51 protein-coding genes (1 of these 51 cut by a window edge) are annotated in these 56,234 nt (G+C 72.7%); 33 read left to right on the forward strand and 18 right to left on the reverse strand.

The features are described 5' to 3' along the window. Positions 1–784: 784 nt before the first annotated feature. Positions 785–1,489: a TetR/AcrR family transcriptional regulator gene (locus tag ACFYST_RS02475; protein WP_387635456.1), complete on the reverse strand. Its 705-nt coding sequence runs from the start codon at positions 1,487–1,489 to the stop codon at positions 785–787. Positions 1,490–1,717: 228 nt separating this feature from the next. On the opposite strand from ACFYST_RS02475, the gene ACFYST_RS02480 reads away from it, so the two are divergent. The 6 genes from ACFYST_RS02480 (at position 1,718) to ACFYST_RS02505 (ending at position 12,497) form a co-directional block, all read left to right on the forward strand. Then, positions 1,718–3,175, forward strand: a complete 1,458-nt coding sequence (locus ACFYST_RS02480) for an APC family permease (protein ID WP_387860062.1) — start codon at positions 1,718–1,720, stop codon at positions 3,173–3,175. Positions 3,176–3,214: 39 nt separating this feature from the next. Further along, complete coding sequence (locus tag ACFYST_RS02485) at positions 3,215–4,855, forward strand: amidohydrolase (protein ID WP_387859345.1); 1,641 nt, start codon at positions 3,215–3,217, stop codon at positions 4,853–4,855. 126 nt (positions 4,856–4,981) lie between these two features. Continuing rightward, positions 4,982–6,361: an NAD(P)/FAD-dependent oxidoreductase gene (locus ACFYST_RS02490; protein WP_387859346.1), complete on the forward strand. Its 1,380-nt coding sequence runs from the start codon at positions 4,982–4,984 to the stop codon at positions 6,359–6,361. Between the two features lie 364 nt (positions 6,362–6,725). Continuing rightward, positions 6,726–7,682, forward strand: coding sequence for a hypothetical protein (locus tag ACFYST_RS02495; protein ID WP_387635435.1), 957 nt, complete (start codon positions 6,726–6,728; stop codon positions 7,680–7,682). 46 nt (positions 7,683–7,728) lie between these two features. Continuing rightward, positions 7,729–9,585: an HSP90 family protein gene (locus tag ACFYST_RS02500; protein ID WP_387859348.1), complete on the forward strand. Its 1,857-nt coding sequence runs from the start codon at positions 7,729–7,731 to the stop codon at positions 9,583–9,585. Further along, complete coding sequence (locus ACFYST_RS02505; RefSeq protein WP_387859350.1) at positions 9,585–12,497, forward strand: hypothetical protein; 2,913 nt, start codon at positions 9,585–9,587, stop codon at positions 12,495–12,497. The genes ACFYST_RS02500 and ACFYST_RS02505 overlap by 1 nt, the downstream gene beginning before the upstream one ends. Before the next feature lie 68 nt (positions 12,498–12,565). Here ACFYST_RS02505 and ACFYST_RS02510 read toward each other — a convergent pair whose 3' ends face one another. From ACFYST_RS02510 to ACFYST_RS02520, 3 genes are all read right to left on the reverse strand, one after another. Then, complete coding sequence (locus ACFYST_RS02510) at positions 12,566–14,128, reverse strand: adenosine deaminase (RefSeq protein ID WP_387859351.1); 1,563 nt, start codon at positions 14,126–14,128, stop codon at positions 12,566–12,568. Positions 14,129–14,209: 81 nt separating this feature from the next. Next, entirely contained in the window at positions 14,210–15,865 is a 1,656-nt protein-coding gene (gene pgm, locus ACFYST_RS02515) for a phosphoglucomutase (alpha-D-glucose-1,6-bisphosphate-dependent) (RefSeq protein WP_387859352.1), read from the reverse strand. 163 nt (positions 15,866–16,028) lie between these two features. Beyond that, positions 16,029–16,838 (reverse strand): LysR substrate-binding domain-containing protein, encoded by an 810-nt coding sequence (locus tag ACFYST_RS02520; RefSeq protein ID WP_387859354.1) that lies wholly within the window; start codon positions 16,836–16,838, stop codon positions 16,029–16,031. Positions 16,839–16,896: 58 nt separating this feature from the next. Here ACFYST_RS02520 and ACFYST_RS02525 point away from each other — a divergent pair, with 58 nt between their 5' ends. Then, positions 16,897–17,286, forward strand: a complete 390-nt coding sequence (locus ACFYST_RS02525; protein WP_387635420.1) for a DUF5997 family protein — start codon at positions 16,897–16,899, stop codon at positions 17,284–17,286. 49 nt (positions 17,287–17,335) lie between these two features. Here ACFYST_RS02525 and ACFYST_RS02530 read toward each other — a convergent pair whose 3' ends face one another. Further along, positions 17,336–18,238 (reverse strand): hypothetical protein, encoded by a 903-nt coding sequence (locus ACFYST_RS02530; RefSeq protein WP_387859356.1) that lies wholly within the window; start codon positions 18,236–18,238, stop codon positions 17,336–17,338. A 222-nt stretch (positions 18,239–18,460) separates the two neighbouring features. Here ACFYST_RS02530 and galT point away from each other — a divergent pair, with 222 nt between their 5' ends. Then, positions 18,461–19,543 (forward strand): galactose-1-phosphate uridylyltransferase, encoded by a 1,083-nt coding sequence (gene galT, locus ACFYST_RS02535; RefSeq protein WP_387859357.1) that lies wholly within the window; start codon positions 18,461–18,463, stop codon positions 19,541–19,543. Between the two features lie 66 nt (positions 19,544–19,609). On the opposite strand, the gene galK is transcribed toward galT, so the two are convergent. After that, positions 19,610–20,755 carry a galactokinase gene (galK, locus tag ACFYST_RS02540; RefSeq protein WP_387635412.1) on the reverse strand — a complete coding sequence of 382 codons (1,146 nt, stop codon included), beginning with the start codon at positions 20,753–20,755 and terminating at the stop codon, positions 19,610–19,612. A 131-nt stretch (positions 20,756–20,886) separates the two neighbouring features. On the opposite strand from galK, the gene ACFYST_RS02545 reads away from it, so the two are divergent. The 8 genes from ACFYST_RS02545 (at position 20,887) to ACFYST_RS02580 (ending at position 25,951) form a co-directional block, all read left to right on the forward strand. Further along, positions 20,887–21,669 carry a DeoR/GlpR family DNA-binding transcription regulator gene (locus ACFYST_RS02545; protein WP_387635410.1) on the forward strand — a complete coding sequence of 261 codons (783 nt, stop codon included), beginning with the start codon at positions 20,887–20,889 and terminating at the stop codon, positions 21,667–21,669. A gap of 123 nt (positions 21,670–21,792) precedes the next feature. Beyond that, positions 21,793–22,020, forward strand: a complete 228-nt coding sequence (locus ACFYST_RS02550; protein WP_387635407.1) for a hypothetical protein — start codon at positions 21,793–21,795, stop codon at positions 22,018–22,020. A gap of 43 nt (positions 22,021–22,063) precedes the next feature. Continuing rightward, positions 22,064–22,516 carry a DUF6879 family protein gene (locus tag ACFYST_RS02555; RefSeq protein ID WP_387860065.1) on the forward strand — a complete coding sequence of 151 codons (453 nt, stop codon included), beginning with the start codon at positions 22,064–22,066 and terminating at the stop codon, positions 22,514–22,516. Beyond that, the gene (locus ACFYST_RS02560) at positions 22,513–23,364 is read left to right on the forward strand and encodes a helix-turn-helix domain-containing protein (protein ID WP_387860068.1); all 852 of its coding nucleotides are present in this window, start codon (positions 22,513–22,515) and stop codon (positions 23,362–23,364) included. The genes ACFYST_RS02555 and ACFYST_RS02560 overlap by 4 nt, the downstream gene beginning before the upstream one ends. Before the next feature lie 217 nt (positions 23,365–23,581). Continuing rightward, positions 23,582–24,001: a hypothetical protein gene (locus ACFYST_RS02565; protein WP_387859358.1), complete on the forward strand. Its 420-nt coding sequence runs from the start codon at positions 23,582–23,584 to the stop codon at positions 23,999–24,001. Further along, entirely contained in the window at positions 23,998–24,654 is a 657-nt protein-coding gene (locus tag ACFYST_RS02570; RefSeq protein WP_387859360.1) for a hypothetical protein, read from the forward strand. The genes ACFYST_RS02565 and ACFYST_RS02570 overlap by 4 nt, the downstream gene beginning before the upstream one ends. After that, complete coding sequence (locus ACFYST_RS02575) at positions 24,618–25,466, forward strand: hypothetical protein (RefSeq protein ID WP_387859362.1); 849 nt, start codon at positions 24,618–24,620, stop codon at positions 25,464–25,466. The genes ACFYST_RS02570 and ACFYST_RS02575 overlap by 37 nt, the downstream gene beginning before the upstream one ends. After that, positions 25,463–25,951, forward strand: coding sequence for a GNAT family N-acetyltransferase (locus ACFYST_RS02580; protein ID WP_387859363.1), 489 nt, complete (start codon positions 25,463–25,465; stop codon positions 25,949–25,951). Before ACFYST_RS02575 ends, ACFYST_RS02580 begins: the two co-directional genes overlap by 4 nt. Positions 25,952–25,967: 16 nt before the next feature. Here ACFYST_RS02580 and ACFYST_RS02585 read toward each other — a convergent pair whose 3' ends face one another. Then, positions 25,968–26,351, reverse strand: coding sequence for a hypothetical protein (locus ACFYST_RS02585; RefSeq protein WP_387859365.1), 384 nt, complete (start codon positions 26,349–26,351; stop codon positions 25,968–25,970). A gap of 141 nt (positions 26,352–26,492) precedes the next feature. On the opposite strand from ACFYST_RS02585, the gene ACFYST_RS02590 reads away from it, so the two are divergent. From ACFYST_RS02590 to ACFYST_RS02600, 3 genes are all read left to right on the forward strand, one after another. Beyond that, positions 26,493–27,020, forward strand: a complete 528-nt coding sequence (locus tag ACFYST_RS02590; protein WP_387859366.1) for a hypothetical protein — start codon at positions 26,493–26,495, stop codon at positions 27,018–27,020. A 79-nt stretch (positions 27,021–27,099) separates the two neighbouring features. Next, positions 27,100–28,368, forward strand: a complete 1,269-nt coding sequence (locus tag ACFYST_RS02595) for a sensor histidine kinase (protein ID WP_387859368.1) — start codon at positions 27,100–27,102, stop codon at positions 28,366–28,368. Next, positions 28,353–29,024: a response regulator gene (locus ACFYST_RS02600; RefSeq protein ID WP_387635395.1), complete on the forward strand. Its 672-nt coding sequence runs from the start codon at positions 28,353–28,355 to the stop codon at positions 29,022–29,024. Before ACFYST_RS02595 ends, ACFYST_RS02600 begins: the two co-directional genes overlap by 16 nt. Positions 29,025–29,176: 152 nt before the next feature. On the opposite strand, the gene ACFYST_RS02605 is transcribed toward ACFYST_RS02600, so the two are convergent. The 3 genes from ACFYST_RS02605 to ACFYST_RS02615 form a co-directional block, all read right to left on the reverse strand. Further along, the gene (locus ACFYST_RS02605) at positions 29,177–29,554 is read right to left on the reverse strand and encodes a hypothetical protein (RefSeq protein WP_387635392.1); all 378 of its coding nucleotides are present in this window, start codon (positions 29,552–29,554) and stop codon (positions 29,177–29,179) included. A gap of 162 nt (positions 29,555–29,716) precedes the next feature. Beyond that, positions 29,717–30,892, reverse strand: coding sequence for a glycosyltransferase family 4 protein (locus ACFYST_RS02610; RefSeq protein WP_387859370.1), 1,176 nt, complete (start codon positions 30,890–30,892; stop codon positions 29,717–29,719). A gap of 47 nt (positions 30,893–30,939) precedes the next feature. Next, positions 30,940–32,526, reverse strand: a complete 1,587-nt coding sequence (locus tag ACFYST_RS02615) for a glycosyltransferase 87 family protein (protein ID WP_387859371.1) — start codon at positions 32,524–32,526, stop codon at positions 30,940–30,942. 172 nt (positions 32,527–32,698) lie between these two features. Here ACFYST_RS02615 and ACFYST_RS02620 point away from each other — a divergent pair, with 172 nt between their 5' ends. From ACFYST_RS02620 to cutA, 3 genes are all read left to right on the forward strand, one after another. Further along, positions 32,699–33,568 carry a helix-turn-helix domain-containing protein gene (locus ACFYST_RS02620; RefSeq protein ID WP_387859373.1) on the forward strand — a complete coding sequence of 290 codons (870 nt, stop codon included), beginning with the start codon at positions 32,699–32,701 and terminating at the stop codon, positions 33,566–33,568. 211 nt (positions 33,569–33,779) lie between these two features. Next, entirely contained in the window at positions 33,780–34,634 is an 855-nt protein-coding gene (locus ACFYST_RS02625; RefSeq protein ID WP_387635383.1) for a carbohydrate-binding protein, read from the forward strand. Between the two features lie 254 nt (positions 34,635–34,888). Further along, on the forward strand, positions 34,889–35,218 hold the full coding sequence (gene cutA / locus ACFYST_RS02630) for a divalent-cation tolerance protein CutA (RefSeq protein WP_387859374.1): 330 nt from the start codon (positions 34,889–34,891) through the stop codon (positions 35,216–35,218). Positions 35,219–35,249: 31 nt separating this feature from the next. Here cutA and ACFYST_RS02635 read toward each other — a convergent pair whose 3' ends face one another. After that, positions 35,250–35,894, reverse strand: coding sequence for a maleylpyruvate isomerase N-terminal domain-containing protein (locus tag ACFYST_RS02635; protein WP_387859376.1), 645 nt, complete (start codon positions 35,892–35,894; stop codon positions 35,250–35,252). A gap of 181 nt (positions 35,895–36,075) precedes the next feature. Here ACFYST_RS02635 and lepB point away from each other — a divergent pair, with 181 nt between their 5' ends. Next, positions 36,076–36,774, forward strand: coding sequence for a signal peptidase I (lepB, locus tag ACFYST_RS02640; RefSeq protein ID WP_387859377.1), 699 nt, complete (start codon positions 36,076–36,078; stop codon positions 36,772–36,774). Between the two features lie 10 nt (positions 36,775–36,784). Then, positions 36,785–37,192 (forward strand): DUF3224 domain-containing protein, encoded by a 408-nt coding sequence (locus ACFYST_RS02645; protein ID WP_387635372.1) that lies wholly within the window; start codon positions 36,785–36,787, stop codon positions 37,190–37,192. A gap of 49 nt (positions 37,193–37,241) precedes the next feature. Here the strand turns inward: ACFYST_RS02645 and ACFYST_RS02650 are convergent, their stop codons facing one another. After that, positions 37,242–38,459, reverse strand: a complete 1,218-nt coding sequence (locus tag ACFYST_RS02650) for an aminotransferase class V-fold PLP-dependent enzyme (protein WP_387859378.1) — start codon at positions 38,457–38,459, stop codon at positions 37,242–37,244. A 445-nt stretch (positions 38,460–38,904) separates the two neighbouring features. Beyond that, on the reverse strand, positions 38,905–39,399 hold the full coding sequence (locus ACFYST_RS02655) for a GNAT family N-acetyltransferase (protein ID WP_387859379.1): 495 nt from the start codon (positions 39,397–39,399) through the stop codon (positions 38,905–38,907). Positions 39,400–39,475: 76 nt separating this feature from the next. On the opposite strand from ACFYST_RS02655, the gene ACFYST_RS02660 reads away from it, so the two are divergent. Further along, complete coding sequence (locus ACFYST_RS02660; protein ID WP_387859381.1) at positions 39,476–40,219, forward strand: dienelactone hydrolase family protein; 744 nt, start codon at positions 39,476–39,478, stop codon at positions 40,217–40,219. On the opposite strand, the gene ACFYST_RS02665 is transcribed toward ACFYST_RS02660, so the two are convergent. Both ACFYST_RS02665 and ACFYST_RS02670 read right to left on the reverse strand, forming a co-directional pair. Continuing rightward, positions 40,214–40,381 (reverse strand): hypothetical protein, encoded by a 168-nt coding sequence (locus ACFYST_RS02665; RefSeq protein WP_387635361.1) that lies wholly within the window; start codon positions 40,379–40,381, stop codon positions 40,214–40,216. The genes ACFYST_RS02660 and ACFYST_RS02665 overlap by 6 nt on opposite strands. Positions 40,382–40,390: 9 nt before the next feature. Next, positions 40,391–41,503: a hypothetical protein gene (locus ACFYST_RS02670; protein WP_387859383.1), complete on the reverse strand. Its 1,113-nt coding sequence runs from the start codon at positions 41,501–41,503 to the stop codon at positions 40,391–40,393. A 123-nt stretch (positions 41,504–41,626) separates the two neighbouring features. Here ACFYST_RS02670 and ACFYST_RS02675 point away from each other — a divergent pair, with 123 nt between their 5' ends. Then, the gene (locus ACFYST_RS02675) at positions 41,627–42,904 is read left to right on the forward strand and encodes an MFS transporter (protein ID WP_387859385.1); all 1,278 of its coding nucleotides are present in this window, start codon (positions 41,627–41,629) and stop codon (positions 42,902–42,904) included. Positions 42,905–42,924: 20 nt separating this feature from the next. Here ACFYST_RS02675 and ACFYST_RS02680 read toward each other — a convergent pair whose 3' ends face one another. Then, positions 42,925–43,950 carry an NlpC/P60 family protein gene (locus ACFYST_RS02680; protein WP_387859387.1) on the reverse strand — a complete coding sequence of 342 codons (1,026 nt, stop codon included), beginning with the start codon at positions 43,948–43,950 and terminating at the stop codon, positions 42,925–42,927. Between the two features lie 136 nt (positions 43,951–44,086). Between ACFYST_RS02680 and ACFYST_RS02685 the strand changes: the two genes are divergently transcribed. After that, on the forward strand, positions 44,087–44,482 hold the full coding sequence (locus ACFYST_RS02685) for a BlaI/MecI/CopY family transcriptional regulator (protein WP_387859389.1): 396 nt from the start codon (positions 44,087–44,089) through the stop codon (positions 44,480–44,482). Further along, a complete protein-coding gene (locus ACFYST_RS02690) occupies positions 44,479–45,381 on the forward strand; it encodes a M56 family metallopeptidase (RefSeq protein WP_387635347.1) in 903 nt (300 codons plus the stop codon). Before ACFYST_RS02685 ends, ACFYST_RS02690 begins: the two co-directional genes overlap by 4 nt. 66 nt (positions 45,382–45,447) lie before the next feature. Here the strand turns inward: ACFYST_RS02690 and ACFYST_RS02695 are convergent, their stop codons facing one another. Next, complete coding sequence (locus ACFYST_RS02695) at positions 45,448–46,227, reverse strand: VOC family protein (protein WP_387635344.1); 780 nt, start codon at positions 46,225–46,227, stop codon at positions 45,448–45,450. 195 nt (positions 46,228–46,422) lie between these two features. Here ACFYST_RS02695 and ACFYST_RS02700 point away from each other — a divergent pair, with 195 nt between their 5' ends. Together ACFYST_RS02700 and ACFYST_RS02705 are read left to right on the forward strand one after the other, a co-directional pair. Beyond that, the gene (locus tag ACFYST_RS02700; RefSeq protein ID WP_387859390.1) at positions 46,423–46,983 is read left to right on the forward strand and encodes a DUF421 domain-containing protein; all 561 of its coding nucleotides are present in this window, start codon (positions 46,423–46,425) and stop codon (positions 46,981–46,983) included. Between the two features lie 230 nt (positions 46,984–47,213). Continuing rightward, positions 47,214–49,169, forward strand: coding sequence for an APC family permease (locus ACFYST_RS02705; protein ID WP_387860071.1), 1,956 nt, complete (start codon positions 47,214–47,216; stop codon positions 49,167–49,169). 51 nt (positions 49,170–49,220) lie between these two features. Here ACFYST_RS02705 and ACFYST_RS02710 read toward each other — a convergent pair whose 3' ends face one another. Then, entirely contained in the window at positions 49,221–50,549 is a 1,329-nt protein-coding gene (locus tag ACFYST_RS02710; protein WP_387859392.1) for a glycosyltransferase, read from the reverse strand. A 201-nt stretch (positions 50,550–50,750) separates the two neighbouring features. Between ACFYST_RS02710 and ACFYST_RS02715 the strand changes: the two genes are divergently transcribed. The 3 genes from ACFYST_RS02715 to ACFYST_RS02725 all read left to right on the forward strand — a co-directional run. After that, positions 50,751–51,170 (forward strand): hypothetical protein, encoded by a 420-nt coding sequence (locus ACFYST_RS02715; RefSeq protein WP_387859394.1) that lies wholly within the window; start codon positions 50,751–50,753, stop codon positions 51,168–51,170. 114 nt (positions 51,171–51,284) lie between these two features. Further along, positions 51,285–55,124, forward strand: coding sequence for a Pls/PosA family non-ribosomal peptide synthetase (locus ACFYST_RS02720; protein WP_387859395.1), 3,840 nt, complete (start codon positions 51,285–51,287; stop codon positions 55,122–55,124). Continuing rightward, positions 55,121–56,234, forward strand: the 5' portion of a protein-coding gene (locus ACFYST_RS02725) for a M1 family metallopeptidase (protein WP_387859397.1). The gene runs 194 nt beyond the window's last position; 1,114 of the gene's 1,308 nt are visible here — the first part of the coding sequence; it begins with the start codon at positions 55,121–55,123; the stop codon falls past the right edge of the window. The genes ACFYST_RS02720 and ACFYST_RS02725 overlap by 4 nt, the downstream gene beginning before the upstream one ends.

Genomic DNA, 56,234 nt, shown 5'->3' on the forward strand with positions numbered 1-56,234 from the left:
GTGGAAGTCCCGTCCGGAGTGGGGAGTTCACTTCGGGCGGAGGAGGGGAGGTCGAGCGCGTGCGGGTGGGCACTGCGGCGCATGTCGGCATCCCGCTGCCCTCCGGACCCCGCCGCTGGCCCCCTGCCCCCGTCCCGACCGCTTCCCCGGCCGCCTGCGGCACGCCGGGCACAGCCGACCCGTGGAAGTCCCGTCCGGAGTGGGGAGTTCACTTCGGGCGGAGGAGGGGAGGTCGAGCGCGTGCGGGTGGGCACTGCGGCGCATGTCGGCATCCCGCCGTCCTCCGGACCCCGCCGCCGGTCCCCTGCCCCCGTCCCGACCGCTTCCCGGCCGTCCGCGGCACGCCGGGCGCAGCCGACCCGCAGAAGTCCCGTCCGGAGAGGGGAGTTCACTCCGCGCGGGGGAGCCGGGCGGCCAGTGAGGTGAGGAGCAGGCCGAGTGCGAGCGGGTAGGCGCTGCGGCGCATGTCGGCATCCCGCCGCCCTTCGGCCCCTGCCGCCGTCGCCCTGCTCCCGCCCCCACGGCGGACCGCCGGTGGCACGCCGGGCGCAGCGGATCCGCAGAAGTCCCGTCCGGAGAGGGGGGGTCACTCCGCGCGGGGGAGCCGGGCGGCCAGTGAGGTGAGGAGCAGGTCGAGCGCCAGCGGGTAGGCGCTGCGGCGCATGTCGGCATCCCGCCGTCCTCCGGCCCCCGCCGCCGTCGCCCTGCTCCCGCCCCCACGGCGGACCGCCGGTGGCACGCCGGGCGCAGCGGATCCGCAGAAGTCCCGTTCGGAGAGGGGGGTTCACTGCTGCTGGGGGAGGCGGGCGGCCAGTGAGGTGAGGAGCAGGTCGAGCGCCAGCGGGTAGGCGCTGCGGCGCATGTCGGCGGCGAGCAGGTGGGTGGTGGCGGCGATGTGGGGGTGGGTGGTGGGGGAGAGGGTGCGGTAGGCGGTGTCCCAGACGGCGAGGTCGGCGTGCTGGGCGGGCGCGGGGAGGGCGAGCATCGCGGAGTCGAGGACGGCGAAGCCCAGGGCCTGGTCGATGAAGGCGTGGTACAGGCTGACGGCGTCCGGGTCGGGGAAGCCCGCGTCGCGCAGGATGCCGAGCATGGTTTCGATGGCGCGGATCTCGTTGGCGCGGCCGGTGGTGCGGTACGCGGCGAGGACGGCGGCCTGCGGGTGGGCGAGTGAGTGGGCGTGGATGCGCAGGCCGACCTCGCGCAGGTCGGCCTGCCAGTCGCCGGTGGGCTGCCAGCCGTGCAGGCCGCGGCCGATGAGTTCGTCGGCGACGGCGAGCAGCAGGTCGTCCGCGCTGTGGAAGTAGCGGTAGACCGCGCTCGGGTCCGCGCCGAGCGCCGCGCCGAGGCGGCGGACGGTGAACGCCTGTGCGCCGTGCTGGCCGACCAGGCGCAGCGCGGTGTCGATGATGACCTGCTCGGAGAGCACGGTGCCCTGCTTGGTGGGGCGCCGCCGCCGGCGTGCGGCCTCGGGGACGACTCGATCGCTCATGGTCGTCGAGCTTACGACAACAGCATTGACGTGTGAAGCGGAGCGCAGGTTTCATGGCGTGCCACCGGCCCTCCCGCCGGAGCACCCCCCACCCCGGCGCGCCGCCTGCTTCGCGGCCCGCCGTCGCACCTCCGCGCCCGCCGCCGAACCCGGCCGAAGCGCCCCCAACTCGCGCCCGCCGCACGGGCGTTCCCCCATGACTGAATCGGCGGTGACCCCTTGGCAACGATGCTCAAGGACAACGGCAGCAGTACCTCCACCCCGGACGCGATGCGCAAGTCGGTCGGCGTCGGCGCGGTGGTGGTGATCGCCGCGTCCAGCACGGCCGCCACCACCTCGATCGGCATCGGCCTGGGCCTGATGGCGGGCGTGGTCGGGCTGCACCTGCCGGCCATCATGCTGCTGGCGTTCCTGCCGGTGCTGGGCATCGCCTGCGGCTACGGGCGGCTCAACCGGGTCGAGCCGGACGCGGGCAGCTCGTACCGCTGGGTGGGCCGGGTGCTGAGCCCCTGGCTGGGCTTCCTGACCGGCTGGGTCAACATCCTCACCACCATCGTCTTCATGGCGTACACCACCACGGTGACCGGCTCGGCGCTCATCCAACTGGTCGGAAAGGCGGGCCTGCACGCGCTGCCCGGCGTGGAGCTGGACGCGGACTCCAGCCTCCAGTGCACACTGATCGGCATGCTGGTGCTGGTGGGCGCGACGGTGGTCGCGGTACGCGGACTCGACCTGGCAGCGGCGTTGCAGAAGTACCTGCTGATCTTCGAGTACGCGGTGCTGATCGCGTTCTGCGGATACGGGCTGATCGCCGGCGACCAGCCGTTCAGCCTGTCCTGGTTCAACCCCTTCGAGCTGACCTCGCTGAGCGCGCTCGCCCAGGGCATGGTGCTGGCGGTGTTCTGCTACTGGGGGTTCGAGTCGGTGTTCAGCGTCGGCGAGGAGGTGCACGACCCGAAGGACGCCACCCGCGGCGGCCTGTGGTCGCTGCTGCTGATGCTCGGCCTGTTCCTGTTCGCCGGCACGGCCTTCCAGCGGGTGCTGCCGCTGGACGAGTTGGCCGACAACGGCGCCACCGGCCTGGCCTACTTCGCCGAGAAGCTCGCCGACCAGCCGCTGGCCGCACTGCCGCTGGTGGCTCTGACCTGCTCGGCGGCGGCCTCGCTGCAGGCCTCGGTGATCCCGACCGCGCGCGGCGCGCTCGCGATGGGCCGCGACGGCACCCTCGGCAAGGTGTGGACGCGCCTGCACCCGCGCCACCGCACCCCGTCCACCGGCACCTGGCTGATCACCGGCATCTCGCTGACGCTGGCCAGTCTGTCGCTGGTGATACCGACCGTCACCGAACTGATCTCGGCGACTGTCAACGCGATCGGCATCGTGGTCGCCCTCTACTACGCGCTGGTGGCGATCGCCTCCGCCGTGCGGTTCCGGCACCTGCTGCGCGAGGACTTCGTCGAGGGGCTGAAGGCGGTCGTCGCACCGCTGCTCGGCGGATCGGTGCTGCTGCTGGTCGGCGGCTACCTCGCCTGGACCTTCTACGACTCCACCGACCACTTCGAACTCGCCGCCGACAACGGCTGGTTCGAGCTCTCGGTGCCGGTGCTGATGATCGGCTCCGGACTGCTGGCCGCGGCCTGGTCGTGCTGGGGGCGCCGCTCGCCGTACTTCACCACCAACAACTGACGTATCGTCACATCCTCTGCGCCACTTGGAGATTCCCGCATGAACCACGCCGACCTGGTCTTCACCGGAGGGCCGATCCACACCGGCGACGCCGCCCGCACCCGGGCCAGCGCGCTGGCCGTCACCGGCGAGCAGATCACCGCCGTCGGCCACGACGAAGTCCGGGACCTGATCGGCCCGGGCACCGAAGTCGTCGACCTGCACGGCAAGTTGCTGATCGCCGGCTTCCAGGACGCGCACATCCACGCGGTCTACGGCGGCAACGAGATGGCCTCCTGCGACCTCACCGGCACCGTCACCGTCGACGAATACCTGCAGCGGATCGGCGAGTACGCGGCCGCCCACCCCGAGAAGGAGTGGATCACCGGCGGCGGCTGGTCGCTGGAGAGCTTCGACGGCGGACTGCCGACCCGGCAGCTGCTCGACCGGGTGGTGCCCGACCGGCCGGTGCTGCTCGCCAACCGCGACCACCACGGCGCCTGGGCCAACTCCCGTGCGCTGGAAGCCGCCGGGCTCGACCGGCACACCCCGGACCCGGCCGACGGCCGGATCGAACGGGAGGCCGACGGCACCCCGAGCGGCATGCTCCAGGAGGGCGCGGTCGGACTGGTCGGCCGGCACGCCCCGTCCGCCACCGCCGCCGACCTCCTGGCCGCCCTGCTGAGCGCCCAGCGGATGCTGCACTCGCGCGGCATCACCGCCTGGCAGGACGCCCTGCTCGGCGAGTTCGGCGGCAACCCCGACCCGTCCGACGCCTACCTCACCGCCGCGCAGGACGGCACGCTGACCGCCCGGGTGGTCGGCGCACTCTGGTGGGACCGCGAGCGCGGCGCCGACCAGATCCCCGAACTCGTCGCCCGCCGCGAGAAGTACAGCCACGGACGGTTCCGCGCCGGGGCGGTGAAGATCATGCAGGACGGCATCGCGGAGAACTTCACCGCCGCCCTCACCAGCCCGTACCTGGACGGCTGCGGCTGTGCCACCGGCAACAGCGGCCTGAGCTTCGTCGACCCGCTCGCGCTGCGCGAACACGTCACCGCACTGGACGCGCTCGACTTCCAGGTGCACTTCCACGCCCTCGGCGACCGCGCCGTCCGCGAGGCACTGGACGCCGTCGAGGCCGCCATCACCGCCAACGGCCGGCGCGGCAACCGCCACCACCTCGCCCACCTGCAACTCGTCCACCCCGACGACGTGCCCCGGTTCGCCGCACTCGGCGCGATCGCCAACATCCAGCCGCTGTGGGCCGCCCACGAACCCCAGATGGACGAACTCACCATCCCCTTCCTCGGCCCCGAACGCGCCGCCTGGCAGTACCCGTTCGGTGACCTCCTGCGCGCCGGCGCCACCCTCGCCGCCGGCAGCGACTGGCCGGTCTCCAGCCCCGTCCCGCTCGAAGGCCTGCACGTCGCCGTCAACCGCCGCGAACCCGAAGCCGACCCCACCACCCCCGTCTTCCTCCCCGACCAGCGCCTCGACCTCGCCACCGCCCTGGCCGCCTACACCTCCGGCACCGCCCACCTCAACCACCTCGACACCACCGGCACCCTCCGCCCCGGCCACCTCGCCGACCTGGTCGTCCTGGACCGCGACCCCTTCGCCGCCCCCGCCGAAGAAATCGCCGAAACCCGCGTCCTGCGGACGTATGTGGGTGGCCGGGCGGTCTTCACCGCAGAGTGAGCGAACGCAGTGTCAGGCTGGGGCGACCCGGCCTGACACGGTGTCCGTTGCCCAGGTTCCGGTGGCGCGCATAGCGTCCGTGCACGCGGGGAGGGCCGGAGTTCAGGGAAGGCAGGGCTGGTGGACATGACCACCGTCAATGGCGGCGTCTCGTTCTGGTATGCGGCGAGTGGGCTGCCCGAGCGGCGGGCGGGGCTGGTGGGGGAGGTGGAGGCGGACGTCTGTGTGGTCGGGGGCGGGTACACCGGGCTGTGGGCCGCCTACTACCTGAAGCAGGCCGCGCCCCAGCTCGAAGTGGTGGTGGTGGAAGGGGAGTTCTGCGGGTACGGGGCGTCCGGGCGCAATGGCGGGTGGCTGTACAACGGGATCGCCGGGCGCGGGCGGTACGCCCGGTCGCACGGGGAGGATGCGGCGCGGCGGCTCCAACTCGCCATGAACGACACGGTGTCGGAGACGCTGCGGGCCGCCGCCGCGGAGGGCATCGACTGCGACGCGCACCGGGGTGGGGTGCTGGAAATCGCCACCTCGCCCGCCCAACTGGCCCGGCTGAAGGAGAGGTTCGCGCACGAGCAGGCGTTCGGCGCGGACCAGGTGGAGTTGCTGAGCGCTGCGGAGACGGCCGAACGGCTGTACGTGCCGGGCGCGTTGGGGGCGACCTGGACGCCGAACGGGGCGCGGGTGCACCCGGCGAAGCTGGTGGTCGGGCTGGCCGCGGCCGTCGAGCGGTCGGGGGTGAGGATCTACGAGTCGACGCCCGTCACCGCGATCGCGCCCCGGAAGGTGAGTACGGCGCGGGGCGGGGTGAAGGCCCGGGTGGTGCTCCGGTGCACGGAGGGCTTCACGGCCAACATCGCGGGCCAGAAGCGCAGTTGGCTGCCGATGAACTCCTCGATGATCGCCACCGAGCCGCTGCCCGCCGAGGTGTGGGAGGCGATCGGCTGGGAAGGCCGCGAGGTGCTCGGCGACGAGGCGCACGCGTACATGTACGCGCAGCGCACCGCCGACGACCGGATCGCGCTCGGCGGTCGCGGCTACCCGTACCGGTACGGCTCGCGGATCGACCAGGACGGTGCCACTCCCGACGGCACGGTGGCCCAACTCCGGGAGATCCTGCGGAAGATGTTCCCGGCCGCGGCCGAGGCCCGGATCGACCACGCCTGGTCCGGCGTGCTCGGCGTGCCGCGCGACTGGTGCGCCACCGTCGCTCTCGATCCGGCGACCGGAGTCGGCTTCGCGGGCGGCTACGTCGGCAGCGGCGTCGCCACCACCAACCTGGCCGGCCGTACGCTGCGCGACCTGACGCTGCGCCACCTCGGCAAGGGCGGGCGGACCGAACTCACCGAGCTGCCCTGGGTCGGCCACCGGGTCCGCCGCTGGGAGCCCGAACCGCTGCGCTGGCTCGGCGTGCACGCGCTGTACGCCGTCTACCGGCACGCCGACCGCCACGAGCACGCCCGCACCTCCGCGCTCGCCACCCTCGCCGACCGGATCAGCGGGCGAGGGTGAGTCGCGGGTGAGCCGCGGATGAGTCGGAGATGAGCCGGGGATGAGCCGCACCGGACAGGTGCGGGTGAGCCGCGGATGAGTCGGAGATGAGCCGGGGATGAGCCGCACCGGACAGGTGCGGGTGAGCCGCGGATGAGTCGGAGATGAGCCAGGGATGAGCCGCACCGGACAGGTGCGGGTGAGCCGCGGATGAGTCGGAGATGAGCCGGGGATGAGCCGCACCGGACAGGCCCTGAGCAGGGCTTCGATGTCCGGATGCCGGAAACGATTCGCACACCTGTCGTGCGGGCGTGATAGGAATCTCCGTCCGGGGCGGCCTCACGGCGGCCCCTGTGGATCGGTACGGCGCAAGGGGACCGTGGGGATGGGACTGTTCGACAGGCTGTTGGGTCGGCTGGGCAAGGGCGCGCCCGCGCTCGACCCGACATTCGGCGACCCGGAGCTGAAGCTGCTGCTGGAACGCGGCCGGGCCGGCGACTGGCCGGGCGTCCGGGCCGTGCTGGAGCAGGCCCGGGACCAGGCCGACCTGGTGCTGATGCTCGACCTGGTCTCCGACCTGTCGGGCAGCGAGGAGTGGCTGGCCCGCGCCGTCGAGCAGGATCCCGAGGATGCCCTCGCGCTGCTGGTCTGCGGTGCGCGGCAGCTGGTCTGGGGCTGGGAGGCCCGTAGCGGCGCCTACGCCAAGTACGTTCGCGAGGAGCAGTGGAGGCTGTTCGGCGAGCGCCTGGAGCGTGCCGAGGAGCAGCTGTTCGAGGTCGCCGAGCGGGAGCCCGACTGGCTGGGCCCCTGGTACTTCCTGCAGGTCACCGGCCGTGGCATCTCCGTCGCGACGGGCGTCGCGACCCAGCGCTTCGACGCCGCCGTGCGTCGCTTTCCGCACCACCCGGCCTCGTACCGGCAGCGGCTGCAGCAGCTGTGCGCGAAGTGGGGCGGCTCGCACGAGGAGATGCACGACTTCGCCCGCACCTCGATGCTCGCCGCCCCGGAGGGCAGCCGGCTCGGCGAACTCGTCGCGCTCGCGCACATCGAGCACTGGCTCAGCCTCGACAACGGCGAGGACGGCCGCTACATCCGCGACGCCGCGGTCGCCCGCTCCCTGCACGAGGCCGCCGAACGCTCCATCTGGCACCCCGGGTTCGTCCGTGACCGGACCTGGATCGGCGCCCACAACGCGTTCGCGATGGCGTTCTCGCTGAGTGGTGAACACCGGGCCGCAGGCCGGGTGTTCACCGAGCTCGACGGCCGCGTCACCAGGTCCCCGTGGCAGTACCTCGGCGACCCGGCGGACGCCTACCGGAGCCGCCGCGCCATCGCCCCGTGACCCGCACCGATTCCAGAAGCGAACCCCGAAGCGAAGGACCCGCCCGGTGACCCCGAACGACCCCAGCGCGCACACCTTCCAGGTGGACCTGCGCGGACTGGTCGACCTGCTCTCCCACCACCTGTACTCCAGCCCGCGCGTCTACCTGCGCGAGCTGCTGCAGAACGCCGTCGACGCGATCACCGCCCGGCAGCAGCTGGACCCGGCCGCGCCGGCCGCGATCACCGTCACCACCGGCGACGAGTTCTCGGTGGCCGACACCGGCGTCGGCCTCACCGAGGCCGACGTGCACACCTTTCTCGCCACCATCGGCCGCAGCTCCAAGCGCACCCCGGACGGCGCCCTGGACGCCGGTCAACTCGCCGACGCCCGCGAGGAGTTCATCGGCCAGTTCGGCATCGGCCTGCTGGCCTGCTTCGTGGTCGCCGACGAGATCACCGTCCGCACCCGCTCCGCCCGCACCCCCGACGCCCCGGTGATCGAATGGCGCGGCCGCTCCGACGGCCGCTACACCATCACCACGCTGCCCGCCTCCGCCCGCCGCGAGCCCGGCACCACCGTCACCCTCACCCCGCGCGCCGACGCCGAGGAGTGGACGTCCACCCGCCGGGTCACCGAACTCGCCCGGCACTACGGCAGCCTGCTGCGCCACCAGGTGACGGTCGTGGACGCGGCCGGGCACCGGACGCGGATCAGCGAGACCCCCGCGCCCTGGGCCCGCCGCCACGACACCCCGGCCGCCCGCCGCGCCGCGCTCACCGCGCACTGCCGCGACACCTTCGACTTCACCCCGCTCGACACCATCGAGCTCGACCTGCCGCTGGTCGGCCTCAGCGGCGTCGCCTACGTGCTGCCCGAGGCCGTCCCGCCGTCCCGCCGCGCCGGGCACCGGGTGCACCTCAAGGGCATGCTGCTCTCCGACCAGGCCGACGAACTGCTGCCCGACTGGGCGTTCTTCGTGCGCTGCGTGGTCGACGCCGAGCGCCTGCGCCCCACCGCCTCCCGCGAGGCGCTGTACGCCGACGAGACACTCGCCGCCGTCCGCGAGGCGCTCGGGCTGCGGATCCGCGACTGGCTGACCGGCCTGTCCGCGTCCGACCCGGCGCTGCTGCACCGCTTCCTGTCCGTGCACCACCTGGCCGTCAAGTCGCTGGCCCGGCACGACGACCAGCTACTGCGGATGCTGCTGCCCTGGCTGCCGTTCGAGACCACCGACGGCAACGTCACGCTCGACGAGTTCGCCCGCGCCCACCCCGTCATCCTGGTCACCCGCACCGTCGAGGAGTTCCGTCAGGTCGCCCCGATCGCCGGCGCCGCCGGCCTCGGCGTCGTCAACGGCGGCTACACCTACGACCGCGACCTGGTGCACCGGCTGCCCGAGATCCGCACCGGCACCACCGTCGCCGACCTCGACCCGGCCACCGTCACCGCACACCTCGACAACGTCGACCAGGCCACCGAACTCGCCGCCGCCGCGTTCCTCGCCACCGCCCGCGAAGCACTCGGCCGGTTCGACTGCGACGTCGCGCTGCGCACCTTCCACCCCAGCAGCGCCCCCGCCCTGCTGCTCGACGACCGGGAAGCCCGGCACGAGCGCACCCGCAGCCAACTCGCCGACCAGGCCGACGGGTTGTGGGCCGACATCCTCGGCTCGCTGGGCAGCTCGGTGCCGCGCGCCCAGCTCGTCCTGAACCACCTCAACCCGCTGGTCCGCCGCGCCGCAGCGATCCGCAACCCCGAACTCGCCACCACCACCGTCGAAGCGCTGTACGGCCAGGCCCTGCTGCTCACCCGGCGCCCACTCAAGGCGAGCGAATCCGCCCTGCTCAACCGCTCGTTCCTCGCCCTGCTCGACCACGCCATGCTCGGCCACGAGCCCACCACGCCGCACCGGGAGCCGTGATGCTCGACACCATCGACGCCGTCCGCGCCGCCCTGCGCGCCAACGACGAACAGCCGCACGGCCGGCAGCGCACCGTCACCGCCGAGGAACTCGCCGACGCCGCCGAGCAGTTCGACGACCCCGAGCTGCTCGCCTACGCCCTCCTCGACCTGATGGAGGCGTACGAGAACGACGCCGAACGGCGCAAGCTCCCGGTGGTCTTCGCCCGGATCGTCACCCTGCGTAAGAAGCACCCCGAAGGCTTCGACGGCTGGGCCGAACGGGCCACCGACTGGCGCTACAAGTGGGTCGCGCACGCCCTGCGCAGCGTCCCGGACGTCCCGCTGGAGGCGGTCCGCCGCTGGCACGGCGAACTGCGCGAGCACTACCGCACCGCCGGCCACGACCTGCAGCCCTACTACGGCGAGCAGTACCACCTCGCCGCGCTCACCGGCCAGGGCGCCGAGAACGCCTTCGACCTGTGGGCCGGCCGCTCGCGCTCCTCGCTCAGCGACTGCCGCGCCTGCGAACTGCGCGCCCAGGCAAAGCACTTCGTCCGCCTCGGCAACGACGCGCGGGCGCTGGAGACATGGCGTCCGGTGCTGGACGGCGAACAGTCCTGCGGCGAGGAGCCGCACGTCAGCCGCGCCCACGCACTGCTGCCGCTGCTGCGGGCCGGCCGCACCGACGAGGCCCGCTCCTGCCACCTCACCGGCTACCGGTGGGCCCGCGGCCGCGCCCGCGCCGCCGAGGAGATAGGCCTGCACCTGGAGTTCTGCGCCCTCACCGGCAACGAACCGCGCGGCCTGGAGATCCTCGCCGACAACCGCGACCTGTTCGGCCGGCACGGCGATCCACTGGCCCGCCTGCACTTCCTGACCGGCACCCAGCAGTTGCTCGCCCGGCTCGCCGCCACCGGCCACGGCGACGTCCCGGTGGCCGGCCCGCCCGGCAGGAACTGGACCGTCACCGCGCTGCTCACCGAGCTCGGCACCGAGGGCGACGCGCTCGCCGCCCGCTTCGACGACCGGGGCGGCACCACCGCCGTCGGCGACGCCCGCCGCGAACGCCTGGCCCGCACCCCGCTGTTCGCCGAACCGCTCGCCCTCGGCCTGCGCGCCGCCACCCCTGTGCCCGCGCCGGTGCCCGCCGCCGCCCAGCCTGCGGAGAGCGCCCCCGCCGCCACCGAGACGCTGCCCGAACTCGTCGCCCGCGCCCGCGAGTTGCACGAGCAGCGGCACCCCGAGGCGCTCGCCCTGTGGCGGCGCATCGACGCCCTGGTCGGCGCCGACGGCTACCGGCACCCCGACGACCCCGACCTCGGGTCGCTCGCCCTGCTGCGCGCCGAGATCGCCGAACAGCGCGCCCGCCGCGACGGCCTGAGCGACGACGAACTGGCCGCGCACTTCACCGAGGCCGCCGAGCACTACGAGCAGGCCGACCGCCCCGCCCAGGCCCTCGGCTGCCGCGCCCTCGCCGCCGCCCTGCCCGAGCAGGACGCCGACACCGACGCCGCGACCACGGCGGAGCTCGACCGGATGGAGGAGCGGGCCCGCGAGCTCGTCGAGGCCGGGGCCACCCGGGCCGGCGACGCCCTGCTCACCGTGCTGAACGCCAAGGCCGTCGTCGCGATCCGCCAGGACCTGCCGGACGCCCACCAGTACGCCGCCAACGGCCCCGAACCGTGCGACCTCAGCCGCGCCGAGGCCGCCGTCACCCGCCTGCGCGAGGAGGCCGCCCGGCAGGACGACACCCTGATGGAGGTCACCGCCCGGCAACTCCTCGCCCGCGCCTACTTCCTGACCGGCCGCAAGCAGGAGAGCGCCGAGCTGATCCGGGAGTCCGAGCGCCGGATCGAGGCCGCGGGCCTCCCGTGGAAGCTGGTCGGCATCCACGGCTGGCTGGCCGAAATCGCCCTGGATGCCCAAGAGTTGGACCGCGCCGAGGAACTCGCCCAGCGCGGGCTGAAGCTCGCCGCCCAGTACGGCGACCGCACCGCCGTCCCCGCCCGGGTGCAACTGCTGCTGGCCCGGGTGCACCTCGCCCGCGACGAGTACGAGTCCGCCGCCCGCGCGTTCACCGAGGCCGCCGCCCGCCACGACCACGCCGGGCAGGCCGACGAGGCCGCCTCCGCCCGCGGCCGGCTCGGCCAGGTGCTGGCCGCCGCCGGCCGGTTCTCCGACGCCGCCGCCGTCCTGGAAGCCGTCCGCCTGGAGCCCGGCTTCGCCGACCTCGCCATCCACGAACAGGTGCACATCCGGCTCAACCTCGCCCGCACCCTGCGCGAACTCGACGAACACCGGGACTCCGCCGAGGAGTTCCTGCGCGTCGCCGACATCGCCGCCGGGTGGGACGACCGCGAGATGCACACCATCGTCGCCTGCGAGGCCGCCGTCGCCCTGGCCCGCACCGGCCAGTGGCCCGCCGCCGACCTTGCCCGGCAGCGCGCCCTCGACAGCCACCGCACCGCACCTCACGCCGACGCCGCCTTCGACATGCTGCTGCGCCTCGCCCGGTTCACCGCCGACACCCGCGGCCCGGACGGCGAGGACGAAGCCGTCGCCCGGCTCGCCGAGGCGGCCGAACTGGTCGAAGCCGCCCGGCGGGACGGCCACGCACTCGCCTGCGACAGCGCCGAAGGCAGCCTGCACGACACCCGCGCCCGCACCCTGATCGGCCTCCGGCGCCCCGAGGAGGCCCTCGCCGAGATGGAGCTGGCGATCGAGGCGTTCGGCGCCGCCGGCCCCGAGGGCCACCTCGCCCGCGCCGAATCGATCCGCTACGCGGCCCTGATCGAGGGCAGCCGCCTCGACCGCACCCAGGAGGCACTGACCAGGCTGGAGGCCGCCAGCGCCTGGTGCCGCGAGATCGGCGAACCGCAGGCCGCCGAAGTCCTCGACGGCCTGCACGCCCACCTGCGCCGCCAGCACTGACCCGTTGGTGTGCGGACGGCCCGCCGGGGATCCAACTCCCGGCGGGCCGTTCGTCCTTGGAAGCACGGCTACTTGCCGCGCAGCACCGCCTGCTCGAAGTCCCGGAAGGCGCCCTCCATCTGCCACTCCAGCGCCGCCTTCGGGTTCTCCCGCAGCAGCGCCGCGCACGCGCCCGTCGGCGTCGTCCCCAGCGGGCGGTCCTGGCACTCCGCCACCGGCAGGTACCCGTCGCGGTCCTTCCACAGGCTGCGCCCGGCGACGAAGCCGTACTCCAGCGAGGTGCGCGCCAGGTCCTTCAAGTCCCGGTAGCTCAACCGGTAGGTCAGGGCAGCCCGGACGTACTCGTGGGTGATGTCGATCCGCTCCACCCCGGGGTCGTCCGTGGACAGCGCCACCGGCACGCCGTTCTTCCGGTACAGCGCGATCGGGTGGTCCTGGCCGGAGACCTGGAGGATCTGCTCGTTGGAGGTGAGCGGCACCTCGATCAGCACCTTGCGCTCGGCCAGGGTGCGCAGCAGCTCCGCCGAATCGTCCTCCTGCGCCACGTCGACGCCGTGCCCGATCCGCTCGGCGTGGCCGGTCAGCACCGCCTGGCGGATGTGGAAACGCAGGTCCTCGGGCTTGACCAGGCCCGGCACCAACTCGCCCGCGTGCAGGCTGATGTGGGCGTTCGGGTAGAACGGGTGCAGGAAGTCCAGCATCCGCATCTGGAGGCTGTAGTTGTCCAGCGCGGCCCGGTGGTCCTCCGGCTGCACCAGGTTCACGGCGACGAACCGCTCGTCCTGCGAGGCGAGTTCCATGCCGAGCAGCAGCTCGGTGAAGACCCGCGCCGGGCCGGCCGCCCGGGACACCTGGGACTGGACCCGCACCGTCACCGCGCAGCCCGGGCGGGCCTGCTTGGTGCCGCACTGCTCGGTGTCCTGGTACTCGGCCGTCGCGTGGTCGAGGTCGGCGCGGGCCTGGTCCACCAGCCGCTGGACCTGGCCGTCCGCCAGCAGCTTCTCGCGCAGCGCCGTGAAGTCCGGGTCGAAGCCGACCTTCGCCGCCAGCGCCGCCGGCCCGCCGAAGGCCGGCGTCACCATGGTCTCCAGGTACATCTGGTGCTGGGCGGCCATGGTGTCGGTGACCTCGGCCAGCATTCGGCCCGGGTGGCGCCAGCTGGCCTCGCCGAACTTGCCGAAGGTGGCGAAGAAGTGGTCGTGGCCGGACTCCTCACCCGGCGTGAAGTCCTGCATCGACCAGGCGCGGATCACCTGGGCGCGGAACTCCTGGTCGGTGACCGCGTCCTTCGCGGGGCGGGCGGTGCCCTCGCACGGGCCGGTCGCCGCGACGAACGTCCCCGAGTCGATGCACAGTTCGTCCTCGGCGGCCAGCTGGATCAGCAGTTCGGTCGACACCGCACCCGACAGATGATTGTGCAGGTCACCGCCCTTGGGCAGGGCCCGCAGGAAGGCGTCCAGCCGGGCCGGGTCCTGCCGGATGCCGTCCAGGTAGGCGGCGACCCTTCCCTCCATCGGGCGCCCGCCGGGCAGTGGCGCCCCGGCCCGGGCGGGGGCCAGCGGCGCGAGCAGTGCCGCGCAGGCGACGAGAGCGGCCGTGGTGGTACGGCGTAGCGAGATCATGGACGTCATGCTGACGATCCGTCAGGTGCCGTACCACGTACGGCCGCTCGTGTCGCGCGGCACCATCCGAAAGAGTGGCGGCCGGGTCTCTCAGGCCTTCGCCAGCACCTCGCCCACCAGGCCGCGGGCCTCGTCCTGGACCTTCGTCAGATGGTCGGCGCCGAGGAAGCTCTCCGCGTAGATCTTGTACACGTCCTCGGTGCCGGACGGGCGGGCCGCGAACCAGGCGTTCTCGGTGCGGACCTTCAGGCCGCCGATCGCCGCGCCGTTGCCCGGGGCGTGAGTGAGGACGGCGGTGATCGGCTCACCGGCCAGCGTGCCGGCGGTGACCCGGGACGCGTCGAGCGCCGCCAGGGCGGCCTTCTGCTCACGGTCGGCGGGGGCGTCCACCCGGGCGTAGACCGGGTCGCCGTGCCGGGCGGTGAGGTCGCGGTAGTGCTCGGACGGGGTGCGGTTGGTGACGGCGGTGATCTCGGAGGCCAGCAGGGCGAGCAGGATGCCGTCCTTGTCGGTGGTCCACGGCGAGCCGTCGAGGCGCAGGAACGACGCCCCGGCCGACTCCTCGCCGCCGAACGCCACCGTCCCGTTCAGCAGCCCGTCCACGAACCACTTGAAGCCGACCGGGACTTCGAGCAGCTCCCGGCCGAGCGCACCGGCCACCCGGTCGATCATCGAGGAGGACACCAGCGTCTTGCCGACCGCGGCCGCCGCCGGCCAGCCGTCACGGTGCCGGAACAGGTAGTCGATGGCGACGGCCAGATAGTGGTTCGGGTTCATCAACCCGCCGTCGGGGGTGACGATGCCGTGCCGGTCGGCGTCCGCGTCGTTGCTGGTGGCCAGCGTGAACGCGTCCCGCTTGCCGATCAACGAGGCCATCGCGTAGGGGGAGGAGCAGTCCATCCGGATCTTCCCGTCCCAGTCCAGCGTCATGAACCGCCAGGTCGGATCGGTCAGCGGGTTGACCACCGTCAGGTCAAGCCGGTGCGTCTCGGCGATCCGCCCCCAGTACGCGACGGACGCGCCGCCCAGCGGGTCCGCGCCGATCCGCACGCCCGCCGCCCGCACCGCGTCCAGGTCCAGGACGGCCGGCAGATCGTTCACGTACCCGCCGAGGAAGTCGTAACGCCCGGTGGTGCCGGCCGCCAACGCCCGGGCGTACGGCACTCGTTGGACGTCCTTCAGCCCCGCCGCCAGCAACTCGTTGGCGCGGCGCTCGATCCAGCCGGTCGCGGTCGAATCGGCCGGGCCGCCGTGCGGCGGGTTGTACTTGAACCCGCCGTCACCGGGCGGGTTGTGCGAGGGCGTCACCACGATGCCGTCCGCGAGCGCTGACGGACGGGGGCGGCCGGTGGCCCGGTTGTGGGTGAGGACGGCGTGCGAGACCGCGGGCGTCGGGGTGTAGCCGTCCGCCGAGTCCAGCAGCACCGTCACACCGTTCGCCGCCAGCACCTCCAGCGTGGTGACCCGGGCCGGCTCGGACAGCGCGTGGGTGTCGATGCCGAGGAACAGCGGCCCTGTGGTGCCCTGTTCGGCCCGGTAGTCGCAGATCGCCTGCGCTGTCGCCGCGATGTGGTCCTCGTTGAACGCCGCCCGCACCGAGGAACCCCGGTGACCGGACGTGCCGAACGCCACCCGCTGCCCCACCTCCGCCGGGTCCGGATGCAGCGCGTAGTAGGCCGTCACCAGGCGAGCGACGTCGATCAGATCCTGCGGCTGCGCCGGCTGCCCGGCCCGTGCGTGCACCATCGTGGCTCTCTCCTCGGTCGGTACGGCAAGGATGCCTGCCGACCATGATGCGGGCCACACCGCGCCAACTGCGGGAACGCGACAGCGAAGCCGACGACGGCTCAGCGCTTGCGGCCCCGCGCCGACGACGGCTCAGCGCTTGCGGCCCCGCGCCGACGACGGCTCAGCGCTTGCGGCCCCGCTTCGCCTGGCCCTGCTTCGCCTGGCCCTGCTTCGCCTGGCCCTGCCGGGTGGTGGCGGCGCGCTGGCCCGGCCGCGGCTTCTGCTGCCGACCGCCCGGCTGCGCCTGGGACTTGGCGGGAGCCTTCTTCGCCGCGGGCTGCTTCTTCGCGGGCTCGGTGGCGGCCCGGCCGCGGGAGCTGTTCGCGGTGCGGCCGCGCACGATGCCGATGAACTCCTCGACCAGGTCGGTGGTCGCCTCCTCCGGCCAGGCCAGCGCCACCTGCGACTGCGGGACGTCCGCCAGCACGCGGTAGGTCAGGTCGCGCCGGTGGTGCAGCCGGGCCAGCGACTGCGGCACCGCCAGCACGCCGACGTTCGCCGCCACCAGCTCGATCGCGTCGGCCGTGGTCTCCGGACGTTCGAACGCCGGGCGTCCCGGCAGCCCCTCCGGCCACTCCAGCACGTCGTCCTGCGGGTGGAAGACGATCTCCTCCGCGAGGTCCGCGACCGAGACCTCCTCGGCGGCGCCCTCGGCGGCGGCCAGCCAGTGGTCCTTCGGGAACACCACCACGGTGGTCTCGGTGTACAGCGGGATCGCGCTCAGCACCGTCCGGTCCACCGGCAGCCGCACCAGGCCCGCGTCCGCGCCGCCCGACAGCAGAAGCTGGTTGCCGGCGACGGGCGTGGACTGCAACAGTTCCAGCGGGACGCCGGGCAGTCGCTCACCCCACACCCGCAGCCACTTGGTCGGCGTCACACCGGGCACGTACACCAGGCGGAAGGAAGGGGAAGGCTGCTCGATCTCGGTCACACCGTCCAGGCTACCTACCGTGACCTGGGCAGGTGCGCGCTCCCTATACCCTTGGTGCATGACTACGCCCAAGCCCAAGAGCTCCCAGACCATGAAGCCCGCGACTGCGGCCAAGAAGCTGGGGATCTACCTGGCGGCGACCCCCGCCGAGTTCCAGGCGGGCGTCGTCTCCCGCGACGAGCTCAACGCCATGCAGGCCACCCCGCCGCAGTGGCTCGCCGACCTGCGCCGCAACGGCCCGCACCCGCGCCAGACGGTCGCCGCCCGCCTCGGCATCTCCGTCACCGGCCTCAACCGGGCCGGCATCGCCGAGGCGCTCACCACCGAGCAGATCGACGCCCTCCGCGAGGAGAACCCCGACTGGCTGCAGCGCGAGCGCACCATCCAGGCCGAGGTCCGCAAGGAGGCCCAGCGGCTCAAGGACAAGCCGGCGCCGAAGAAGAAGTAACCCCGGTACTCACGCGCGGGGCGGTTCGTCCGCCCCGCGCGTTCTTGCGTCAGCTGCCGGTCTTCGCGCCCGCGATGAGCTTGGTGAAGTCCACCGTGTCGCTCTCGTTCGGGGCGGTGGCCGCGACCGCGGTGCCGTAGTCGGAGTAGGTCGCCGTCGCGGTGATCTCGCCGGCCTTGCTCTGCATCTGCTCGACCTTCTTCACCAGCAGGTTGTCACCGGTGACCCACACCTCGATGTGGTCGCTGGTGATCCCGGCGGTGGTGAACTGCTTCTGCAGCGCGTCCGCCTGCTCCTGGGTGAGCCCCTTGGCGGTGGCCTGCGCGATGTCGGTCACCGACAGGTCACCGCTGTACTTGGTGGCCTGGGCGCCGTTCACGGTCTCCGTCCCGGCCTTGGTGACCTTGCCGGAGGCGATCAGGGCCCGCACCGAGGCGACCGGGTCGGAGCTCTGCAGCTGGCTCTTCAGGCTGTCGCCGGCCGGGCCCATCAGCCGGGCGAGGTCCGCGTAGTTGTACTTGATCCAGTGCGCGCCGCCGAGCTGGGAAGCCATCGCCGAGCCCATGTTGACGTACATGGCGTCGCTCAGATAGCGCGCCGTGAAGTTGCCGTCACTGCCGGCCTTGGCGAGGTTCTCGGCCATCGCCCCGCCCATGGTGCCGGTCAGCTCGCCCAGGAGACCGTGCTCCCAGGAGATCGCGCCCTTCACGGTGGTGGCCTTGCCGGTGCCGACCTGCATGGTGACCTCGGACTTGGCGGACTTGGCCGCGGTGGTCTTCTCGCCCACCAGCGCGAGCGCCGCGGCGGGCGCCAGCTCGGGGGCCGAGGAGGTGGCCGCGCCGCCCTTGTTGCTTACGACATTGCCGTCGGCGTCCTTGTTGCCGCAGGCGGTCGCGGTCAGTGCGAGCACGACGGCGGTGGCGGCGAGGAACGTACGTCCGGTCCTGAACATTCTGGTTCTCCCCCTGGAAACGGTCCCGTACCGCTCCCATCTCTTTCGTGGCGGACTCTAGCTCACGGCGGAGACAACCCCGCAGGGGGTTTCCCGTCCACCCTGCGGCGGGCTTCGCGGCGACCGTGCGGGGGGCTCGCGGCGACCCTCCGGATGTTGCATTGCGATGCTTCATGTTCGAAGATGTTTGATGTGATGGTCGAACCGAGAGGGAGCGCCGCCGTGCACAAGACGGTGACCAAGCTGGCCGACGGCCGCGAACTGGTCTACTACGACACCGAGCCCGCCGTGCGCGACGCGGTCGACGCGCGGCCGCTGGACCCGGCGGCCAGCGCCTCCGAAGTCCGGGTCGACCCGTTCACCGGCGACGCGGTCACCATTGCCGCGCACCGGCAGGGCCGCACCTACCACCCGCCGGCCGACGAATGCCCGCTCTGCCCGTCACGGGACGGCCGGCTCAGCGAAGTACCCGCCGCGGACTACCAGGTGGCGGTGTTCGAGAACCGCTTCCCGTCGCTGGCCGGCTCCTCCGCCGCACGCGTCACCCCCTGGTCGGACGGCCCGTACACGCTCACGCCCGGCACCGGACGGTGCGAGGTGGTCTGCTTCACCCCCGACCACGGCGCGTCCTTCGCCGACCTGACCGAACAGCAGGCCCGCCTGGTCCTCGACGCCTGGACCGACCGCACCGCCGAACTGCACACCCGCGCCGACGTCCGCCAGGTCTACTGCTTCGAGAACCGCGGCGCCGACATCGGCGTCACCCTCGGCCACCCGCACGGCCAGATCTACGCCCTCCCGTTCACCACCCCCCGCACCGCCCAGGCCATCGCCAAGGTCACCGAGTACGCACGCGCCACCGGCCGCAACCTGTACGACGACGTCCTCGCCGCCGAACGCGCCACCCTCGGCCACCCCGACACCCGCGTGGTCCTGACCGGCGACCACTGGACGGCATTCGTCCCGTTCGCCGCCCGCTGGCCCTACGAGGTGCACCTGTACCCCAACCGCCGGGTCGCCGACCTCACCGAACTCGACGAGCCGGCCCGCGCCGAATTCCCCCGGATCTACCTCGACCTGCTGCGCCGCTTCGACCGCCTCTTCCCCGAACCGGCCCCCTACATCGCCGCCTGGCACCAGTCGCCGCGCCCCGCCGAGGCCGAACTCGCCCTCCACCTCGAGCTGTTCACCATCCGCCGGACGGCCGGCAAGCTCAAGTACCTGGCCGGCACCGAATCCGGCATGGGCGCATTCATGAACGACATCCGCCCCGAGACCGCCGCCCGCACGCTGCGCGAGATCTAGGCTCCTTTTACGCGAAGCCCCGCCCGGGGAAGGGAAGTTCCCGGGCGGGGCTTCGTTCTCTGTTTCCTACTTGACGCGGTGGGCGCCCTGCGACGGGACCGCCGGGAACACGTACGGGTCGACGAACCCGGCCCCGGCGAACGCGGCGCGTACGGCCTGTTCGACGGCGTCCAGCCGGTCGGTGTCGACCAGGGCCAGCACCGAACCGCCGAAGCCGCCGCCCATCATCCGGGCACCCAGCGCGCCGGCCGCGTTCGCGGCGGACACCGCCAGGTCGGTCTCCGGGCAGGACACCCGGTAGTCGTCGCGCAGCGAGGCGTGCCCCGCGGTCAGCACCGGGCCGAGCGCCCGCGGCTCGCCCGCGTCCAGCAGCCGGATGGTGTCCAGCACCCGCTGGTCCTCCGTCACCACGTGCCGCACCAGCGGCCGCAGTTCGGCGGGCAGCTTCTCCTCGGCCGCCGCCAGCTCCGCGATGCCGATGTCGCGCAGCGCCCGCACGCCCAGCAGCCCGGCCGCCCGCTCGCAGCCCGCCCGCAGGGCGGCGTACGCGCCGTCGCCCAGGTCGTGCTTGACCCGGGTGTCGATCACCAGCAGCGACAGGCCGACGGCGGGCAGGTCGAGCGGCACCTGGCGGCCGGTCAGCGTCCGGGTGTCCAGGAAGAACGCGTGACCGGCGACGCAGCAGCTGGACGCCATCTGGTCGAGCGCGCCGCACGGCACACCCACGAAGTCGTTCTCGGCTCGCTGGGCGAGCAGCGCCCGGGTCGGGGCGTCCAGGCCGAGACCGAACAGCTCGTCCAGGGCGATCGCGGTGGCGCACTCCAGCGCCGCCGAGGAGGACAGGCCCGCGCCGGTCGGCACGTCCGAGGTGAACGCCAGGTCCGCGCCGCCCACCGGGTGACCGGCCTGCGCCAGCGCCCAGAACACGCCCGCCGGGTACGCCGCCCAGCCCGGCACCGCGCCCGGCGCGAGGCCCTCGAGGTCCAGCTCGGTGACCTTCCCGTCGCCCTGCACGCTGGTCAGCCGGATCCGGCCGTCGGTGCGGCGGCGGGCCGCGACCCGGGTGGTGTGCGGGAGCGCCGCCGGCAGCACGAACCCCTCGTTGTAGTCAGTGTGTTCACCGATCACATTGATCCGGCCGGGCGCGGCCCACACGCCGTCGGGGGCGTCACCGTAGGCGGCGGCGAAGGCTTCGGCGGCGTCGGTGGTCATCGGGCAACTCCAGCGGGCAATCGCGGGTCTGGTGAGACAGTCAACACATTCAAACACACAGCACCAGACCCGAACAGCGTCCAACCCGTCGACTATGCTGGCGGCTCCCCAACACCCCGGCGGAGGACCAAGTGACCGACGGCGTACTGCTCGCCGCCCAGCGACGAGCGCTGATCCTGGACCAGGTACGCCGGGACGGAGCCGTCAAGGTCGCCGAACTCGTCGACCGGCTCGGCGTCTCCGACATGACCGTCCGCCGCGACCTCGACGCCCTCGCCCGCACCGGCGCCGTCCGCAAGGTCTACGGCGGAGCCGTCGCCCGCACCGCCACAGCAGAAGAACCGGCCTTCGAAGCCAAGTCCGGCCTGGAGACCGACACCAAGGCCGCACTCGCCGAAGCCGCCGCCGCCCAGGTCCAGCCCGGCAGCGTGGTCGCCCTCTCGGCCGGCACCACCACCTACGCCGTCGCCACCCGCCTGCTCGACATCCCCGGCCTCACCGTCGTCACCAACTCCCTCCCCGTCGCCGAACTCCTCCGCACCCACACCGCCGAGGACGGCCCTGACCTCCTCCTCACCGGCGGCGCCCCCACCCGCTCCGCCGCACTCGTCGGCCCCCTCGCCGACCAGGCCATCCGCTCCCTGCACGTCGACCTCCTCATCATCGGCGCCCACGGAGTCAGCGAACACGCCGGCCTCACCACCCCCAACCTCGCCGAGGCCCAGACCAACCGCGCCCTCATCGCCTCCGCCCACCGCACCGTCGCGGTCGCCGACCACACCAAATGGGGCATCGTCGGCCTCAGCAGCTTCGCCGCCCTCACCGACCTCGACTGCTTCATCACCGACCACGAAATCCCGGCGGACGCCCGCGTCAGCCTCACCGAATCCTGCGGCGAGCTGCTGATCGTCTGAGCTCGCCGGCCAAGACCAGGGTGTGCCCGGCGGGAGCAAGTTCGAGCAAGTTCATGGTGCGGTGGTGAGTTGCGCGGAAAGATTGTCCAAGGCGATCGGCTCCGACCTGCTGGGAGGCCCACCATGGCATTGCACAAGCTCGGACAAGACCCCAACAGCCCCGAAGGCAAGTCCCCGACGGTCTACTTCGACGACGCGACGGGCAACTACATCCTCCAGGGCTGGAAGGTGCTCGACCCGGAACGTCTCGCCCAGATGGACATCCCCGGGCACGAGACGGTGATCGAATTCCCCAGGCGCATGATGCAGTTCTTCCCGGAGGTGAACGGTGGCAGCAGCCCCATCGCTTGAGGATCTGCTGCGGACCTGTACCCGCTCGGCTCTCCACCTGGAGATGCGCGACGGATACATGCCGGACGACCCCTTGTTCCTCCGCTGGCTCGGCGGACAGCGCGACGACCCTGCCGACCGCCCGTCGTGGTGGAGCCCCTGGTTGCAGCTCATCGAGGAGACAACGAACCGCGGCGTTGAGGTGCTGCGCGCGCGGGTCGTCTCGGAACCGGTGAGTGAGTACATCCGGTTCGAGCACGAGATCACGTTCCGGAACCTCGCCGCCGGCGAACAGGTCAGGTGGCTTCCCCGTCGGAAGGCGACCGGCCTGGCACTTCCGGGCAACGACTTCTGGCTGATCGACGGACAACTCCTCCTGGTTCACCACTTCAGCGGTGACGGCGACTTCGTGGACGAGGACCTCATCACTGATCCGCAGACCGTGAAGCTCTGCGCCTCCGCCTTCGAGGCCGTCTGGGAACGGGCGGTCCCGCACGAGGACTTCCGGCTGCGCTGACTGTGTCCGCGTCATCCAGCGTTCAGCAAGCCAAGCAGGCCCTCGGCCAGCGTCTGCGCGACATCCGGCGAGACTCCGGACTCAGCGCACGGGCGCTGGCCGAAGCTGCTGGGTGGCACGAATCCAAATGTTCCAAGATCCAGAGCGGCCGGGTGATGCCCTCCGAGGCCGACCTGCGCACCTGGACCGCCATCTGCGGCGTCCCGCACCAGGCCGCCGACCTCATCGCGACGGCCCGGAACATCGAGGGAATGTACGTCGAGTGGCGACGCCTGGAGCGCGCCGGCCTCAAACGGGCTCAGGAGTCCGTACGCCCACTGTTCGGGCGCACTCGACGGTTCCGGATGTACCAGTCGTGGGTCATCCCCGGCCTTCTCCAGACAGCGGCCTACACACGCGAAGTGTTGAGCACGATCGTCTCGTTGCGCAGCACTCCCGACGATGTCGACGAAGCTGTCGCCGTCCGCATGGAGCGGCAGGAGGTGCTGCACACGGGAGACCACCGGTTCGCTTTCCTGATCGAGGAGTGGGTGCTGCGGACCGTCATCGGCACCCCGGACATCCTCGTCGGTCAGCTCGGCCACCTCATCACCGTAGGCTCCCTCCCATCGGTGAGTCTTGGTGTGATTCCCCTCGGCTCGACCAGAGGCGCCGGCTGGCCAGTTGAGTCCTTCACCATCTACGACGATGCGCAGGTGAACGTCGAGCTCGTCTCCGCCCACCTCACCGTCACCCAGCCGGCCGAGATTTTCGAGTACGGCCAGGCCTTCTCCGCGCTGGCCGGCATCGCTGTTTACGGTGCTGAGGCAAGAGCGCTCATCACTGGAGCCATCAACTCGCTCGGGTGAATAGCGAGCAAGCTCAAGCAAGTTCGTCGACCGCGCACCTCGCTGCTCCCTACCGTCTCTGAATGTCAACCAGACGTCCTTGGACCCCCGCCCTGTGCCGCATGGCACCCATGAACTCCCGGCCCGGTGATGAATGCGCCACCGAGGCCGGGGCGACACCCCAAAACCGGCTGACCTCCTGTCGTGACGGGCAGGGCCAACCCGATCGGAGAGACGAGTGAGCCTCACCATCATCGAACCCGACGCTGCAATCGGCGAGTTGGGCAAGTTCTTCACGATCGCCGGTCAGTTCTTCGAGGCCGGCCTCCCAGCCCCGAAGATGTTCTCCGGTGCCATCGACCTGGCCTGGCACCGGCTCACCGAGGACCCCAGCGAACACGACGCGTTCACCGTCAAGTACGCCGGCCGCAGGCTCCAGCACGTGGAGGGCGGCGGCGAGTGCTTCATCGACTGGGTGGGGGCCTACGAGAAGGCGTACGGCCCGCTGCCGGAGATCTGGTTCACCGACGCCGACGGCGAGTTGGACGCCGAGGCCCTCGGCCGGTACCGCATCACCGGCACCGTGTGGGCGGAGTGGGACTGCTCGCCCGTGCCCAGCGACGGCGACGAGCTGACCCCGGCAGCGTCCTGCCGGTGATCACCGCGCCGTCCGACGGAGCGTCCCGGCCGACCGCCGGGGCGCTCCGTCTCCTCGAAGCCCGGACGGAGAACCCGGTCAGTGTCGATGTGTACGGCTATCTCGCCGCGTTGTCCGAGCACTGCCCGTTCCTGCGGCCGTCCCTCCGGCGGGACATGACCGGGTGGACCGTCTACGAGGTCACCCCGGGCAGCCACCGGTGCGCCGTGGAAGCCGAGTTGTTCCACGCCGGGGTCCAGGCCGCTGAGTGGGTCCGCCCGTTGATGCGTCGGCCGTTCGGGACGCTGGTGTGCGAGAACGTGGTGCTGCTCGGGCACTGCGAGGACGCGGACCACCGGGAGTTGCTGGCCTGGCCGCACTGGGCGCTGAAGCACCTGTACGGACCGGTCGGAGTTATGTTCGGCAAGTTCGCCCGGGGCGCGGTCGAGGTCGGCAGGCGGGGGAAGAGCATCCCGCAGCCGCCGTTCTCGTTCCTGCCGGTGAGGGCTGGCGTGCGACCGCTGGACCCGAAGTTCCTCACGGAGACGCCCGATCTTGCGACGGCGTTGTCCGTTGCGGTGGACGACGGGCGCGACGTCTTCGAGCACATCTCTTGCGAGTGGAAGGCAGTTCGAGAATGGGCAAGTTCCCTGCCGAGGCCCGAGAAGCGGTGAAGGCCGCGAAGGCCCTCTGCGGCGGCCCGGTGGCGCTGGCGGAGATCACCGACCGGAGGGGCTCGGCGGTGTGGAAGGCCACCGGCCCGCACGGTGCGGTGAGCATCAAGCTCGGCACCGGCGACGCCGCCGAGGTCACCGCCCGCGAAGCCTCCGTGCTGGACCAGCTCCCCGCCTACTCCGTGACCGCAGGCCGGTACGCGGACGGTGTCTGGCTGGTCACCCCGTGGCTTGCCGGGGAGCCCACCTGGCTGGTCTTCCGGCCCTTTCGCAAGGGCGACGGCGGACGGGACGAGGCGCACGCCGCCGCAGTCGGGTTGTGCCGCGCCGTGGCGGACCTGCATGCCGACGGGTGGGTGCACGGTGACCTCCAGCCGCAGCACGGCATCCACGGCGAGGACGGTACGGCGCGCCTGATCGACTTCGCATGGTCCCGGAAGCTCGGCAGCACTCCGTGGCCCACGTTCGGCGGCACGATGCTCCACCTCACCGCCCCCGAACTGGCGGCTCGGATCATCACCGGCCCCCAACCGGTCACCACCACGCAGCCCGCCGACGTCCACGCCCTGGCCGGCACCCTGTGGACCTGCGCCACCGGGACATGGCCGCTGGACTACGAGGCCGCCGGCCTGAACCGGGAGACGCCGTTGGAAGACCGCCGCAAGGCCATCGCCGCCAGAGTCGTGCCGCTGTCCGGCACGTCGCCGTGGCCCACCCTCCAGGACCAGCTACGCCCTGTCCTCCTGGCCGAGCCGGACGACCGGCCCACCGCCGCCGAACTGGCCAAGCTCCTTGAGACGGTGGACGGTTGATCGAGCTGCGGGAGTTGGCCACCGGCGACGCCGAGGCCCTGCCGTGCATCTACAGTGCGGAGGCGGTGAAGTACCTGCCCCGGGCACCGATGGACGCTGCCGAAGCCCAGTGCTACGTGCGCGACGCCATAGCTGCGGCAGCACAGGTCCCTCGCACGCTGTACGTGCTCGGGCTGGTCGTGGACGGCGCGATTGTCGGCGTCGTCAAGCTCCACCGGGACCGCCCCGTCGCCACCGTCAGCTACATCCTGCGCGCCGATGCCTGGGGGCGGGGCTACGCCACCGAGGGCGTCCGCAGGATCCTCGCCCTGGCCTTCGATCACCTCGGCCTCCCCGAGGTCCGCGCCAAGCACCACCCCGGCAACCCGGCCTCCGGCCGAGTCCTCATCAAGGCGGGCTTCGTGCCCACCGGCGAGCAGGCCGGACTTCCTACCTACGCCGTCCGGCCGCGCCCGCGTTCGAGATCTGCCGTGTCCCGTTGCTGAGCCGGGCTCGACCGGCTCAGTTCAGGAACGCAACCACCAGCGGGTCCGACTCCGGCGCGATGTAGTCGCAGGTCGAGGATTCGGCGTGCCAATGATGGCTTGCATCCGCCTCGGCGGCGAAGCCCTCGATGTTGTGGGTGAGGAGGTCGAGAGCTTCCCGTCCTCCCTCGATCCGCAGGATCTGGCCGTCCGTGACGATCGAAACGGTGTCGCGCTCCGGATCCTCCCGGAACGCGATCCCGGACAGCGACCGCTCGTAGGGAGAGGGGTCCCGGCTCTCCGAGAGATCGCAGCTTCCGGCCTTCCCCCGCAGCAACTGCCCGAGCGCCAGGAGCCGTTGGCGCGTCCCGGAGAGTTCGAGCTCTCTGGTCTTCCCGCTGTACAGAACCTGCAACGTCATGCCCCCTCCGACCTGCCGATCTTACCGATCACCAGGTGGGATCGTCCTGCCGGTTCTTCGGCCCCGGTCGGGTCCGAGGAGTTTGCTCGACGTTGCGGACCGGGTCACGGGCTGGTGGCTGCCCGTGATCGAATAAGGGGTATGGGGGACGAACGAAAGCACTACGGGCCGCTGGAAAATCTCGACGGACGCTGGGCCGTGGGGGATTCCACGCTGCTGGGCGGCCGCTGGGTGGAACTGCGGGCGGACGGCATGGTGTTGCACGTCGGTGACGCCGAGGGTGAGTTGATCGACTGGTCCCGGGTGACGTCCGGGATCCGCATCCAGGTCGGGCGCTTCGCGCGAGGAGGCGGCAACGCGGCCGGTGGTGGGTTCGACTACCCGTGGCCGTCGAAGCGGCCCGGTATCGGCTATCTCTTCCTGACCCTCCGCGACCCGGACGAGAGCCGCAGGCTGACCTTCAACCGGCATCCGGAGCAGTACAAGAGCGAAGAGGTGCTGCTGGCCGCCGAGTTGATGGCCTCAACGGTCGCCGCCGGTGAGGCCCACCGCCTCGGTGATCCGGAGTGGCTCGACCGGGCGGTCACCCGGGTGGCGGGTATCACGGGGTGGACGATGCGTTCGGTGCCTGCGGAGTTGGTGAAGGAAGCCCTGGAGCGCGAGGACTGACGGGCCCGGCGGTCCGGTTGCCGTCGTGCCTGGTCCGGCTGGGTAGAGTCGGGTGCGAACGGCAAGGGGAGGCGCGCGGATGGACGTCGCGGTGTGGGCGGCGGTGCGGCGGCGGCCCCTGGGGTTCTTGGTGTCCGGGTGGCCGTGGCGGGTCTGGGCGTTGTTGGTGAGCGGTGCGGTGCAGGGTGTGCTGGTGCTGCTGGTGCTGGCCGTTGGGGTGGTGGCGGGGGTCGCGCTGTCGGTGGTCGGGGTCGGGCTGCTGGTTCTGGCCGGGACGGCCGTTCTCGGGGTGCCGGTCGGAGTGGTGGAACGTCGACGGCTGCGACTGGTCGAGCCGGCTCAACTCGCCGATCCGCACCGGACGGTGGCGCGGCGTTGGCTTCGCACCCGGCTGCGTGAGCGGGCGACCTGGCGTGAACTCGGGTACGCCGCAGTGCAGTCGACGGTGTTCACCGCTGTCGGGCTGGTCTTCGCGGCGGGGATCGGGTTCAGTCTGCTCCTGCTGGCCGCGCCGCTGTTCATCTGGGCGGTGAGCCCGGACACCGTGATGCTGCTGCCCGGACGGGCGGTCTCGGGGCCGGTGGACGGGCTCGCGGCCAGCGCCGTCGGGCTGCTCGGACTGGTGGTCGCGGCGTACAGCGGTGCACTGGTGGCCGGTGCGCAAGTCAGGCTCGCCAGGCTGCTGTTGGGCCTCCGCGACGAGGACCTCGGGGCGCAGGTGGTCGAACTCACCCGCTCCCGGGCCCGGCTGGCGGACGCGTTCGAGGCCGAGCGGCGCCGCATCGAGCGAGACCTGCACGACGGAGCGCAGCAGCAACTCGTCGCCCTCGGAATGACGTTGGGCCTGGCCGAACTCGAACTGCGCGGCCAGGACACCCCCGCCGCCGCACTCGTCACCCGGGCCCGCGGCGAGGCGCGCCTCGCGCTCGACCAGCTCCGCACCCTGGTCCGCGGGATCCACCCGCAGGTGCTCACCGATCACGGACTCCCGGCCGCCGTCGCCGAGTTGGCGCTGCGCCACCCGGTGCCCGTGCTGATCGATCTCGACCTGCCGCACCGGCTGCCCGGCCCGGTGGAGAGTGCCGCGTACTTCACCGTCACCGAGGCGCTCACCAACGCCGCCAAGCACAGTGACGCCGACGAGATCGCCGTCCACGGCACGCTGGACGGTGACATCCTGGTGCTGTCCGTCACCGACAACGGCCGCGGCGGCGCCGACCCCGCCACCGGCGCCGGCCTGCAGGGCCTCGCCGACCGGGTGGCCATCCTGAAAGGACGCCTGACCGTGACCAGCCCCACCGGAGGGCCGACCCGCCTGCGCCTGGAGGTGCCGTGCTCCGGATCGTGATCGCCGAGGACGCCGTCCTGCTCCGGGCCGGCCTCGTAGAACTCCTCACCCGGCTCGGCCACCACGTCATCGCCTCCGTCGGCGACGCCGAACAGCTGATCCGCGCCGTCGACGAGGACCGCCCCGACATCGTCGTCACCGACGTGCGGATGCCCCCCGAACACCGCGACGAGGGCCTGCGCGCCGCGCTCCACCTGCGCGAACGCCACCCCGGCCTCCCCGTCCTGGTGCTCTCCCAGTACGTCGCCACCGCCTACGCGACCCGCCTGCTCGGCGCCGCCACAGCGGACCAGGGCGGCCTCGGCTACCTGCTCAAGGACCGCGTCATGGACGTCGCCGACTTCACCGACGCGCTCGAACGCGTCGCCGCCGGCCGGACCGTCATCGACCCCGAGGTCGTCCGCATCCTGCTCGCCCACCGCACCGCCGACGATCCGCTGCGCCGCCTCACCCCGCGCGAACACGAAGTCCTCGCGCTGATGGCCGAGGGCTTCAACAACCAGACCATCGCCCAGCGCCTGACCGTCACCGAAGCCTCCGTGGTCAAACACGCCGGCAACATCTTCATGAAACTCGACCTCGACCCCACCGAGGGCAACCGCCGCGTCCTCGCCGTCCTGGCCTACCGCGACCGCGAAGGAGTCGACACTGCCTGACGCATCCGGCTGCGGCGTACGCACTCACCATCCGTACGGCGGAGGCATCGATGTTCTGCCGACCCGCCCCGGACGTTGGCCGAGGAGTCCGCACAAGACTCCTGAGAATGACACTGGCGACCCAGGCACGGAACGGGCGAGGCCGACCGCGCTCAGGCTGCGGCGACGCCGGGGTCCTCGTCCTCGTCGCCGTCATCTGAGGAGCCGCCCCGTTCGTAGCCCGTAACGGGGACAACGCGTCCGTCAGCAAGGGTCCTCGTGTGCCCCGCTACCCGGTGCTTGACGGGGGATGTCCGTGGCTCGTTCACAGCCGCGGGGTCGGCGACCCACCCGGCGTCCTCGGCGTCTTCGGCGTCCTCGGTGGCGTTCTGTTCCTCTGCCTGCTTGGCGACCACGACAATGATGGTCAGGGCCGCGACCCCCAGGGCGGCACCGGCGGCGAGGATCTTCCCTCTGTGCTTCCCGTACAGGTTCTTTGCCTTCGCAGCGAAGGAAGTTGGCTCGCCGTCCTCGGGCGTGGAGTCATTCACCCACACACATCTACCGGAACATCCCGCTCCTGTCAGGAAATCACCCGACATCGCCGGGGCGGGACGCGGTCGGTGATCCGGCTCGACGGCAGCCGGTTCGCGGTGGACGCGGCCAAGGGGCTCGGAGACTCTTCACACTGGAGATGGTGTTCCGGTTCCACCTCACATGCCAGGCGGCTGCTTCGCGCCGGGCATCTCCGGCTGGCGGGCCGTCGCTTCACCGGCGAGGAGGGCGTTCAGGTGGGCGGCGGAAGCGTCCCAGGACCACGCCTGCTGGACCCAGTTGCGGCCGGCGCGGCCGAACTCGCGGGCGTGGGACGGGTCTTCGAGGTAGGAGGCGATGGCGTCGGCGATGACGGAGACGTCGCGGCCGTCCACGACGAGGCCGGTGCGGTGGGGGAGGACGGCGTCCGGGGCGCCGCCCGAGTGTCCGGCCACGACCGGGAGTTCGGCGGCGGAGGCCTCCAGGAAGACGATGCCGAGGCCCTCCGCCTCCAGGCCCGCGCGGCGGGTTCGGCACGGCATCGCGAAGACGTCGGCGGCCGCGTAGAACCGGGCGGTGTCGGCGTGGCGGTGGCCGCCCGCGAAGACCACCGCGCCCGGGGCGTGACGTTCGGCCAGGCCGCGCAGGCGGGTCTCGTCCGGGCCCTGACCGACCAGGAGGAGCGTGGCGCCCCGAACACGGCGGCGGATCAGCGGAAGGGCGCGGATCAGCATGTCCTGCCCCTTGCGGGGTACCAGTCGGGCCACGCACAGCACCACCGGGGCGTCCCAGAGGCCGAGTTGCTCGCGTATCGCCCGGCGCGCGGTGGGTGAGGGGCGGAACAGCGCCGGATCGACGCCCGGGACCAGCCGCTCAAGCGTCGCCTTCGGTCCCAGCGCGGGGCCGATCCGCCGCCGGGTGTACTCGCCGAGGTACGTGACGACGTCGCAGTGCGTGCCGATCCGCCGCAACAGGCTCCGGGCCCCGGGCGTCCGGGCCCACCAGATCTCGTGCCCGTGCGTGGTGGCCACCAGCCGTTCCACGCCGCCGCGCCGCAACGCCGGCGCCATCGCCGCGAGCGGGGCCGCCGCCCCGAACCACACCCGGTCACACCCGTGCGCCCGCGCGATCTCCACCGCCCGCCGCGAGACCCGCCCCGTGGGCAGCAGCATCCGCGACCGATCCCGAACCACCGGGAACGGCAACGTCGCGTCGTACGCCGCCGCGCCCGGCTCGGCCGAGGTGTAGACGACCACGTCGTGGTCCGGCACCCGGACGGCCATCGCGTGGACGAAGGTCTCGATGCCGCCCTGCCTGGGTGGGAAGTCGTTGGTGACGATCAGGGTGGTGGGCATGGGTGCCTCGCAGGGGAGTTGAGAGGGGCGGAGGGGAGGGGCGGTGGTCAGGAGTGGCGGCCGGCGGCCACCGGTTCGCGGGAGGTGGGGCGAGGTTCGGCGGTCGGCGAGGAGCTGGTCGCGAGTGGCACCGGCCGGCGGACTGCGTTCCGCGGGACGGGAGTTGACGTGCCACCGCCGGACGGTCGGCCGGAGGCGAGGCGGGTGAAGACGGCCAGGAACAGCGGCAGCGCCAGGTAGCCGAAGCGCCCGGCCGGTGCGAGCAGGAATGCCACGGACAGCCCGACCGCCAGGCGGTCGGCGGCGGCCACCGCCGTGGTGGGCGGGCGGCGGACCAGGGACACGGCCACCGCGCCCCCGCCGAGCAGGAGCAGGGCGAGTGCCAGCCACCAACCGCCAGCGCCGAGTTGGGCGAGCAGGCGTCCCGGCAGGGGGCTCGCGGCGGGGGTGCGCCAGTCGCCGAGGCCGAGCGGGAACTCGAACACCTGGCGCACCATCGGGCCGGGCGCCAGCACCAGCGACGGCGCCACCAGCGCGGTGGTGACCGTCACCGCGACACCGGCGCAGCGCCGGGCGGCCCGTCGTCCGGCCACGGCCCCGAGCAGGGCGACGGCCACCGGAACGGCCGGCCAGGCCGTCCACTTCATCGCACACGCCAGCGCCAAGGTGAGCCCGGCACCACCCGCGTGCCGCCGCGACGCGAGGGCGAGCGCCAGGCAGAGCAGGCCGGTCATCGGCAGATCGACCCCGCTCACCGCCAACGGCAACGCCACCACGGGCGAGGCCGCCAACGCGACCGCGCCAGGCGCCAACGACGTCCGAGCGTGGGGAAGTTGAGAGGCAGGCGACCCGCCCCCGGTCGAGGTACCCGGTGCGAGGGGAGCCCGGCTGAGCTGCCGCGTGGCGGTCCGCCCCGTGATCCGGCGACCAGGTGATCCTGCCATCGGCGCCAACGAGTTCCGGACGACGGGAAGTTGAGAGGAAGGAGACCCGCCTCCGGTCGAGGTACCTGGTGCGAAGGGAGCCCGGCTGAGCCACCGCAGGGCGGACAGCCCCGTGATCAGGCCGCCGGGTGATCCAGCCAACGGACGCCGGGCAGCCGGAAGTTGAGCGCCGGTCCGTGGCCGCCCCCGTCGCAGCGCCTGCCACGCGCCCCCCGCCGTCGCCAGGAACGCCACCGCGCACCACAGCCGTGGGTCGCCGAGCGCGGCACCCGCGCCGAGCAGCCCTCGCGGCAGGCCGAAGGCGGCCATGCCGGGCAGGTAGGGCGTCAGGTCCAGGACGGAGGCGGGGGACTCGAGGTACGGCGAGCCGTGGGCCAGCAGCTCCGTGCCGGCCCGGCCGATCACCGTGACCTCGCTCTGGCCCTCGCCCGAGCGGACGGCCAGCAGCAGGGGGAGCAGCCCGGAGACTCCGAGTGCCAGCAGAGCGGAGGGCAGACGGAAGTCGCGCCGCGGCAGCAGGACGAGGACGGCGGCCAGCAGGTAGCCGACGGCCGCGACGGTGCCCCAGTCGCGGTGCGGGCCGAGTGGGGAGACCACCGGGAAGGCGGCGGCCCAGGCCGCGCAGAGCAGCCAGCCGGCGGGCCACAACCAGCGGCGGTTCCAGCGAAGTTGGCGCGGAGGAGTGATCACCCGTCCATTTCAGTCGGCGGACCGGGAGGCGTCAGCGGGGCCAGGTCGAGACTTGATGGTCGACTTTTCCCTACCTGTCACCGGGGGCCGGCACCCGGCGACGGAAGGCGCCGCCGGCTGCGATGGTCTGGACCACTGGACGGCTCGAGGGGAGTCCGCGCACACTGGCGCGATGACGCTCCGACCGCCCGCCGGCCTGGAACTGCACGACCTGGACGTGCCCGATCCCGGGTTGCTGCCGTTCGCCGCCGGTAGTTTCGACTCCATCGGGCCGCTCTCCAAGGCGGACTTCCCGCACCGGCACTCGTTCTACGAACTGGTCTACGTGACCAAGGGGAGCGGGACGCACATCGTCGATCTCACGGAGTACCGGATCGAGCCGCCGGTGCTGTACGTGGTGCTGCCGGGGCAGGTGCACCACTGGGTGCGGGCGCGGCAACTCGACGGCTGGGTACTGCTGTTCAACGAGGACTTCCTGCACCGGCACCCGGAGGACCTTGCTCTGCTGCGGGCGCTGGCCGGTGCCACCGCGTCCCGGCCGACGCGTCAGGGTCACGGTGAACTCTCCCGGCTGCTGGCCGAGTTGAGCGCGGAGTACCGGGCCGGCCTGGACGGCGGGCTGGGGGTGCTGCAGGCGTTGCTGCACGTCCTGCTGGTGCGGGCACTGCGGGTGGCGCGGCAGCGCGAGGGTGTGGACGGGGGGTTGGTGCCGCGGGCGCCGGTGCATCCGCTGATGGACCGGTTCGCCCGGCTGATCGCGGAGTCGGACCGCGCGGACCGCTCGGTGCTCGCGCTGGCCCGTGAACTGGGCGTCTCCGCAGGGTACTTGCACGAGGTGGTGAAGGACTCCACCGGCCGCACCCCGGCCCGGCTGATCCGCGAGCAGCAGACCCTGGAGGCCAAACGGCTGCTCGCCACCACTGACATGACGGTCCGTCAAGTCGCGATGGCGGCCGGCTTCTCCGATCCGGCGTACTTCTGCCGCTTCTTCCGACGTGAAGTCGGCCGCACGCCGGGGGAGTTCCGCGAGCGGTCCGCATGACCGGCGGGCACCGTCAACGATGGGTAAAGCCCGGCTGAGGAATGCACCACGTCCGGCGGCCCCCGTCCATCGACGGCCCGCCCGGCAGGGCCTAGCGTCTGTGGCACCCCACAGCGTCGCCGCGCGGGGACACCCGACCTCTCCAGGTGTCATGTCCCTCCCAGGGGGATCCGCGCGGGCGGCGTCCGACGAAGCAGCCGAACGGAGAGCCATGTCCACCCCCCACAACCCCCTTGGCGACCGTCAGATCAGTCGCAAGAGCCTGCTCAAGGCGGCTGCCCTCGCGGGCGCCGTGCCGGTGCTGATCGGTGGCGGAACCGCCCTGGCCCGCGACACCGCCGCCGCCGGCGGAACGGCCCCGCTCACCCCCAACTGCCACGACGGCGACGCGCCCACCGGCGAGCAGATCGAGGGCCCCTACTTCAAGCCGGGCTCCCCGCTGCGCACCAACCTGGTCACCTCCGGCACCCCCGGGGTCCCGCTGACCGTCAGTGGCTACGTGTTCGGCCGCAACTGCGCCCCCATCTCCGGCGCGCTGCTGGACTTCTGGCAGGCCGACACCAACGGCACCTACGACAACAGCGGGTACACCTTCCGCGGCCACCAGTTCAGTGACGCCAACGGCGCGTACACGCTGACCACGATCGTCCCCGGGCTCTACCCCGGCCGCACCCGGCACATCCACGTGAAGGTGCAGGCCCCCGGGCAGCCGATCCTCACCACGCAGCTGTACTTCCCGAACGAGCCGCGCAACGCCACCGACAGCATCTTCGACCCGGCGCTGGTGATGACGGTCCAGCAGGTCGGCAACGGGCGCCAGGCCAGCTTCGACTTCGTGCTCAACGTCAACGGGACGCCCAGGCCGAGCAGCAGCCCGACCGGCAACTCGCCCAGCCCGAGTCCGAGTTCCTCCCCGGGCGGGACCACCACCTGGCAGGCCGGCGCCAGCTACAAGGTCGGCGACCAGGTCACCTACAACGGCGTCACGTACGTCTGCATCCAGGCGCACACCGCCTTCGCCGGCTGGGAGCCCCCGAACGTCCCCGCCCTCTGGACCCGCCGCTGACCGCGCCCACCCCCACGAGGGGCGGTCAGCGGCGACAGCCGCCCCAGGTGGCTGACAGCCAACCGAAGCGGCGGCGCGGCCCGCACTCCCGGGAGGGGAAAACCGGGAGTGCGGCCGTCGACCGTCAAGCGCCATGGCGGCCCGAGCGCGGGGTGCCCGAGCCGCCATGGCGCGTCACGGCCGGAGACACCGGCCGCCGAAGCCACCACCCGAAGCAACCAAGTGCCTCCCTCCCGCCCCCGTAGGCTCGGCCCATGACCGAGCCCCAGCACCTGGTGGTCACCACCACCCACGAGGACGAGGACACCGCCCGCGCCCTCGCCACCACCCTGGTCCGCGAACGTCTCGCCGCCTGCGCCCAGGTCCACGCCATCCGCTCCGTGTACTGGTGGGACGGCGAGCTCCAGGACGCCACCGAGTGGCGCATCGACCTCAAGACCAGGGCCGCACTGGCCCATCAACTCATCGACCGGATCGGTGAGTTGCACCCGTACGACACCCCGGAGGCGATCGCCGTACCGATCACCGCCGGGGCGCCCGGCTACCTGTCCTGGCTGGACACGGAGACTGCCGCGGCCGGTTGAATCGGCCGCGGTGCGCCGCGCCGGTACCGCCTCACAGTGGCTCGCTGTGCCAGGTCTCGAAGGTGCGGCGGTCGCGCCCGGGCAGGTCGGTGCGGCCGGTGGACCAGAGCAGGGTGGGCCACCGGTCGGTGTCGGCGGGTGCTTCGGGGAACAGCCGGGCCAGTGCGCGGTCGCACAGGTCGGCGGGCGGGTGCCAGGGCAGGCCGAGGGCGGCGGCCACGTCGTGGGTGTGGACCAGGGTCTCCACCACGCCCATCGCCGCGAAACCCTCCGGGTCCGACACCCCGTAGGAGTGGAACGCGCGGACCTGCGGAGCCGTTGTCCGGACCATGGCCGCCAGCAGCCCGCCGCCGGCGTCCAGCGCCTGCAACAGGCCCGCGGGGCCGACGGCGCGGTCCACGAAGATCACGCTCGCTGGTCCTTCCGGACGGTCGCGCTGCCAGCGCAGCGGCACGTAATCGTCCAACGGAGGCCGGGCGGGCGCGAGTTGGGCCGCGTAGGCGAACAGCCCGTCCGCCAGGTGCTCCAGGGTCTCCCAGCAGTCCCACTCCAGCCCGAAGGCTGTGGTCCGCCAGTCCGCGGTGAGCGCGTCCGTCAGGGTCGCGAGCGCGCGTCGGACGGCCTGGTCGACGTCGGCCGCCGCGACCGGCGTCCGCGAAGGGCGAGAGTCCCTCAACGATGCGGGATCCAGGTGGTGTTGCGACATGGACGCACACTAACCGAGGTCCCTCGGCCTCCCGGTCGGCGCCTCGGACTTGTCGGGGTGCGCGGTGGGCTGATCCCGCCCGCTACACTCCCGAACGCCCGGACGAATCTGCCGGGCGTTCGGCAGGTTCGGCACGGCGGCGGGTGCGTAGATGCGGGGATGGGGCAAGCTCGGCAAGGTGGCGCTGATCCTGGGGATCCTGGGCGCGCTGCTGGCGACCGGCGCGGTCGGGTACGGGATCCACCTCGGGCCCCGGCGGGTCGTGATCAGCTCCGGGGCGATGAAGCCCACCTACCAGCCCGGCCAGGTCGTGGTGGTGACGGCCGTCAAGCCCGAGCAGGTCAGGCGCGGGGACGTGGTGGTCCTCCGCTACGCCATTGAACCCGGTTCGCCGGCCGTCGCCGTCCCGAAGCGGGTGGTCGCCCTCGGCGGCGACCACATCTCCCAATGCGGCGACCAGCCCGTGCAGTTGAACGGCGCACCGCTCGACGAGCCGTACCTGCGGGGCGAGGACGTCAACGGTTACCGCGGGGAGGTCAACGGTTACCGCTGCTTCGACACCACTGTCCCCGACGGCCGGATGTTCGTGATGGGCGACGCCCGGGCGAACTCGATCGACTCCCGGACGTGGGGCCCCGTCCCGCTCGCCACGGTCGAATCCCGCGACCAGCCCGGCACCGTCCGCGCCATGGCGGCCGTCGGCGCGGCGGGCCTGCTCGGCCTGCTGGTCCTGGTGGCGGCCGCGATCCTCGGCGTGGTGGCCCGTCGCCGGCGTCGTCCCGAGACCGTCGAGTACCCGGCCTGGGCAGTGGATACCGCCGGGAGCGGCACTGTCGGTGATGGGTCCTAACATCGCACCCATGCGAGCATCAGGAACCTTCACCGTCCCCGAGTTCACCCCCGCGCCCGTCCCGGAGGGCGACATCAAGACCGCCGTCGGCGTCGGCGTCGCCACCATGCGCAAGGAGTTCCGGGGTGAGATCGAGGGCCGCTCCAGCACGCTGTTCACCTCGGCGTTCGACCACGCGGCCGGCGTCGGGACGTACCTCGCCATGGAGTCCTTCGCGGGCCAACTGCACGACGCCGAAGGGACGTTCAACTTCGCGCACTCCGCCACCACGCTGGGCGCGGGCCGCGAGGGCGAATACTTCGTGATCGTCCCCGGCAGCGGCACCGCCGGGCTGGCGGGCATCACCGGCACCGGCGGCATCGTCATCGACGAGGACGGCACCCACCGGATCCACCTGGACTACGAACTCCCTTCCTAGCACCGGCCGGTGGACCCGCGCTGCGCACTCCGCGCGGGTCCGGTCGGGCCTACTGGCGGTGCTTCGCGGCCCAGGCGCACAGCACCGGGACGCACTCCTCGGCGAAGTACTCGTAGTCCGCGGCGGTGTTGTACACGTGCGTGGAGAGCCGGAAGTAGCCCGTCCCGCCGAAGCTGGTGAACGCCGCCTCGACCCCGAACTCCGTTGCCAGCCGGTCGCGGAGGCCGTCCGCCTCCAGCCGGGTCCGCCCCATCCCGGCGGGCAGCTTGACCAGCCGCAGCGCGTTGACCGGCATGCCGACCTCCGCCGCGGCCGACTCCCCGGTGGCGGCGGTGAGCGCCTCGCCGATCAACTGCTGGGCGTAGTCGGCGAGTTCGGTCATGTAGTCGCGAGCTTGCGGCCAACCCCACTGCTCCGCAACGAAGTCGAGCGCGGTCGGCGCGGCCAGGTAGCTCGTCGCGTCCACCGTGCCCTGGGTGTCGAAACGCTCCGGGAACGGCTCCTCCGCACCCCAGGAGTCGATCAACGGGTAGAGCGCGTGCCGGAGTTCGCCCCGCGCGACGAGCGCGGCCGTGCCGCGCGGCGCGCAGCCGAACTTGTGCAGGTTGCCGACCCAGGCGTCGCAGTCCAGGCCCGCCCGCGGATCCGCCAGCAGGCCGGGGACGTGCGCGGCGTCCACCAGCAGCGGGATGCCGCGCTCACGGGCGGCCGGGCCGATCAGGTCGATCGGGAGACGGCGCGCGGTGGCGGAGGTGATCTGGTCCAGCACGATCAGCGCCGTCCGGTCGCCGATCCCCGCCAGCACCGCCGCCGCGGCCTCCTCCGGCCCCGCCGCCAACGGCACGTGCACCGTTCGCACCGAGCCGCCCCAGCGCCGGGCCAGCCGGGCCGCGCCCATGGTGACCGCCCCGTACCCGTGGTCGGTGACCAGCACCTCCCCGCCCGGCCGGTGCGGCAGGCTGTTGTACACCGCGCTCGCGCCCGCACTGGCGTTCGGCACCAGGGCGGTGAACTCGGCCGGGGCGCCCAGGAATTCGGCGATCACGGCACGCGCCCGGGCGACCCGCCGGGGGAGCGCCGGGAACCACACCACCGGGGCGCGCTCCATCTCGTCCCGCAGGTCCTGCTGCGCGCGCTGCGCGGCCAGCGGAACCGCCCCGAACGAACCATGGTTGAGATGCCGCAACGACGGATCCAGCGACCAGCCGGCCGCGGCCGGCCGCCCGTCCTGGAGCAGCAGCGGCTTGGGGGCGACGACGGTTCCCACAGTCCCTCTCCGATCCGGCCGCCGACGTCCTGACCCGGGAGCGGCCTGTCGCCACGATGCTGACACAGTGCCCGCCGGGCCCGACACGCGGGCTGCTCTGGCCCGTTCGGGTGGCTTCCCGTTGCGCCGTCCGGATGCGGCCGAGCGGGTGCCGCATGCTGATCGGACCCGACCCGCCCCGTCCCACGGGTGGGCCGCCGATCGAGAACGAGGATTCCCGCATGTTCCAGAAGTCCCAGCCGCCGGCCATCCCCGCCCCGCGCCGCCCGCTCGGCACCGTGCGCCCGCCCGCCCGGACACCCCGGCCGCCGCGCACCCGCCGCGAGCGCTGACCGCCCGGCCCCACTGACCGGCCCGCCCCCGGCCGACCCGTCTCCCGCGGCCGGGGCCGGGCCACCAAACCGCCGCCCGCGGCCGGCCCGCCGAGCCGTCGCCCGCGGCCAGGCTACGGCTCGATCGCCCAGTGGTTCGTCCGCAGCACCCGCCCGGCGAACACCACCTCGCGATCCCCGAGGAGCTCGAACCCGAGCGAGCGGCAGAGTGCGTTCGACGCGCCGTTCGTCGCCCCCGGGAACGCGTGCACCCGGCCCCAACGCCCGTCCGCCCCGGCCGCTTCGAGCACCTCGCCGACCGCCCGCTTGGCCAGCCCGCGGCCCTGGAACTCCGGCAGCACCATCCACCCGATCTCGGTGATCCGTTCGCTGTCCTCCTCGTGCGGCCACAGCGTCACCGTCCCGGCGACCACCTCCGGCCCGGCGCCGTCCGGCACGATCATCCGGACCCACCAGTCGTCCGCCGCCGTCCGCTCGACATCCAGCCGGACCTTGTCGGCCATGCCCTCGGCCGGCAGCGGCCCGCCCAACTCGGCCATCATCGCCGGGTCGCACCGCATCCGGACGTACGCCTCGACATCCCCCGGCTCGACATTGCGCAACCGCATCCCCATGCACCCCTTCCGCTCTGCCCGCAGCTAAGACCGTACCGACCGGGCCCGACGGTCCGTACAGTCCGATCGCATGACGACGGTCACCACTCGCACGGTCCGCTACCCCGCCGACGGCCTGACCATGGTCGGCCACCTCGCGCTGCCCGCCGGCACCGGCCGCCGGCCCGCGGTGCTGATCGGCCCCGAAGGCCCCGGCCTGAGCGACTTTCAGCGCGGCCTGGCCGACGCCCTCGCCGAACTCGGCTACGTGGCACTGCTGTTCGACATCAACGGCGGACGCTGGTTCGCCGACCCGCAGGAGATGCTGGCCCGCGCCCTCCCGTTGCTCGCCGACCCCGAGCGGATGCGGGAGATCGGCCGGGCGGGCCTCGACGTGCTGCTCGCCGAACCGCGCACCGACCCCGAGCGGATCGCCGCCATCGGCTACGGCACCGGCGGCGCCATCGCCCTCGAACTCGGCCGCGCCGGCACCCCGTTGCGCGCCATCGGCACGCTCAACGCCGTCACCACCGGCCGCCCCGGCGAGTCCGCGAACATCCCCTGCCCGGTCTGGGCGGGCGTCGGCTCGGAGGACCCGATCATGTCCGCCGACCGGCGCGAGGCCTTCACCGCCGAAATGCAGGAGGCGGGCGTCGACTGGCGTCTGACCGTCTACGGCGGCGCCCAGCACGCCTTCCACCACCCCACCGTCAACGCCGTCGTGCTGCCCGGCGTCGGCCACCACCCCCGTCAGGCCGACCGCGCCTGGCGCGACATGCTCGCCCTGCTGGCCGAATGCCTGCCCGTCACGGAGTCGGGCGATTCCGGCTCATGAGTGTTTGAGGAAGCGCAGGTAGCACGCGAGGAACACCAGCACGAGGCCGACGTTCACCAGCAGCCGGGGCCAGAAGTGGTCCCGGAAGAACGCGAAGTCCACCCCGACGATCAGGCCGACCATCGCCAGCACGTAGAGCAGCAGGCCCAGCTGTCTTCCCATGCTTCCTTTCTACTGCGCCGGGCCGCGCGGGGGGAGGGCAGGCTCCGAGCGGTCCCGGAACGCCGGGTAGCCGGGCAGCTCGGGCACGTCCCACCCCGCGGCGATCTCGGAGAGCAACAGCCGCATGGTGGCGGTGAAGGCCGGGTACCCCGTCAGCTCGAGCGCGCTCGTCCAGCGGTGCCGCAGCACCTGGCGGCGGGTGGGCACCGGCCGCCGGGTGCGGTGCGTCCACCCGTCCTCGGGCAGCGAGCGGCGCAGCAGGTGCACCGTCGTGTCGACCGTCCAGACCACCACCGCCTGTGCCATCCCGGCCTGCCAGTGCGTCTCCTCGGCCAGTTCCGGATACTGCGTCACCACCTCGGACCGGTAGGCCTCCTCGATCCGCGGGGCCAGGTCGGCCGGCAGCCGGTGGACGCACCAGCAGCTGGAGAACGGCATCCGGCAGTAGGCGGCGGTGAGGAAGACCGACTGGTAGCCGGCCGCCTCGAAGTCGATCAGCCGCAGGCCTTCCGCGGTGATCAGGTTGTTGTCGGGGCAGGTGTCCCCGGGGGTGAAGCCGGGGTACCGCTCGCCGCCGGCGGTGCCGATCGCGGTGAGCTCCTGGGCGAGCCCGGGCGGGGCGGTCAGGCCGCACTCGGTGAGCAGGTCGAGGAAGGCGTCGGCGTTCTGCAGCTGCCACGGCTCGTCCTCCCAGCTCGGCAGGCCCTGGGTGTGCTGTTGCCAGAGGGCCGCGAACTCGGCGCGCCGCGGCAGCGAAGAGGCCGCGAGCCGGCCCAGTCCGCGTGCCCACTCCAGCAGGCCGCGCTCGGCGGCCTTCGGATCGGTGCCCAGCAACAGGTCCGCCAGGGTGGGCGCGTCCCCGAGGTCCGCCATCACGAGCAGCCGCCGCTCGACGTCCGCGGCGAGCAACTCCGGTCCGGCCAGGCCGAGTGAGAGCCCGGCCGTCTCGCCGGTGTAGGCGCGCCGTGCCTCGGGCCCGTCGGCGAACGCCTTGACGATCACGCTGCCGCCGGTGGCCGTCCGGCAGCGCAGTACGGTGCTCCGCGAGCTGCCGCCGAGATCGACAGGGTCCCGGAGGGGCTGGCCCAGCAGCGCGCCCGCGGCGCGGATGATCTCGTCCACCCCGGCATCCTGCCAGCGCGCAGGTCCGGGCTCGACCCGATTTCGGTCCGGCTGTAGTTTCCCCAGGCGCTCCGCCGCGCCGTCCGTCCCCGCCCAGCCGTGATCAACGCCCAGGAGTACCACGTGAGTCAGACCGGCACGCTGTCCCCCGACGACCTTCAGGAGGAAACCACCCCCGACCGTCGGCCCTGGCTGGTGCGACGAGGGTTACTCCTCGAGTCCGGCCCCCAGCGCAGGCTGGCACTCGGGGGTTTCATCAACCAGCTCGGCACCGCGGCCTTCCTGGCCACGGCGCCGCTGTACGCCCTGCGGGTGATCGGCCTGCCGATCGGGCAGGTCGGCCTCGGCCTCGGGGTCGCCGGCGTGGTCGGCCTGCTCGCCGGCCCGCCCGTCGGGCACCTCGCCGACCGGCGCGGCCCGCACGGCGTCTTCCTGGTCACCCTGCTGATCCAGGCCGTGGCCATGGTGTCGCTGCTGTTCGCCCACTCGTTCGTGGCGTTCATGGTGGCGGTGGCGGTGACCGACCTGGCCGGTGCCTCGGGGGGTGCGGCACGCGGCCCGATGATCCGCCGGTTCGGCGGTGACGAGGTGCCGAAGTTCCGTTCCTACCTGCGCTCGGTCGCCTTCCTGGCCAGCACCTTCGGCGCGCTGGCCGCCGGTGCGGTGATCCAGCTCGACTCCGGCTCCGCCTACCGGGCGCTCATCCTCGCCAACGCCCTGACCTTCGTCGGCTGCGCGGCCGTCGTGCTCCGGCTGCCCAGGCTGGAGCCGCTGCCGGCCTCGACCGGGTCGGACCGGTGGCTCGCGCTGAAGGACAGGCCGTACATGGCGTTCGTCGTGCTGGACGGCGTCCTGTGGATCCAGGGCGAGGTGGTGACCTACGCGCTGCCGCTGTGGGTGGTCCTGCACACCCACGCACCGCGCTGGTTCACCGGCGTCGCGCTCGCCGTCAACACCGTGATGGTGGTCCTCCTGCAGGTCCGCACCAGCCGAGGGATCAAGGGCGGCCAGGTCGCCGGCCGGGCCACCCGGCGCGCCGGGCTGGCGTTCCTGGTCGGCATGGCGGTCATCGCGATGGCCCCGGGCCTGCCCGGCTGGGCCGCCGCGGCGATCATGACGGCCGGCGTCGCCGTCCACACGGTGGGTTCGCTGTGGCACGCGGCCGGGTCGATGGAGCTGCGGTTCCGGCTGGCCCCCGCACACGCGCAGGGACAGTACTCCGGCGTGTTCGGCATCGGCATGGGTCTCTGCTACACCGTCGCCCCCGGTCTGCTCGGCCTGCTCTGCCTGAGCTGGGGCGCCCCCGGCTGGCTGGTCATGGGCGGCGTCTTCGTCGCAGCCGGCCTGGCCATGCCGTTCGTGGTCCGGTGGGCCGGACAGTCCCGGGAACTCAACAGCTGACCTCGCGCACTCGGGCCCGGTCAGGGGCGGACGGCGCCCATGTACGGCATCACGTCCATGTCGACGATCTCGATGTTCTTGCCGGTGCGCGGGGCGTGCAGGAGCTTGCCGTTGCCGATGTAGATGCCGACGTGGTGCAGGTCGTTGTAGTAGAAGAGCAGGTCGCCGGGCTGGATGTCGGCCTTCGCGATGCGCTTGCCCGCGTTCCACTGGTCCTGCGAGACGCGGGGGAGGCCGACGCCGCCGGCCCGGAAGGCGGCCTGGGTGAGGCCCGAGCAGTCGAAGGAGTTGGGGCCGGTGGCGCCCCAGCCGTAGGGCTTGCCGATCTGGGCGTAGGCGAAGTCCAGGATCGCCTTGACCTGGCCGGTGGCGGGGCCGGTGTAGGTCTGGCCGCGGGTCGAACTGCGGGACGCGGCCTGGTTGTTGTCGCCGAGGACGCGGGCCCGGTCGGCGGCCTTGAGGCCGGCCAGGACGCGGCTCGCCTCGGCCAGGTTCTTCTGCACCTCGGTCTTCTTCGCCGCCATGGCGCTGCGGGCCTGCTCCAACTCGGCCAGCTTGTCGGCGGTTTCGGCCCGGTCCTGGTTCATCGACTGCTGGAGCCGCAGCGCGCTGCGCAGCGCGTCGGCCTGCTGTTCGCCGGCCATGTCCTGGAGTCCGGCCCGGCTCAGGTACTCGTCGGGGGAGGAGCTGAGCATCAGCTGCATGCTCGGGTCGATGCCGCCGCCGCGGTACTGGTCGGCGGCCAACGCGCCCAGGGTTTCCTGGAATTTCAGGATCTTCTCCTGCTGTTCGGCCAGCCGGTCCTGCAACTTCCCGGCCTGGTCCTGGAGTTGCTTGGCCCGCTCGTCCACCTTGTTGTACTGCTCGGTGGCCGCCTCGGCGTCCTCGTACAGGGCGTCGACCTTCGCCTTGACCTGGTCGGTGTTGCCGGTGCCGGGCTCGGCCCAGGCCGTGGTGGTGGGCAGCAGGACGGCGGCGCCGGCCGCCGCGCCGAGGACGGCCGTCCTGGTGCGTCCGGCGGGCCGGGGGCGGCGGTGCGTTCCCATCGCGGCGTCTCTCCTCAGAACTCCGGGGGCTGAACTACGAGACAACTTAGTAGTTCAGTAGAACGAGCGGCAAGCCACCCCGCGCCCACTACGATGAGCCGGACCACCCGGTGACCCGAAAAAGGACGGAACGGCAGTGCGCAGACTCGGCGACCTGGAGGCGGAGATCATGGACCGCCTGTGGACCTGGGACCGCCCCGCCACCGTCCGCGAGATCGTCGACGACCTCAACCGCTCCCGGCCGCTCGCGTACACCACCGTGATGACGGTCGCCGACATCCTGTACCGCAAGGGCATGCTGCGCCGCGAGAAGTCCGGCCGGGCCTGGAGCTACCGGCCCACCTGCACCCGCGAGGCGTACAGCGCCGCCCTGATGCGCGACGTCCTCGGCGAGAGCCCCAACCCCACCGGTGCCCTCGCCCACCTGGTCGAACAGCTCACCCCGGCCGAACTCGACGCGCTGCGCGCCGCCATCGACTCCGTCGACCGCGACCAGCCGGGCGGCAACGGCGCACCCGGGAGCGGCCGGTGACCGCCGCGTTCGCGCTGTTCGGGTACGCGCTGCTGGTCGGCGTGCTCGCCCCGCTGCCACTGGCCAGGGCGCGCTGGACGCACCGCGCGCCCCGGCTGGCCGTCGCGCTCTGGCAGGGTCTGGCGCTGTCCTTCCTCACCGCGCTGGTGCTGGCCGTCCACCACGTGGCCGTCCCGGGCGGCCACCTGCACCTCGGGCTGGTCGGCCTGATGCACCTGTGCGGCGTCGACCACCCCGCCGGGCCGACGCTCGACAGCGGCTGGCGGCTGCTGCTGCCCGCCGCGGCCGCGCTGTGGCCGCTCGGTCGGTTCGCCGCCGTGCTGGCCCGCGCCGCCCGGCACCGGCGCCGCCACCGCACGGTGCTCGACCTGGTCGCCGCCCGCGACCCGCGGCTCGGCGCGCACGTCCTCGACCACCACATCCCCGCCGCGTACTGCCTGCCCGGCCGCCGCTCCCGGATCGTGCTCACCCGCGGCGCCCTCGACGTCCTGACGGACGCTCAACTCGCCGCCGTCCTCGCCCACGAGCGCGCCCACGTCACCGGCCGCCACCACCTGGCCCGCACCGCCGCGGACGCGCTCGCCGCCGCGTTCCCGTTCCTCCCGCTGGCCCGCCTCGCCGCCCGGGAGACCCCGCTGCTGCTGGAGATGGCCGCCGACGACCGGGCCGTGCGCCGCCACCCGCGCGCCGTGCTCGCCGCCGCCATGTACCGGGTGGCCGGCGGCCAGGTCCCGCAGGCCGCGTTCGCCGCCGGCGGCCCCGCCGCGCTGCTCCGGGTCCGCCGCCTGCTCGCCCCCGCCACCGCCCCGCACCCCGCGCTGCGCGCCGCCGCCGCGCTCACCACGGCTGCCGCGCCCGTCCTGCCGCTGCTGTTCACCTGCGGTCCGGTGCTGCCCTGAACGCGGGGAAGCCGCTGCCCGCCCCGGACGGACCGGGACGGGCGGCTTCCGGTGACCGCACCGGGCCTACATCGGCTTCGGCTTGATCATCGCGAACGGCGCGCCCTGCGGGTCGGCGACCACCGTCATCCGGCCGGCCATCATGTCGAACGGCGGGACCAGCACGGTGCCCTTGCGCTTGGCCAGCGCGTCCACGGTGGAGTCGACGTCGTCCACCGCGAAGTACGTCAGCCAGTGCGCCGGAGTGCCGGGCGGGTCGTTCTTGAGCAGCGTGGCACCGCCGACCGCGCGGCCGCCGACCTCCAGCGCCCAGTAGTCCTTCGCGCCTTCCATCGGCTTGATCTCGATGCCGAACGCCTCGCCGTAGAAGGCGGTGGCCGCCGGGATGTCGCTGGTGTGCAGCTCGTTCCAGACCACCGCGCCGGCCTCGTTGACCACCTTGGCGCCGGCGAACTCAAGGGCCTGCCATACGCCGAACACCGCGCCCTGCGGGTCCTGGGCGATCAGCATCCGGCCGAGCTTGCCGACGTCCATCACCGGGGCCAGCAGCGTGCCGCCGGCCCGGACGATCGCGTCCTGGGTGGCCTGCGCGTCATTGGTGGCCAGGTAGCCGGTCCACACGGTGGGCGGTTCCGGCTGGCCCTCGGGCGCCATCGCCGGGCCGATCCCGGCGACGGCCTTGCCGTTCAGCTCGCAGACCGCGTACCCGCCGAACTCGGCCGGGCCGGGCTTGCCCTGCCAGCCGAACAGGTCGCGGTAGAAGTCCAGCGCCGCCTGCTGGTTCTTCGCCATCAGATCGACCCAGCACGGGGTGCCGGTCTTGTACGGTTCGGTGACTTCGGGCATCTCTCGCTCTTTCCGGTGAGGCGTTCCGGTGCTCCCCCGCAAGTCACCCTCGCCGCGCGGCCCGCGATCCGCCACCGGAGGGCGCACCCGCCGGGCGGGTGCGGCGGCGGGGCCGTGCCGGGGATGGGCCGTCCGGGGGAGTGCCGGGCGTGGGGGCCGGACCGGTGGATCGCGCCGGTGCCTACCGTGGCGGGCATGTGGCACGACATGTTCCAGGCGGGGATCTCGTACGGCGAGAAGACGCTGCGCACCGTGCTGGTGTACCTGGCGCTGCTCGCACTGCTGCGGGTGGTCGGCAAGCGCGGGCTCGCCCAGCTGAACACCTTCGACCTGGTGGTCATGCTGCTGCTGTCGAACGTGGTGCAGAACGCGGTGATCGGGAACGACAACTCGTTGGTCGGCGGCCTGTACGGGGCGCTGGTGCTGCTGGTCACGGACTGGGTGCTGGTGAAGCAGGCGGCCCGCTGGGACTGGTTCAACCGGCTGCTGGACGGGACGCCGACGGTGCTGGGCCAGGACGGCGGGTACGACCTGCGGGCGATCACCCGGGAGGGCATCCGGGTGCCCGACCTGGACGTGGCGATCCGGCACCAGGGCGGCGACGGGGTCGAGGAGACCTCGCTGATCGTGCTGGAGCCGGGCGGCACCCTGCTGGTGAAGCTGAAGGACGGCGACCAGGTCGCCGACAAGAACGACGTGGCGGCGATCAGGGCTGCGCTGGCCGCCATCGAGTCCCGGTTGCCGGCCGCGCGGTGAGTGTTTTGTCCCGGTTTGCGGCGGTACCGGCGAGACATTGACGAATCCTTAACGGCAGCCTTTGCGGCCGAAATGCCTTCGATTCGATCATCTGCATGGCCTCTGGCCTGCGGAAATGCGGGAAATCCAGTCATCGGACAGACTGCTTGTCTTAACGGCAGGGGCGCATACGCTCCCGTGCTGTGTTCAACCTCCCCCAGGCGCTCAAGCGCCTTGTGATCGGCCGGGCCATGCGCAGCGAGGAGCTCGGCGAGACGCTGCTCCCCAAGCGGCTCGCGCTGCCGATCTTCGCGTCCGACCCGCTCTCCTCGGTCGCCTACGCGACCGGCGAGATCCTGCTCGTCCTCACCGTCGGCGGCACCGCCTTCCTCTACCTCACCCCGTGGGTCGCCGCCGGCGTGGTCGGACTGATGGCCGTGGTGGTGATGTCCTACCGGCAGGTGGTGCACGCCTACCCGAGCGGCGGCGGCTCGTACGAGGTGGTCTCCCGCAACCTCGGCGCCAACTCCGGCCTGGTGGTGGCCGCTTCACTGCTGGTCGACTACGTGATGACGGTCGCCGTCTCGGTGGCGTCCGGCGTCGACAACATCATCTCCGCGTTCGGCTCGCTCGCCGACCACCGGGTGGCGCTGGCCGTCGGCTTCGTGGCACTGCTGACCGCGATGAACCTGCGCGGCGTCCGCGAATCCGGCCGGGCGTTCGCCGCCCCCACCTACCTGTTCATCGGCGGCATCCTGCTGATGGTCGTCACCGGCCTGATCCGGCTCGCCTTCGGCGACAGCCCGCAGGCCCCCACCGCGGCCCTCGGCGTCACCGCCGTGGACGGCAAGGACACCCTGCAAGGGCTCGGCCTGCTGATGCTCGGCCTGCGCGCCTTCGCCTCCGGCTGCACCGCGCTCACCGGCGTCGAGGCGATCTCCAACGGCGTGCCCGCGTTCCGCGCCCCCAAGTCCCGCAACGCCGCCGCCACCATGGCTGTGATGGGCATCGTCGCGGTGGTGATGTTCGCCGGCGTCACGCTGCTCGCCCTCACCTCGCACGTCCACTACGTCGAGGACGCCTGCCAGTTGACCGGCCTCGCCGGGGACTGCCACACGTACACCCAGCAGACCGTGATCGCGCAGCTCGCCGCGACCGTCTTCGGCGGCTCCGACACGCTGCTGTTCTACTTCATCCAGGCAGTGACGGCACTGGTGCTGATCCTGGCCGCGAACACCGCGTTCAACGGGTTCCCGCTGCTCGCCTCGATCCTCGCCCAGCACCGCTACCTGCCCCGGCAGATGCACACCCGCGGCGACCGGCTGGCCTTCTCCAACGGCATCATCGCGCTCGCGGTGGTGGCCGGCGGGCTGCTCTGGTTCTACAAGGCGGACGTCACCAGCCTGATCCACCTGTACATCCTCGGCGTGTTCACCTCCTTCACGCTCTCCCAGATCGGCATGGTCCGGCACTGGAACCGGGCGCTGGCCGAGGAACGCGACCCGGCGGTCCGGGCCGCCGCGCAGCGCTCCCGGCTGATCAACGGGCTGGGCGCCGTCACCACCGCGCTGGTGCTGGTCATCGTCCTGATCACCAAGTTCACCCAGGGCGCGTGGCTGGCCGTGGTCGCCGCACTGCTGCTGTGGCTCACCATGCGGGGCATCCGCCGGCACTACGACCACGTCGCGGCGGAACTCGCCGTCGAGGACGTCGCCGCGGAGAGCTCCCGCCCCCGGCAGGTGCACGCCGTGGTGCTGGTCTCCAAGCTCCACAAGCCGACGCTGCGGGCCCTGGGCTACGCGGAGGCGTTCCGGCCGGACACCGTCGAGGCGGTCACGGTGGACGTCGAACCCGAGGCGACGGGTGAGCTGCGGGCGCAGTGGGACGCGAGTGGTCTGGACGTTCCGCTGCGGGTCCTGGAGTCGCCGTTCCGCGAGATCACCAAGCCGGTGGTCACGCACGTGCGGGAGCTCAAGGAGGCGTGGCCGGGGGACGCGGTGGCCGTGTTCATCCCCGAGTACGTGGTGGGCCGGTGGTGGGAGAACCTGCTGCACAACCAGTCCGCGCTGTGGCTGAAGAGCCGCCTGCTGTTCACGCCCGGCGTGATGGTCATATCGGTGCCGTGGCAGCTGACCTCGGCGAACCGGCGCGGCGACCGGCTCGCGGCGAGCGCACCGGGCGCGGTGCGCCGGGGCGAGGGGCGGTAGTACCCGCGGAGGAGCCCCCGTACCGCCGGGGGCTCAACTCGCGCGCGGGGCTCAGGCCCCGCCGCGCCCCGTCGCCAGCTCGGCGATGAGCGACAGCGCGTCGTACTCGGCCAGTTCGGAGCGCAGCGCGTGCGCCCGCTCGCGGAAGGCCGGGTCGTCCAGCACCTTGTCCACGGCGGCGCTCAGCTGCTCGGCGCTCGGGCGGGCGGTGCGCAGATTGACGCCGGTGCCGCTCCACTCGACGCGGGCGGCGACCTCCGGCTTGTCCTCGGTCTCCCCGGCGACCACCAGCGGGACGCCGTGCCCGAGTGCCGCCTGGACGCCGCCGTAGCCGCCGTTGGTGACCAGCAGGTCGGCGAACGGCAGCAGGGCGTCGAAGGGGATGTAGCCGGTCGCGACGGCATTGGTGGGAAGCCCTTGTAGATCGGACAGCGCGTCGTGCAGCGCCTGCGCACCGTCCGGACGGGCGGTGGCGGCCACCACCAGGAGGTCCCGGCGTTCGGCGAGGGCCCGCACGGTGGGCGCGGTCAGTTCGGTGAGGTCGACGTTGGCCAAGGTGCCCTGGGTGACCACGACGACCCGGCGGCCCGCGGCGCGGGCCCAGGACAGGGCGGGCCACCACTCGGGCTGCCACGGGTCGCGGCCGGCCGGCAGCGGAAGGGCACCGACGAAGGAGACGTTGGCCGGCAGATCGCTGCGCGGATACTCGAAGCCGGGAACGGTCAGTTGCAGGTAGTGGTCGGCGGCCTCGGCCCGGACCCGCCCGCTGGGCCCCGCGGGCAGCCGCACCCCGGCCGCCGCGAAGACCCCGGACAGGTATGCGTGGACCGGCCGGGTGCGCTCCTCCAGACTCTCCGCCAGCACGGCATACCGGGCCCGCTCCTCCTCGTCGACCGGCGGCAGGAGGCCGAGCAGGTGCGGGGCGGTGTCCCTGCTCGGCACGCCGAGTGGGGAGACGCTGATGCTCAGGACGGTGGGCCGGTCGGCGGCGGGCTGGGAGAGGGCCAGTGCCACGCCGCCCAGGAAGAGGTTGTCGTGGATGACGGCACTGGCCGGGAATTCCGCCAACAACTGCCGCAGAGACCGGAGTTGAGCGGGCAGCGGGTCACCGAAGACATGCATGACATCCCAGGCCACCCGCGCAGGACCGGGCGGCACGGACCGGCGGGCCGGGAAGCTCGCGTCGAAGTCCCGCTCGTCGTAGTCGGCCTCGGGCGGCAGCGGATGGAACACCGCACCGGCGGCCCCGGCCCGCTCGGCGAAACGCGCGCCACCGAGGAAGGCCACCTCGTGACCGAGGTCGACGAGGTGGGCGGCGATCCGCAGCAACGGGCCGGTGTGTCCGGTCACGGGTGTGGCGGCGACGAGGATCCTGCTCATCGGGTTTCAGCTCCTGGAAGTCGGAGTGGACATGGAAAGCGAGGCCGGAGCACGCCCCCGGAGGGCGCAGACCACGGCAGGGCCGGGCGAGGGACAGCCAGTCTCGGAGGCAGGACTCGACACTTGGTGAACACGGCGGGGCAGGGCCCGGAAAGTCCGCCATCGCCGGCTCGCTCGCAGCAAGAGCGGTGGGGCGGCCGGGTGAAGAAGCGCGCGGAGGGAGCCCGGCGGCTGCGGGTCTTCGTGCTGGACCGCGAGGCCCTGTCGCTCGCGGTCCGTGGTGATCGCATGATGATCGCCCGGCTCGATCTCGCTGCCCGCGGCGAGGCGGAGATCGTCACCTCGCCCATGACTCTGGTCGAGGCGTACGACGCGCGGACCACGGAACAGCGCTGGGACTGGGTGCTGTCCCGGGTGAACGTCGCCGAACTGGGCCGGGACGAGGCGCGGCAGGCACGTCGGCTGCTCGCGGGCGCCGGCCTGCGCGGGCACAAGTACGCGATCGACGCCATGCTCGCGGTGGTGGCGCTCGGGCAGCGAGGCCAGGTGACGGTGTTCACGTCCGAGCCGGAGGATCTGGAGAGGCTGCTGCCCGACCACGTCGTGGTGGTGAAGGTCTGACAGGTCCCCGCGCCCCTGGTGTCGCTTCCCCGTTTGCTCAGATTTTCCCGGGTTGTCACGTTCCCGATGCTTATGGTTGACCGCCGGGGAACCCAGGACGAGGACCGTATGGCCATGATCACCGATTCCGAGCCCGCGTTGTTCCGTGCCCGCCCTGCGGGCCCGCCTCGGACGTTGGTGGATGTGTTGGCGGCGACGGCGGCCGCGTTCCCGCAGGAGCCCGCGTTGGACGACGGGCGGCAGGTGTTGGGTTATGCCGCGTTGCTGGGCGAAGTGGAGCGGGTGCGGGGGCAGTTGGCGGGGGCCGGGGTCGGGTTGGGGGACCGGGTCGGGGTGCGGGTGCCGTCGGGTACGAACGAGCTGTACGTGGCGATCCTGGGGGTGCTCGCGGCGGGGGCGGCGTACGTGCCGGTGGACTTCGAGGATCCGGACGAGCGGGCCGAGCTGGTGTTCGGCGAGGCGGACGTCAACGCGGTGATCGGGGCGGACGGGCGGCTGGAGAAGGTGAAACCGTCGGGCCACGAGGCCGTCCCGCCGGGGCCGGAGCACGACGCGTGGATCATTTTCACGTCCGGTTCGACGGGGAAGCCCAAGGGCGTGGCGGTGACGCACCGCAGTGCGGCGGCGTTCGTGGACGCCGAGGCGGCGATGTTCCTGCAGGAGGAGCCGATCGGGCCGGGGGACCGGGTGATGGCGGGGCTGTCGGTGGCGTTCGACGCGTCCTGCGAGGAGATGTGGCTGGCGTGGCGGCACGGCGCGTGCCTGGTGCCGGTGCCGCGCGCGCAGGTGCGCAGCGGCGCGGACCTGGGGCCGTGGCTGGCCGAGCAGGAGATCACCGTCATCTCCACGGTGCCGACGCTGGCCGCGCTGTGGCCGGCCGAGGCGTTGAACGAGGTGCGGCTGCTGATCTTCGGCGGTGAGGCGTGCCCGCCGGAGCTGGCGGAGCGGCTGGTCACCGAGGGCCGCGAGGTGTGGAACACGTACGGCCCGACCGAGGCGACCGTCGTCGCGTGCGGGGCGCTGCTGAGCGGTGCGGCCCCGATCCGGATCGGACTGCCGCTGGACGGCTGGGAGTTGGCGGTCGTCGACGAGGCGGGCGTGCCGGTGCCGATGGGTGGCAGCGGGCAGCTGGTGATCGGCGGGGTCGGTCTGGCCCGGTACCTGGACCCGGTGAAGGACGCCGAGAAGTACGCGCCTCTCACCTCGCTGGGCTGGGAGCGGGCGTACCGCAGCGGCGACCTGGTGCGGGCGGAACCCGAGGGGCTGGTGTTCCTCGGGCGGGCCGACGAGCAGATCAAGCTGGGCGGCCGGCGGATCGAACTGGGCGAGGTGGACGCGGCGCTGCAGGCGCTGCCCGCCGTGTCCGGTGCGGCGGCGGCCGTGCGGACGGCGCGCGGTGGCAATCAGCTGCTGGTCGGATACCTGGTGGCTCAGGAGGGGTTCGACCGCGAGGCTGCGGTGGCGCGGCTGCGGGCCGAGCTGCCCGCCGCGCTGGTGCCGCTGCTGGCCACCGTCGAGCACCTGCCGACCCGGACGTCCGGCAAGGTCGACCGGGACGCGCTGCCCTGGCCGCTGCCGGATCTGGAGACGTCCGGCCCGGCCGAGCAGCTGTACGGCACGGAGGCGTGGCTGGCCGAGCAGTGGGCGCAGATCCTCGGCACCCCGGTGCGAAGTGCAGGCGACGACTTCTTCGCGATCGGCGGCGGCTCGCTCGCCGCCGCCCAGCTCACGACGCTGCTGCGCGGCCGCTACCCGGCGGTGTCGGTGCTCGACATCTACCAGCAGCCGACGCTGCGCAAGCTGGCCCGGCTGCTGGAGAAGTCCGCGCAGTCCGGGGGCGAGGTGCGCACCGTCGAGCCGACGCCACGCCGCGCCCAGGCCCTGCAACTGCTGCTGATGCTGCCGCCGGTCACCCTGATCGGCCTGCGCTGGTCGCTGCTGCTGGCCGTGCTCGGCACCGTGCTGCACCTGGTCGGCGACTACCCGTGGGCCCCGACCGCGCCGTGGTGGCTGCTGCTGGCCGGTGTGGCGCTGCTCTACTCGGCGCCCGGCCGGCTGGCGATCGCCGCCGGCAGCGCCCGGCTGCTGCTGCGCGGCGTCCGCCCCGGCACGTACCCGCGTGGCGGCAGCGTGCACCTGCGGCTGTGGGCCGCCGAGCGGATCGCCGAGGCGTCGGGGGCGGTGCAGCTGTCCGGGTCCTGGCTGGTGCGGTACGCCCGGGCACTGGGTTGCCGGGTCGCCGCGGACACGGACCTGCACTCGCTGCCGCCGGTGACGGGCCTGCTGCGGCTCGGCAAGGGCTGCGCGATCGAGAACGAGGTCGACCTGTCCGGCTACTGGCTGGACGGCGACCGGCTGGAGATCGGCGCGCTGCGGATCGGCGCGGGCGCGGTGGTCGGCACCCGGTCGACGCTGCTGCCCGGAGCGAAGATCGGCAAGCGGGCCGAGGTCGCGCCCGGCTCCGGCGTCACCGGGCACGTTCCGACCGGCCAGCGCTGGGCGGGCGCGCCCGCCGTGAAGACCGGCAAGGCCGAACGCGGCTGGCCGAAGGAACGCCCCCGCCGTTCGGCCCGCTGGGCGGCCGTGTACGGCGCGACCGGGTTCGTGCTGTCCGCGCTGCCGCTGCTGTCGGCACTGCCCGCGCTGCTGATCGCGAGCCGGTTCGTCCACCCCGGCGACGGTCTGGCGGAGGCACTCAAGGGCGCGCTGCTCGCTCTCGTCCCGGCCACGCTCGCCTACGGGCTGGCGTACGCCGCGAAGGTGCTGATCGGGGTCCGCCTGCTGTCGCGGGGGCTGCGCACCGGGTACCACCCGCTGCACGGCCGGGTCGGCTGGCAGGCGTGGACCGTCAGCCAGTTGATGGACCTGGCCCGGGAGACACTGTTCCCGCTGTACGCGGCACTGATCACCCCGGTGTGGCTGCGGCTGCTCGGGATGCGGATCGGCAAGGGCGCCGAGGTGTCCACCGTCCTCGCGCTGCCCAGTCTGACCACGGTCGGCGACGGGGCGTTCCTCGCCGACGACACCCTGATCGCCCCGTACGAACTGGGCGGCGGCTGGGTGCGGATCGGGCGGGCCGAGATCGGCGAGCGGGCGTTCCTCGGCAACTCCGGGATGACCGCGCCCGGCCGGGCCGTCCCTGACCGGGGGCTGGTCGGGGTGCTGTCGGCGACGCCGAAGAAGGCCAAGCGCGGCAGCTCCTACCTGGGCATGCCGCCGGTCAAACTGCCCCGGGCCGCCGACACCGCCGACCTGGCGCTCACCTACGAACCGCCGGCCCGGCTGCGCTGGGCGCGCGGCCTGACCGAGCTGGGCCGGATCGTCCCGGTGTTCGCCTCCGCCGCGCTGGCCGTGCTCACCGCCGCCGCGCTGTGCGCGCTGGACCAGCCGCTGCTGTCCGGGCTGGTGCTGCTGGCCGCCGGGCTGGTGGCCTGCGTGGTCTCCGCCGCCGCGAAGTGGCTGCTGGTGGGCCGGTTCCGGGCGGTCGAGCACCCGCTGTGGTCCGGGTTCGTCTGGCGCAACGAGCTGGCCGACACCTTCACCGAGGTGCTCGCCGTGCCCTGGCTGATCGGCCGGGCCGCCGGCACACCGGTGATGACGCTGTGGCTGCGCTCGATCGGCGCGCGGATCGGACGCGGCGTGTGGTGCGAGAGCTACTGGCTGCCCGAGGCCGACCTGGTCACCCTCGGGGACGGGGTGAGCGTCAACCGGGGCTGCGTGCTGCAGACGCACCTCTTCCACGACCGGATCATGCGGCTGGATACTGTGGAGCTCCGAGCGGGCTCCACGCTCGGCCCGGGCGGGATCGTGCTGCCCGGCAGCACCGTCGGCGAACGCACCACCCTCGGCCCGGCCTCGCTGGTGATGCGCGCCGAGACGGTACCCGCCGACACCCGCTGGCTCGGCAACCCGATCGAAGCGTGGCACTCAAGCCAGGAGGAACAGCACCGGTGAGCGGCGATCCCTACTTCCCCCGCCACGGGGACCCGCGCTACCGCGCCCACCGCTACGAACTCGCCCTCGACTACCGGCCCGGCCCCAACCGGCTGGCCGCCTCCGCCCGGATCTCCGCCATAGCGGGCCCGGAACCGCTGCGCGAGTTCACCCTCGACCTGGCCGCGTTCCGGATCGGCAAAGTGCTGGTCGACGGCAGGGCCGCGCACTACGCGCACCGCGACGGCAAACTGCGGATCAAACCCGCCAAGGCCCTCGCCGCCGGAGCGCACTTCACCTGCGAGGTGCAGTGGTCCGGCAACCCGCGCCCGGTCCGCAGCCCCTGGGGCGGCCTCGGCTTCGAGGAGATCGAGGACGGCGCGCTGGTCGCCTCCCAGCCGATCGGCGCACCGTCCTGGTTCCCCTGCAACGACCGGCCCGCCGACAAGGCGGCCTACCAGCTGACCGTCACCACCGCGACGCCGTACACCGTGGTCACCGGCGGCCGGCTGCTCAGCCGCACCACCCGCTCCTCCGCCACCACCTGGGTGTACGAGCAGCCCGCGCCCACCGCGTCCTACCTGGTCGGGCTGGCCATCGCCCCGCTGCGCGAGTTCCCGCTGACCGAACGCGTCCCCGGCACCGTCCCGCAGATCGCCTGGGTGCCGCTGGCGCACCAGGCCGCGTTCGAGCACGACTTCGCCCGGCAGCCGCAGATGATGCGGCTGTTCGAGGAACTGTTCGGCCCGTACCCGTTCGGCGAGTACACCGTCGCCGTGGTGGACGAGGAACTCGACGTCCCCGTCGAGGCGCAGGGCATGGCCACCTTCGGCCGCAACCACGTTGACGGGCAGCGCGGCTGGGAACGCCTGGTCGCCCACGAACTTGCCCACCAGTGGTTCGGCAACAGCGTCACCATCGCCGACTGGCGGCACATCTGGCTGAACGAGGGCTTCGCCAAGTACGCCGAATGGCTGTGGTCCGAGCGCACCGGCGGCCCCACCACGCAGGCCAAGGCCGCCGAGGCCCACCGCCAACTGCGCGGCCTGCCACAGGACCTGGCCATCGGCGACCCCGGCAAGACGAACATGTTCGACGACCGGGTGTACGAACGCGGCGGCCTCACCGTGC

Origin of the sequence: Kitasatospora sp. NPDC004614, assembly GCF_042873675.1 — a bacterium.
In the GTDB taxonomy this organism is placed as follows: domain Bacteria; phylum Actinomycetota; class Actinomycetes; order Streptomycetales; family Streptomycetaceae; genus Kitasatospora.

What these genes read in the sequence shown, in the direction of transcription:
- ACFYST_RS02475 (WP_387635456.1), bottom strand. Translation starts at nt 1,489, where the DNA reads ATGAGCGATCGAGTCGTCCCCGAGGCCGCACGCCGGCGGCGGCGCCCC.
- ACFYST_RS02480 (WP_387860062.1), top strand. Translation starts at nt 1,718, where the DNA reads ATGCTCAAGGACAACGGCAGCAGTACCTCCACCCCGGACGCGATGCGC.
- ACFYST_RS02485 (WP_387859345.1), top strand. Translation starts at nt 3,215, where the DNA reads ATGAACCACGCCGACCTGGTCTTCACCGGAGGGCCGATCCACACCGGC.
- ACFYST_RS02490 (WP_387859346.1), top strand. Translation starts at nt 4,982, where the DNA reads ATGACCACCGTCAATGGCGGCGTCTCGTTCTGGTATGCGGCGAGTGGG.
- ACFYST_RS02495 (WP_387635435.1), top strand. Translation starts at nt 6,726, where the DNA reads ATGGGACTGTTCGACAGGCTGTTGGGTCGGCTGGGCAAGGGCGCGCCC.
- ACFYST_RS02505 (WP_387859350.1), top strand. Translation starts at nt 9,585, where the DNA reads ATGCTCGACACCATCGACGCCGTCCGCGCCGCCCTGCGCGCCAACGAC.
- ACFYST_RS02510 (WP_387859351.1), bottom strand. Translation starts at nt 14,128, where the DNA reads ATGACGTCCATGATCTCGCTACGCCGTACCACCACGGCCGCTCTCGTC.
- pgm (WP_387859352.1), bottom strand. Translation starts at nt 15,865, where the DNA reads ATGGTGCACGCACGGGCCGGGCAGCCGGCGCAGCCGCAGGATCTGATC.
- ACFYST_RS02525 (WP_387635420.1), top strand. Translation starts at nt 16,897, where the DNA reads ATGACTACGCCCAAGCCCAAGAGCTCCCAGACCATGAAGCCCGCGACT.
- ACFYST_RS02530 (WP_387859356.1), bottom strand. Translation starts at nt 18,238, where the DNA reads ATGTTCAGGACCGGACGTACGTTCCTCGCCGCCACCGCCGTCGTGCTC.
- galK (WP_387635412.1), bottom strand. Translation starts at nt 20,755, where the DNA reads ATGACCACCGACGCCGCCGAAGCCTTCGCCGCCGCCTACGGTGACGCC.
- ACFYST_RS02550 (WP_387635407.1), top strand. Translation starts at nt 21,793, where the DNA reads ATGGCATTGCACAAGCTCGGACAAGACCCCAACAGCCCCGAAGGCAAG.
- ACFYST_RS02555 (WP_387860065.1), top strand. Translation starts at nt 22,064, where the DNA reads ATGCGCGACGGATACATGCCGGACGACCCCTTGTTCCTCCGCTGGCTC.
- ACFYST_RS02575 (WP_387859362.1), top strand. Translation starts at nt 24,618, where the DNA reads ATGGGCAAGTTCCCTGCCGAGGCCCGAGAAGCGGTGAAGGCCGCGAAG.
- ACFYST_RS02585 (WP_387859365.1), bottom strand. Translation starts at nt 26,351, where the DNA reads ATGACGTTGCAGGTTCTGTACAGCGGGAAGACCAGAGAGCTCGAACTC.
- ACFYST_RS02590 (WP_387859366.1), top strand. Translation starts at nt 26,493, where the DNA reads ATGGGGGACGAACGAAAGCACTACGGGCCGCTGGAAAATCTCGACGGA.
- ACFYST_RS02595 (WP_387859368.1), top strand. Translation starts at nt 27,100, where the DNA reads ATGGACGTCGCGGTGTGGGCGGCGGTGCGGCGGCGGCCCCTGGGGTTC.
- ACFYST_RS02610 (WP_387859370.1), bottom strand. Translation starts at nt 30,892, where the DNA reads ATGCCCACCACCCTGATCGTCACCAACGACTTCCCACCCAGGCAGGGC.
- ACFYST_RS02620 (WP_387859373.1), top strand. Translation starts at nt 32,699, where the DNA reads ATGACGCTCCGACCGCCCGCCGGCCTGGAACTGCACGACCTGGACGTG.
- ACFYST_RS02625 (WP_387635383.1), top strand. Translation starts at nt 33,780, where the DNA reads ATGTCCACCCCCCACAACCCCCTTGGCGACCGTCAGATCAGTCGCAAG.
- cutA (WP_387859374.1), top strand. Translation starts at nt 34,889, where the DNA reads ATGACCGAGCCCCAGCACCTGGTGGTCACCACCACCCACGAGGACGAG.
- lepB (WP_387859377.1), top strand. Translation starts at nt 36,076, where the DNA reads ATGCGGGGATGGGGCAAGCTCGGCAAGGTGGCGCTGATCCTGGGGATC.
- ACFYST_RS02645 (WP_387635372.1), top strand. Translation starts at nt 36,785, where the DNA reads ATGCGAGCATCAGGAACCTTCACCGTCCCCGAGTTCACCCCCGCGCCC.
- ACFYST_RS02655 (WP_387859379.1), bottom strand. Translation starts at nt 39,399, where the DNA reads ATGCGGTTGCGCAATGTCGAGCCGGGGGATGTCGAGGCGTACGTCCGG.
- ACFYST_RS02660 (WP_387859381.1), top strand. Translation starts at nt 39,476, where the DNA reads ATGACGACGGTCACCACTCGCACGGTCCGCTACCCCGCCGACGGCCTG.
- ACFYST_RS02665 (WP_387635361.1), bottom strand. Translation starts at nt 40,381, where the DNA reads ATGGGAAGACAGCTGGGCCTGCTGCTCTACGTGCTGGCGATGGTCGGC.
- ACFYST_RS02680 (WP_387859387.1), bottom strand. Translation starts at nt 43,950, where the DNA reads ATGGGAACGCACCGCCGCCCCCGGCCCGCCGGACGCACCAGGACGGCC.
- ACFYST_RS02695 (WP_387635344.1), bottom strand. Translation starts at nt 46,227, where the DNA reads ATGCCCGAAGTCACCGAACCGTACAAGACCGGCACCCCGTGCTGGGTC.
- ACFYST_RS02700 (WP_387859390.1), top strand. Translation starts at nt 46,423, where the DNA reads ATGTGGCACGACATGTTCCAGGCGGGGATCTCGTACGGCGAGAAGACG.
- ACFYST_RS02705 (WP_387860071.1), top strand. Translation starts at nt 47,214, where the DNA reads ATGCGCAGCGAGGAGCTCGGCGAGACGCTGCTCCCCAAGCGGCTCGCG.
- ACFYST_RS02710 (WP_387859392.1), bottom strand. Translation starts at nt 50,549, where the DNA reads ATGAGCAGGATCCTCGTCGCCGCCACACCCGTGACCGGACACACCGGC.
- ACFYST_RS02720 (WP_387859395.1), top strand. Translation starts at nt 51,285, where the DNA reads ATGATCACCGATTCCGAGCCCGCGTTGTTCCGTGCCCGCCCTGCGGGC.